Raw genomic sequence first — 51,502 nt, forward strand, 5'->3', positions numbered from 1 at the left:
CCCCAGGCCCCACCGCCCCCCCGATCCGCACCCGCCGCAGGCACCGGGGTCCTCCAAACCGAATCCCTCACGACCGAGGCACTCGTCAGGGACGACGCGTCGGCGCAGATTAGCGCTGTGTTCAACGCCATTAACAGCTACCGGGCATCGTTCGGGCTGCCCGCCGTGAAGTACCACGCCACCGTGGCCGCGATGGCGCAGGAGTGGTCCGACAGCATCGCGTCCCGGGAAGTGATCGAGCACCGCTCAAGCTTCTGGACGGATCCGCGCGCACTCAGCCCCACCAACGGCGCCGGGGAGGTCATCGCGGTCCGCTGGGACCGTGATGCCGCGCAACTGGTGGAATGGTGGAAGGGCTCACCCGCACACAACGCGATCCTCAAGGACCCGCGGTTCACCGTGATGGGCATCGGCATCACGTTCACGGACGGCAACTGGCAGACCACTCCGAACCGTTACACCATGTGGAGCGTTGTGGACTTTTTCGGCTATGGCACGCTGCCGGCGGGAACCACCAGCAGCCCGGGAGGCAGCAGTGAAATGCCCGTGCAGCCCGCCAGTGTGTGCGATCCGCTGGTGCGGCACATGCCACCGACGGCGGACCTGACGGCAGCCGCCATCAAGAGTCCCGGCGATCTGGTGTCCGTGAACTCGTCCGGCGACCTCCTAAACCGCCCGTCACTCGGGAACCGGCAGTTCGGCGCACAGCAGGTCATCGGAACCGGATATGGCGCCGCCAAGGAAGTCTTTGTCACGGACTGGGAGCGGGACGGCGTCTTCGACCTCCTGGTGCAATGGACCGACGGACGCCTCACCTTGCATTCAGGGGCAGCGGCGGGCGGATTCCTCCCCGCCGTGACCCTGGGCCAGTCGGGATGGGCCGGAATGACCCTGGCCGTGGGAGGCTGGTGCGCCAACAACCGGCTCCCCCAGCTGGTGGCACTGGACGGCTCCGGGAATCTCTGGCTGTACCCCAACCGCGGGAAGGCAGATCTCGTGGAGCGGACGCTGATGGCGTCCGGCGTGTCAGCCAACCGGCTGGCCATGGCGGATTACGACGCCGACGGTTTCCAGGACCTGCTGGCCCGCCAGACGGACGGAAACGTCCGCCTCTACCGCGGCTCGGGCGCGCCGGCACCGCGCGCCGAAACCCGCGCAACCGTGGCCAGCGGATGGTCGGACGTCGCAGCCATCCGTCCGCTGCGGGATGTCACGGGGCTGAACTCGACGGGGCTGGCCCTTCGACGGGCCGGCGACGTGGTGCAGTACTGGGACCTCAGCACCGGAGCCCTGGCATCGCCGTCGTCCATCCCGGGCGCATGGGCGGGACAGCGGCTGGCGCAGTAGCCGCCCGGCGTACGTGTCAGTTAAGGCTCCACCGGCCGGGCTTCCAGGACTTCCTTAAGCCGTTCCAGCTGGGCCACCTCTGCCTTCATGGTCCGTTGAATCATGAAGTCCATCAGCCCGGCCAGCCCCTTGGGCCGGACCTCCAGTGCGAACCGGACCCGGGTGCATGTTCCCTCGGTGCTCAGGTAATAGCCGCCGTGCGGGCGGGCGGGACCGGCAACCACCTGGAACTGGATCTCGGCGCCCGGACGGAGCTGGGTGATCTGGAAGTCTGCGGCAATGGGGCGGCCCGCCGGTCCTGTCAGTGTCTGCTGGTACACAGCGCCCTTGGCACCCACAGCCCCCGAACGCAGCTCAACATTCCGGACCCCTTCCCGCCAGGAGGGAAGGTTGAGGCCGTCCTGCAGGAACCGGTACACGGTCATGGCATCGCGTTCCACGACGACCTCGTACTCTGCAAATGCCACGGGGATCCCTTGATTGTCGGACAGCTTTCTTTGCGTAGCCCGTTCCCCTGATACTGCAGCTAACACCAACAGGATATTCAGCCCGGAGTGCGCCCGGAGCGGCTGCGGCCGTGCCTTAACCGAACAGTTATCGAAAGGACCCAAGTGTTATCGAAAGGGTGCTGCCGGCACGGGACGTGTCCCTGTTCGGGGACGGCTCACCGCTGGGGTAAAGTAAATCCGGTTGACGCAACCGGGACGTGGCCGAGATATTTGGCTAGTCCCCCATGCGGCTGTAGCTCAATGGTAGAGCGCTAGCTTCCCAAGCTTGATACGCGGGTTCGATTCCCGTCAGCCGCTCCAATCCCTCCACCGGCCTTCTTCCGCCGGGCTTCTTCCACCGGCCTTCTTCCGCCGGGGCATTAGGCGGCTACCTGTATCGTCAGAAGTCAGGAACCCCTTCGGTTCCGCTACAGGAGCAATCATGGCTGACAAGTCCCCGCGTCAAGCAGCATCCGCAAAATCCGGCAAATCCATCAAGGAAAAGCGAGCTGACAAGAGGGCCGCGGCGGCGCCGCCCAGCTCCCTCGACAAGGCAACCTCCGCCAAGGCAGCGAGCCCCAAAAAGAAGTGACCGGTTCCGTGAACCACCTCACCCTCGGAGTCCTGGCCAGCACGCGGAAGCCTGACGAACGCCGGCTCCCGCTCCATCCCCTTCACCTGGACCGGATCGCGCCGGAACTGCGGCAGCAGATCATTCTCGAGCAGGGCTACGGTGAACGGTTCGGCGTCTCAGACCAGCACCTGTCCTCCCTCGTGGGGCGGATTGCCTCCCGAGACGAGATCATTGCCGACGCCGACGTCATCCTGCTGCCCAAGCCGCAGCCGGAGGATCTCGCCGAACTCCGCGACGGCCAGATCCTCTGGGGCTGGCCGCACTGTGTCCAGGACCGCGCCATTACCCAACTGGCCATCGACCAGAAGCTCACCCTGATCGCTTTCGAGGCCATGAACCACTGGGCCAGCGACGGCGGCTTCGGCCTCCATGTGTTCCACAAGAACAACGAACTGGCCGGCTACTGCTCGGTCATTCATGCCCTTGCCCTCACCGGCTCAACGGGCGACTACGGCCGGCGGCTCACCGCCGTCGTTATCGGTTTCGGTGCCACGGCCCGCGGCGCCGTCACGGCGCTTAACGCCCACGGCATCCATGACGTCCAGGTGCTGACCAACCGGGGTGTGGCCGCCGTCGGCTCTCCCATCCATTCGGTGCGGATCGCGCAGTTCGACCATGACGACAAGGCGCCGTTCCTCAGCCAGGTCATCACCGAACGCGGCAGGGTGCCGCTGGCGCCGTTCCTGGCCGAGAGCGACATTGTGGTCAACTGCACCCTGCAGGATCCCAATGCCCCGCTGACGTACCTGCGCGAAGAGGACCTCGCGGCCTTCCGTCCCGGCAGCCTGATCGTGGACGTGTCCTGCGACGAGGGAATGGGCTTCAGCTGGGCGAAGACCACCACGTTCGCCGAGCCCATGCTCACCGTGGGCGACCACATTGACTACTACGCGGTGGATCACAGCCCGTCCTATCTGTGGAACTCCTCAAGCTGGGAGATCAGCGAAGCGCTGCTCCCCTTCCTGGAGAGCGTCATATCCGGTCCCGAGGCCTGGGCCGAAAATGAGACGATCGCCCGCGCGATTGAAATCCGCGGCGGCGAGGTCCTCAACAAGGACGTGCTGCAGTTCCAGCAGCGCCAGGCGGAGTACCCGCACGCCCCTCTGGACGCGTAGCCGCCGGAGCGGCCGGCCGCTGTGCCGGCTGCTCCGCCGTACGCCGCACGATCCGGAGCAGGCGCCGCCGGTCCTTGAGGTCGACCTTGAGGGTCAGCTCACCGCGCCGGGCAAGCACGACGGCGACAGTCACCGCCGCCAGGGCCGGCACCCCGCCGGAGACCAGGATGGCGGTGTGCGGATCCACGTGCTCGGCAATCCAGCCGATCATGGGACCGCCGATGGCCTGGCCGCCGATCAGCACCATAATGTACAGGCTCATGACGCGTCCGCGGATCCCCATGTTCGAGCTGATCTGGACCAGCTGGTTCGAGGCGGTCAGGAACATCAGGCACCAGAAGCCGGACAGCACCATGGCGGCACCGAACCACACCATGGACGGCGCCAGGGCCGCCAGGCAGAGCATCAGTCCGTACATTCCGGCGCCCAGGACCACCGACCGCAGCCGCAGCTGCCGGCGGCGGGTGGAGGCGATTGCCCCGGCGAGCGCACCGAGCGCCACCAGCGCGTTCAGCAGGCCGTAGCCTCCGGCGCCGACGTCGTACACGTGGTCCGCGAAAGCGGCCAGCAGCACCGGCAGGCTCATGGCGAAAACCGCGACAAAACCGGCCATCAGCCAGGGCCAGTAGATGGTGGGCTTGCTCAGCGCGTACTTCAGCCCCTCCCGGAGCATTCCCTTGCGCTTTGGTGCGGGTGCGTTGATGAACAGCTGGTCCTTGCGCAAAAGCAGCAGCATGGCCACGGTGGAACAGCAGGCCACGGCGTTCGCGGCGAAGGCCCACCCGGCGCCGACCGCCGTGAGCAGGAGACCGGCCAGGGCGGGTCCGATCAGGCCGCCCAGCTGGAACGTTGTGGAGTTCACGCTGATGGCATTGCGCAGGTACGTGGGACCCACGAGCTCGTTGACAAACACCTGCCGGGCAGGCTGGTCCAGGACCGTAACCAGCCCCAGCAGCAGCGCGATGGCGTAGACGTGCCACACTTCGATGCGCTGGCTCAGGGCCAGGACGGCCAGCGCCGCAGCCAGCACCGCGGCGACGGACTGGCAGAGGATGAGGATCTTCCGTTTCGCGAACCTGTCCGCCATCATCCCGCCCCACGGGCCCAGTACCAGCGACGGCATGAATTGCAGCGCCACGGTGATGCCGACGGCGGTGACGGACCCGGACAGCTGCAGTACGAGCCAGTCCTGCGCGATCCGCTGCATCCAGAGGGCGATCACCGCGACGAAGTGTCCGATCGCGAAAATGCGGAAGTTGGGGACGCGGAGGGAAATGAAGGTGTGGCGCCAGGGCAGCCGTTCACTCACGACGGCGATCGGCTGGGTGGCGGTGTGCGGCTGCGCGGGCGGGGAATCGGCGGAGGCGGCGGAATCGATAACGGGCTGGCTGACGGTTGCCGTGGACGGCGGAGGGGGTGCCACAGGGAATCCTCAAAGGGTGCGGGTGAGCGGGATACCTCCACGCTATGGTGGCCCCAAGTGATTATGGAAGCGTATTGTTCCTATAACTAACATTGCGAACCGCAATAGTGCGACCAGACCAGCAACCGGGAGTGCCGTGTTCGAACCCGCCCAGCTCCGTTCTTTTCTGGCGGTGGCCGAAACGCTCAGCTTCACCAAGGCGGCGGAGCGCCTGGGCCTGGCCCAGCCCACAGTCAGCCAGCATGTGCGCAAACTGGAAGCAGCGGCGAAGCGGGTCCTGATTGCCCGGGATACCCGGGACGTGCGGCTGACTGACAACGGCGATGCAATGGCCGGCTTCGCGCGGACCATCCTCGCGGCCCACGATGCAGCTTCACGCTACTTTTCCGGGTCCGCCATGCGCGGCCGGCTGCGCTTCGGGACCGCGGACGATCTCGCGATCACCGGACTTCCCCGCATCCTCCGGGAGTTCCGTCAGATCTACCCGCAGATCAACCTGGAACTCACAGTGGGCCAGAGCGACCAGCTGTACAAGAAACTGAATGCGGGCCAGCTGGACCTGGTGTTCGTGAAGTGGGTCGCCGGGGCCAAGGACGGCACGGTGGTCCAGCACGACGCCTTCGCGTGGGTGGGCCTGGAGCAGACAGCGCTGGAACCCGGCGATCCGGTTCCGCTGATCGCCTACCCTTCGCCCAGCCTCAGCAGGAAGCTTGCCATCGACGCCCTCGAGTCCCGGGGGCGGACGTGGCGCATCACCTGCACCACACGGCAGATCAGCGGAGTCCTGGCCGCCGTCCGGGCGGGAATCGGCGTCGCCGTAATGCCGTCCTCGCTGGTTCCGGAGGACCTGAAGATCATCACCCGCCGCTTCGACCTGCCGCCTGTGGGCGATGTGGATTTCACCCTCATCCGCAACCCGCTGGCCAACTCCGAAGTGATCGAGGCGCTCACACAGGCGATTGTGGGGCGCACCATCAAGCGCTCCGCCTAGGGGTTTGAGCCAGCAGGGCAAGTGGCCGGTAAAGGGTAAATGCCCGGTAATTGGTTAAACGAGTAGGTATTCGTCCCCGCACGGGTAGTTATTACACGTAAGTGATTGAAGATATTACGTGCGTAAATTATGCTTGAATTCTGTTAAAGGTTAAGCAGAAGCCGATGACAACGATTCGATGACGAACCGTGTCCGCCGCCGCTGCCTTGGGGGCGCCTGACGGACAACGTTCGGGATAGGCACGCGATGACGCCAACCACGAACCACCCGCATCTTAAAGTCTCAAATCCAGCTCACTCCCTCAACACGCTACGCCCGATGACCGTCGGAACGCACCGCAACACGCCGGTGCATCATGAAGCAAGCGCGCACGCTGAGATGGTCACTCAGCGCGAACCGCACGCCGCCACCACCTTGGTGGACACTGAGTTCGTAGGCAGTCCCTACTGCGAGCGGTGCGGAACGGATGAGTTCATCTACCTGGAGACGTTTGTCCCGGCAAAGTTCCGGCACGACGGCACTCTCCGGAAGCCGGGAGAAGTCACCTACTTCTGCACCGGATGCGAAGATTTTTCGGCACACTCGGTCCCAGCCTCTTGGGTGCCGCCCGGCTGGTATTTGGGCTAGCCAGGATCCCGAACGTTCCGCCAGGCAAACCAGAAATCGCGCCAGGTAAAAAACCGCCGCCGCCAGGCACCCGAGGGTGCCAGGCGGCGGCGATTACTTTTCCCTGGAGCTCGTCCGGGTAGGCCCCCGCCCAGGGCGGGGGGCTACCCGGAGCCCGTTAGATCAGGCTGTCCGAGAGGTGGTTGGGCGTCCCGAATCGGTGCGCGGTGATGCTGACGGCCTGCTCGTGCAGGAACGGCAGCAGCTCCACGCGGCCGGCCTCGGTGACCGGGTGGGAGTAGACGGCCAGGTCCGGGCGTCCGCCGGTGGCTTCGGCCAGCGCAGCCGCGTCGCCGCCGAGGAGCCGGATCCGTCCGCCAGAAAGCTTCCCGGCGTCAGCGAGCCTCGCAGCGGAGGCCAGCCAGGCGGCGTCGTCCTCCACCGTGGTGCTGATGCGCAGCGCGGCGAGCGCTGCCTGCAGCGGGGCGGGAAGTTCGACGGCGGTGGACACCGTCAGTGCCGAACCGGCCAGCACGCCGGCGGCTACTGTCCTGACGAGGTCTGCGACCGGTTCGCCCTCGGAGAGGCGCACCGTGACCGGCAGGGAACGGTAGCGGAAGATGTTCCGCTCCGCGCTCAGCCCGGAAACATCCTTGGCCGTGCCGAACTCGTCGGCCCAAGCGAGGGCATCGGAGGCAAGTGCCCGCTCCAGGGATTCGAAGACGGGAGCGTCCAGTGTGCCCTTCGCGGCACCAGCCAGGCGGCGAACGCCGGGGTTGGTCACGGCCGCCTTGGGGTTCTTTTCAGAGCCGCCTGCTGTGCTGGCCTTGTTGACCCAGTCGCCGAGTCCGGCGAGGTAGTTGGGTCCGCCTGCTTTGGTGCCGGCGCCGACGGCGGACTTCTTCCAGCCGCCGAACGGCTGGCGCTGCACGATCGCGCCGGTGATGCCGCGGTTCACGTAGAGGTTGCCGGCCTGGATGGTGTCCAGCCAGAGCCCCACTTCCTCGGTACTCAGCGAGTGCAGCCCGGCGGTGAGGCCGTACTCCACCTGGTTCTGGATGGCGATGGCGTCTTCCAGGGTTTCCGCCGTCATGACGCCGAGCACCGGGCCGAAGAACTCGGTGAGGTGGAAGTAGGATCCGCGGCGCACGCCGTAACGGACGCCCGGGCTCCAGAGCCGGCCGGTGTCGTCGAGCTTGCGCGGTTCGACGGCCCAGTTTTCGCCTTCGCCCAGGGTGGTGAGCGCGTTCAGGAGCTTGCCGTTGGCGGGTTCGATGATCGGGCCCATCTGGCTGGTGGGGTCCTCGGGGTAGCCCACCTTGAGGGACGTGACAGCGTCGATCAGCTGGTTGTGGAACCGCTTCGAGGTGGCCACGGAGCCCACCAGTATCACCAGCGAGGCGGCGGAGCACTTCTGCCCGGCGTGCCCGAATGCTGAGTACGCAACATCTTTGGCGGCGAGGTCAAGGTCCGCGCTGGGCGTGACGATGATGGCGTTCTTGCCGCTGGTTTCGGCCAGGAGCGGCAGATCCTTGCGGAATGAACGGAACAGCTCGGCGGTTTCGTAGCCGCCGGTCAGGATCACGCGGTCCACGGCCGGGTGCGAGATCAGCTGCTGGCCGAGCTCACGCTCGCCCAGCTGGACCATGGTGAGGACGTCGCGGGGCACGCCGGCCTCCCAGAGCGCTTCGATCATCACGGCACCGCTGCGGCGGGCCTGCTTGGCAGGCTTGATTACGACGGCGGAGCCGGCGGCGAGTGCCGCGAGGGTGGAACCGGCCGGAATGGCCACCGGGAAGTTCCACGGCGGGGTCACCACGGTGAGCTTCGCGGGCACAAAGGTGGCACCGTCGACGTCGTCGAGCTTGCGGGCTGACTCGGCGTAGTAGTGGGCGAAGTCAACGGCTTCGCTGACTTCGGGATCACCCTGGTCGATGGTCTTGCCTGTTTCGCTGGCCATGACCTCGAGCAGGTCCGCGCGGCGGGCCTCCAGGATGTCGCCGGCGCGGTGTAGCACTTCGGCGCGCTCGGCGCCGCTGAGGGCGCCCCAGGCCTTGCCCTTTTCGACGGCGGTGGCGATCACCGTGTTGAGCGTTTCGGCGTCCGTGATGGTGGCGGCTTCCACGGATGCGTTGCCCAGGGTGGAGTAGGGAACGCGTTCCAGGATGGCGCGGCCCCAGTCACGGTTGGCGGGCAGGGAGGGGTCCGTGTCCGGGGTGTTCTCGAAGGAGTCGCGCGGCATCGGATCGGCCGGGAGGCTGCGGTTCTGCCCGCGGTTGGGGCCGGGGACTTCGTCGTCGAGCTCTGCCAGCGAGGCGAGGAAGCGCTGCTTCTCACGCTCAAAGAGCGCTTCGTTTTCGCTGAGTTCGAAGACGGCGGACATGAAGTTGTCCTGGCTGGCACCTTCTTCGAGGCGGCGGATCAGGTACGCGATGGCGACGTCGAACTCGGCCGGGTGCACCACGGGGGTGTAGAGCAGGAGGGAACCGACGTCCTTCTTGACCGCTTCGGCCTGGCCCTGGGCCATGCCGAGCAGCATCTCGAATTCGATGCTCTGCTGTGCGGTATCCGCGATGCCGCGCTGCTTGGCCAGGAGCCAGGCGAAGGCGATGTCGAAGAGGTTGTGGCCGGCGACGCCGATCCGGATGTTCTTGATCCGGTCCGGGTGTAGCGAGTAGTTGATGACGCGCTTGTAGTTGGTGTCCGAGTCCTGCTTGGTGTTCCAGGTGGCGAGCGGCCAGTCGTGCAGCGAGGATTCGACCTGTTCCATGGGCAGGTTGGCGCCCTTGACCACGCGGACCTTGATGGCGGCGCCGCCGTTGGCGCGGCGTTCAGCAGCCCAGTCCTGCAGGCGGATCATGGCCGCGAGGGCGTCCGGCAGGTAGGCCTGGAGCACAATGCCGGCCTCGAGGTTCTTGAACTCCGGCTTGTCCAGGATCCTGGTGAAGACCGCGATGGTCATATCCAGGTCCTTGTATTCCTCCATGTCCAGGTTGATGAACTTGGCCTTCTGCCCTCCGGCGGCGAACGAGGCGGCGCGGGTGAAGAGCGGCGTGAGCTTTTCGACGACGTGCTCGACGGCCTCGTCGAAGGCCCAGGCGGAGTGCGGGGCGACGGTGGAGGAGACCTTGATGGAGACGTAGTCGACGTCCGGGCGGGCCAGCAGGGTGTGGGTGCCCTCAAGCCGGCGGGAGGCCTCATGCTCGCCCAGAACGGCTTCGCCGAGAAGGTTGACGTTGAGCTTGATGCCGTCCTTGCGGATCTTGGCGATGGCCGGGCCCAGCTTGGCGTCCGTGGCGTCCACGATCAGGTGGCCCACCATTTCGCGGAGCACGCGGCGGGCGATCGGGATGACCACCTGCGGCATGACCGGGGCCATGGTGCCGCCGAGCTGGACGGCGCTGCGCATGTACCAGGGCAGGAAGGCCGGGACCTTGGGGGCAAGGGCTGCCAGGTTGCGGGCGGCCACGTGAAGGTCTTCGGGGCGGACCACGCCGTCCACAAAGCCGACGGTGAAGTCGAGCCCGTTGGGGTCCTTCAGGACGCCGGCGAGCTGTTCAGCGGAAGCATCCACGGGGACCTTGGCCGCCTCCGTCAACCAGTGGCGCACCAGCGCGATCGCTTCCCCGGCAAGGGCCTGCGCTTCGGGTACGTGCGAACCGCGTGCAGGGGCTGCTCCGGTGGCCGTCTTGCCGACGAGGACGCCGGGCTCCGTCGAAATGTTGGTCATGGCAAACACTCGTTCTTTCCGTTGGTGAGGAGTCTTTCCATCAGTATGAGTCTCCACTCACTTAAGATAAAGCGACGTTTTCTGAGCAATACAGGTTAGAAAAACCAACGGTTTTAAATCCCGCCCGAACGTTCGTAAACCGCCCCCGGACCCTCTCTCACTTCCCGGGCCTCTCCGGCCATCCCTCTCGCACTTCCCGGGCCTTTCCGGCCATCCCTCTCGCACTTCCCGGGCCTTTCCGGCCATCCCTCTCGCACTTCCCGGGGAAACGACGGACCCCCTCCCACCGGGGTGAGAGAGGGTCCGTCAAAATGTCACCGGATCTGAGAGAGCGTCCGGTTGTTTGTGCCAAGAAGTGAGAGAGCGTCGGGTGGCTACGCCAGCGGGCGGTGCATTTCGACGGCCTCTTCGTGCCTGGGGCTGTCCGGATTCATCAGCGAGTGCTTGCGGCCGTAGCCGAAGTAGATCGCCAGGCCGATGACGAGCCAGATGCCGAAGCGTGCCCAGGTCTCCCAGTGCAACTGGAACATCAGGAACGCCGAGGCCACCACGCCGAACGCGGGAACCAGCGGCATGAAGGGCAGCCGGAAGGCGCGCGGAGCGTCCGGCTTCTTGTAGCGGAAAACAATGACCGAGAAACAGACCACCACGAACGCGGCGAGGATGCCGATATTCGTCAGGTCGGCGACGGCCTTGATCGGGAAGACCCCGGCCAGCAGGGCGGAAGCGACGCCCGCGATCCAGGTCACGCGCTGCGGGGTGCCGTGCCGGTCCGTCTTGGAGAACCAGCCCGGGAGCAGGCCGTCGCGGCTCATGGAGAACCAGACGCGGGTGACGCCCAGGAGGAAGGTCAGCATCACGGTGAGGATCGACAACACCGCGAACACGGAGATGATGGTGGCAATGACAGGCAGGCCGACGCCGGTGAATGCCGAGGCGAAGCCGGCCTTCGGGTCGATGTCCTTGAAGTTCTGCATGCCGGTAAGAACCAGGGTGGCGGCCACGTAGAGCAGCATGGCGATGATGAGCGAGAGGATGATCGCCTTCGGCATGTGCTTCTTGCCGTCGGTGGCCTCCTCGGCCGCGGTACTCATGGCGTCGTAGCCGAACACGGCGAAGAACACCGTGGCCGAACCTGCCAGTACAGGGCCGAAGCCGCTGGGCATAAACGGGTTGTAGTTGTTGGTGTCGATGTAGAAGATGCCCAGGCCGATGATGAACAGGATCAGGACAACCTTGATGGCCACCGCCACCAGCTCGAACCGGCCGAACGCCCGTGTGCCGCGGGACAGGATCCACGTCACGATGAGGCAGACGACGATGGCCGGAATGTTGACGATGCCGCCCTTGCCCTCATCCGGGGTGGACGTCATCCAGACGGGCATGTGGACGCCGATGCCGGAGAGGAAAGCGTCAAAGTATCCGGAAATACCAATGGCCACAACGGCCACAATCGCAATGTATTCAAGGAGCAGGTCCCAGCCGATGAACCAGCCGATTACTTCGCCGAGGGCCACATAGCCGTAGGTGTAGGCCGAGCCCGCACGCGGAATCATGCCGGCAAATTCCGCGTACGACAACGCGGCGGCCGCAGACGCGAGGCCCGCAATCAGGAAGGAAAACAGCACCGCCGGGCCCACGCCGGGTTCGGTTTCGCTGCCGTGGGCCACGAGGCCGGCCAGGGAAAAGATGCCGACGCCGATAATGCCGCCAACGCCGATGGCCGTCAGTTGCCAAAGACCCAGGCTTTTCATCAACCCGCTGTGTTTGTTTTCTTCCTCAATGTCGTCAATCGGCTTGCGCCGCATGATCGATTGGGTTAAATCTTTTGTGCTCATCAGGGACTCCTGCATAGATATGGACCCATCAATCCGCCCTGTGATGGGACTAACTCAGTCTGATTAGTATGCAAGCCCCATTGCATTAGATAAAGTGAATTCTCCTAATTAATATTCATTAGATTTAGCGAAGGAACAGTCATGCTCGACGTCCGGCGGTTGAGGCTGCTCCGTGAACTCAAAATCCGGGGAACGCTCGCCGAGGTGGCGGAGGCACTCCAGTACAGTCCGTCGTCGGTCTCCCAGCAACTGGCGCTGCTGGAGAAGGAGGCCGGCGTTCAGCTGCTGCGCAAAACCGGACGCCGGGTCCAGCTGACCCCGCAAGCCGAAGTCCTGGTGGCGCACACGGCCCACCTACTCGAAACGCTGGAGCAGGCCGAGGCTGATCTGGCGGCAAGCCTCACCACCGTTTCGGGCACTGTGCGGATCGCCGTCTTCCAGTCCGCCGCCCTCGCCCTGATGCCGGGCACCCTCACCCGGATGGCGGCCACCTACCCGGAAGTCAGGATTGAGATGGTGCAGCGGGAGCCGGAGACGGCCCTGCATGAAACCTGGGCCCGCGACTTCGACCTGGTGATCGCCGAGCAGTATCCCGGCCACGCCGCGCCCCGCTATGCGGAGCTGGACCGGGTCCGCCTGACCGGCGACGCCATCCGGCTCGCCGTCCCCGGACCCGAGAAGGACCTGCCGCCCATCCGCTCTCTGGAAGACACAGCCGATCTCGCCTGGGTGATGGAACCACGGGGCGCGGCATCCCGGCACTGGGCCGAGCAGGCCTGCCGCAGCGCCGGCTTCGAGCCCGACGTCCGGTATGAAACGGCCGACCTGCAGGCGCAGATCCGGCTGATCGAATCCGGCAACGCCGTCGGCCTGATGCCCGACCTTGTCTGGACCGGACGGGAAACATCGGCGCAGTTGCTGCTGCTGCCCGGGAACCCGCACCGGACCGTGTTCACGTCCGTGCGGCGGTCCAGCGCCAAGCGGCCCGCCATCCTGGCCGCCCGCGAGGTACTGGCCGTCACAGCCGATTCGATTGCCCCCGCCGGCCCGGTCCCGCCGGAGGCCAAATCCGTGTGACCCTCGGCAACCCAGTCACTCCCCCGCCTTGCAGGTCCGGCGGGAAGTTCCCTACGTCACAGCGCGGAAGTGCGCCGGGCGTTAGACTGGGCACGTTATGAATCGCACAATGTTTAAGTCCAAAATCCACCGGGCCACTGTCACGCATGCCGACCTTCACTACGTGGGGTCGGTCACCGTTGACCTGGACCTGCTGGAGGCAGCGGACATCCTCCCGGGCGAGCTCGTGGCGATCGTTGATGTCACCAACGGTGCCCGGCTGGAGACGTACACCATCGCCGGCGAGCGCGGTTCCGGCGTTATCGGCATCAACGGCGCGGCTGCGCACCTGATGCACGAAAATGACATCGTCATTCTCATTACGTATGCGGAGATGACCACCGAAGAAGCCAAGGCGTACACCCCCAAGGTGGTCCACGTGGATAAGGACAACAAGATTGTCCAGATCGGCAACGACCCCGCGGAGGGGCACACCCGCGGCCTGATGCGGCCGCCGTTCGCGCTGAACAACTCCGCCCTGAACTGAATGCATGCCCGGACCACGCCCGTCCGGATATCGAGATCCTCCCCACAGTGCGGCTTCTGGCTGAATAAATCTGATTAGGCTGGGAAGGTGAACGCCAACCCCCGCCCGTCCGTCCCGGCACGGACACCGTCAGGGACCTTCGGGTGCTAGGGGTTCTCGCCGGCTTCTTCGTGGTGTGGTCCATCATCCTCGTGGGCATGTTCGTGGGCCGCCGGAAGGTGCTTGGAGAAAACGCCCGTTCCGTGCTGAGCGCGTTAACGTTTTTTGTGGCCAGCCCGGCGCTCCTGTTCGAGACCCTCAGCAAGGCCAAGCTCCACGACGTCTTCGCAGCTCCCCTGCTGGTCACGGCCGTCGGCGCGATGGTCACGGCAGCAATCTTCTTCGTGATCGTCCGGTTCCTGCTGAAACGGACGGTCCCGGAATCGCTGATGTCGTCCATGAGCGCGTCCCTGGCGAACTCGGCCAACCTGGGCATTCCCATCGCCGTATACGTCCTCGGTGACGCAAGCTACGTGGCGCCGCTGCTGATCTTCCAGCTGGCCTTCTTCACACCGCTCTTCCTGATGGCCCTGGATGCCACCACGAGTTCCCACCGGACCACCCCCGCCGGCTTTGCACTCATGATCCTCAAGAACCCGATGATCGTGGGTTCCGCGCTGGGCCTGGTGGTGGCGGGAACGGGCTGGCAGGTACCGGAGCTGGTGATGCAGCCCATCCACCTGATCGGCGGGGCAGCCATCCCGGCAATGCTGATCGCCTTCGGCATGAGCCTGAACGGATCCCGGCCCCTGCAGGCAGCAGCCGGCCGCCGCGCCGACACGCTCCTCGCCAGCGCATTCAAACTCGTGGTCCACCCGGCCATCGCCTACGCCTTCGCCCGCATGCTCGGCATGGAAGGGCAGGCCCTGTTCGCCGTTGTAGTGACGTCGGCGCTGCCCACCGCCCAGAACGTTTTCGTCGCGGCCAGCCGCTACCGGACGGGCATCACCGTGGCCAAGGACACCGTGCTCATCACCACGGTGGTCGCCGTCCCGGCCATGATCGGCGTGGCCCTGCTCCTGACCTAGTTCTTCTGGTGCTGGTCCAGGAGCCTGGCACAGCGGATGAAGCCGAGGTGGGAGTACGCCTGCGGGTGGTTGCCCAGGTGGGTTTCCGTGCCGGGATCGTACTCCTCGGGCAGCAGGCCGGTGGGGCCGAACAGGTTCACCAGCTGGTCGAACAGGTCCCATGCCTCCTCGATCCGGCCCACCGCCACGTAAGCCTCGATCAGCCACGTGGTGCAGATGTGGAAGCCGCCCTCCAAACCCGGCAGGCCGTCGTCGTACCTGTACCGGAAAACCGTGGGTCCCACCCGAAGCTCCCGTTCCACGGCGGTGACGGTGTCCAGGAACCGCTGGTCTTTCACATCCAGCAGGCCGGACAGGCCGATGTGCAGCACCGCTGCGTCCAGGTCCGGGCTGTCGTAGGCCACGGTGTAGGACGCCGCGCCGTCGTCCCAGCCTTCGCGGAGGACTTCCTCGCGGATGGTGGCGGCGGTGGGCGCCCACTCGGGCTCCGGCACCCTGCCGTGCCGGGCTGCTGTGCGCAGCGCCCGGTCCAGCGTCACCCAGCACATCACCTTGGTGTACACGTGGTGCCGGGGTGCGCGGCGCGCTTCCCAGATCCCGTGGTCGGCCTCATGCCAGCGGGCCATCACGGCCGAGGCCATCTGGACCATAAGCTCCCAGTGCGAATCCTCCAAGGAACCCTCGCGGTCACTCACCGCGCTAATAAGTTCCGCGATGGGCCCGAATACGTCGAGCTGCACCTGGTGGTCAGCGGCGTTGCCGATCCTCACGGGACGTGATCCCGCATAGCCGGGCAGGCTTTCGATGATGGCCTCGGTGGACAGCGGCGCTCCTGTGACGGAGTACAGCGGGTGCAGCCATTCCGGCCCGGGCGCGTTCTCCAGGATCCGGCCCAGCCAGCGCAGGAACCCGTACGCTTCGCTGGTGGAGCCGAGGTCCACCAGCGCGTTGACGGTCATGGAGCCGTCCCGCAGCCAGCAGTAGCGGTAGTCCCAGTTCCGGGTGCCGCCGATTCCTTCCGGCAGCGAGGTGGTGGGGGCGGCCAGGACGGCGCCGGTGGGTTCATGCACCAGCGCCCGGAGCACCAGCGCCGAACGGCGCACCAGCGACGGCTTGACCCCCGGCAGTTCCAGATCCTGGACCCACCGGCGGGAGTGATGGGCGACGGCGGCGCGGCGCTCTGTTTCGCCGCCCACCCCGGCGTGGGTGGGCTCGGTGTCGCCGCAGCGCAGGTTGAGCACCACGGGGCCGTTCCGCAGGTTGACGTCCGCGGTGGCGGTGGCATGGCGGCCGTCCGAAGTGATGGAAAAACTGACGCCGGGTGCCAGCAGGATGATGGGATCAGAGGTGCCCACAACGTGCAGTTCCTCGCCCCGCGCCTCCATGCTGAACGGGGCGTTGGCGTAGTCGGGCCGGGGCGCGAAGACGATCTTGGCCGCGCCGCTGCCGGACAGCACGCGGACCAGGCTCGTGATCCCGTCCGGGGCCGGCTCGAGGTAGTCGGTCACGGTGACGTCAGCCCAGCGGGTCTCCACGATCATGGTGCTGTCCACATAGCGCTGGCCCAGGACCTGGGATGCCTTGACCGGTTCCACCGAGAAGTGGCCCGCAGCGTCGCCGCCCAGGATATGGGCGAACAGGGACCCGGAGTCCGGCAGCGGGTGGCTCATCCAGCAGACTTTGGCTTCAGGGGTGATCAGCGCCGTGGACGAGCCGTTGCCGATCATGGAGTGGCGTTCCAGGCCAACGGCATCCTCGCCAAAGAGCCAGGCACGCCGCAGTTCGAACAGGATGGCCAGAACCCGGGCGAAGGATTCGGGGTCCCGGAGGCGGTGGGCGGCCGCGGAAGGGCCTTCCCCTACCTTAATTCCCATGTCGGGGCCGCGGAGGGTGGCCATGGCCAGTTCGTCGCTGGAGGCGTCGCCGGCATAGAGGGCGGCGCTCACGCCCAGGCGGGCACGCAGGTGTTCCAGTGCGTCAGCCTTGGACGGTTCCACCACGGAGAGGTCCAGCACGGATCCGTCCACGATGTAGAACAGGCCGTGGGCGCGGGCCACCTCCTCCGCTTTCGCCAGCACCTTTGCGAGGATCGCGGGCGACGCCGGCCGGGTGTGCACGGAGACCGCCACGGGCTTGCGCTCGATGCTGATCCCTTTATAGGCGCCGATCGTTTCAAGGAGGGCCTGGCTGGCCTGCTGCAGGACCGATTCGGTGGCCAGCGACAGGCCGTGCGCGAAGCCCATGTCGAATTCGGCGCCGTGGGAGCCCACCAGGTGCACCTCTGCCGGGAGCCTCGACACTGCTGCCAGGTCGCGAAGCGACCGGCCGGAAATGACGGCCGCGTGGGTGTTGGGCAAGGCAGCCAGTGCACGGAGCGCAATCGCGGCACTGCCCAGCGGCAGGGTTTCGGTGGAGATCCCCTCCGCATCGCAGAGCGTTCCGCCGTAGTTGCAGGCCACCAGCAGCCCGGGAGTGCGGGCCAGGATCTTCAGTTCTGCGAGCAGGTGCGGCGTGAGGCCGTCGTCTGCGGCGTCCGACTGCACAAAAGCACGGAGCAGGCCCAGCGGCAGGGAACGGGTCAGGAGTGCGGAATCGGCCACGGACTGGTTGAGCGGAGTAGGCACAGGCGACGTCCTTCGGATAATCCCCAATGATGAGAAAAGTCCGGCGAGGGACATACCCCCAGTTTCCGATGCCGTCGTTACATCAGAATATCCCTGTCATTGCGGGAATGTAACGTGTGCGCGTGCCCGGATTGAGGGACGTGGCGGAGCCTACGCCCGTGCCCGCTTCAGCACAACGACTGTGGCGTCGTCGGATACCTCGCGGCCCGAGGCCAGCTCGAGCACGGCGTCGCAGGCGGCCTGGGCGCTGGCGCTGCCGGAGACGGTGCCGGAGACCACGGCCGTCAGGACGTCGACGTCGGGATAAACATCCAGCAGGCCGTCGCTGACCACGGCCAGGGAATCGCCGGGCTCCAGCGAAACCTGGTGCGCTTCCCATTGCTGGTCAGGCCAGGCACCCACGGGAGGTCCGCCGGTGAGCAGCCGGGAGCAGCTGCCGTCCGCCTTGATGTGCAGCGCCAGGCCATGGCCGGCGTCCAGGTACTGCAGGATTCCGGTGGCGGCATCGAGCCGGGCGTGGAAGAGGGTGACGAAGGAGGCGGATTGTTCGAGGTCGGCTTCCAGGATCCGGCCGGCCGAGCTGAAGGCCGCACTCAGCGGCGTCCGGTGGGCCACCGAACGCATGACGGCGCGGACAGTGGCGGCAATCAGCGCCGCGCCCATGCCCTTGCCCATGGCGTCGGCCAGGGTCAGCTGCAGCCCGCCGTCGTTCGGGTACCAGTCGAAGAAGTCGCCGCCAACATTGCGGGAAGGCCGGAACGAGCCGGCGATGTCGAATCCGTCGAGGGACAGGCCCTCCGCTGGAAGCAGGCTGCGCTGGACTTCGACGGCGCGGCGCAGCTCGTCCTGCACGGCGGCTTCGTGAACGGCACTGGCGCGCGGCCTGCGGAACAGGGCGGTGATCCGGGAGCCGAGTTCGCGGGGGCTGAAGGGTTTGGTGAGGTAGTCGTCCGCGCCGGTGTCGAGCCCGGTGAGGCGGTCCAGTTCCTCGCCGCGGGCGGTGATCATCAGGATATAGGCGTCGGAGAACCGGCGCAGCTGGCGGCAGACCTCAACGCCGTCGATATCAGGCAGGTTCAGGTCCAGTGTCACCAGTTCGGCGCCGTCTCGCTTCATCAGCTCGACGCCGGCGCGTCCCGATGAAACGGCGGACACCAGGAAGCCCTGCTTGGTCAGAATGTGGACCAGCAGGCCGCGGATATCGTCATCGTCCTCAATGACCAGGGCACGGCGTACGTCCGGCTCATCAGTCATGCACCCATTAGACTCCGTGCGGGCTGCTATTGTCACATCGGTACCAGCCGGGTCTTTCTGTAACAACAGTGAGTGCAGGGTCCGGCGCCCCGCAGGTGCCGGACCCTGTAGCTCCTGACACTCAGCGGGCGCGGAACGTCACCATGGTGAAGCCACCGGGTGCCACGGTCACCTGCCCGGACCGGGCACCGGCGTGGGGGTGTTCAGGCGGGCACTGCGGGCCGGGGCGCGGGCTGGCCTGGTCCTAGGTGGCGGGAACGCGGTCCAGCCTGGCCACGCCGATCTTCGAGTCAGCCATGCCGTAGAACACGAACAGCTGGCCGTCCACTTCCTCGATGGCGGTGGGGAACACCACGTTGGGCACGATGCCGGAGATCTCGTCTTCTGTTTCCGGTGCCAGCAGCGGCTTGTCGCTGCGGGCAATGACCTTGGAGGGGTCATTGGCGTCCAGGATCATGGCGGCCGCGGTGTAGTTGACCTTCTGCTGGTGGTCGAAGGCGGACTTCTCCAGCGCGCCGGCCACACCGTGGTGGATCAGCAACCAGCCTTCGTCGACGCGGATCGGCGCCGGTCCGCCGCCGATCTTGAGTTCCTCGAACGGGAACTCGCTGAGGGCAACGAGGGTGTGTTTGCCCATGTGCACCAGGTTGCGGATGTCCTTTTCCACGTCCTCCACGGCAACGTAGGAGATCCAGATGCCGGGGCGGTTGTCCGTGACGCCGGCGGGCAGGTGCTCGCCTTCGCCTTCGCGGATCCAGCCCAGGTCCCACATGGGGCGGTGCAGCATGGCGTAGGAGGGAACGCCGTCGGGGTCGTTCACCGGCTCCGGGAAGAACACGGCGTCCTTGTTCGGGAAGAGGTTCAGGTCCATGGAGAGCTCGGCCTTGTATTCGAAGAAGCACGGGCCCAGGCGTTCCCAGCTGCGGAGGTCCTCCGAGTGCGCGAACGCCAGGCGCGGCCCCAGCGGCCCGTAGGCGACGTAGGTCATCAGGTGCTTGCCCAGGCTGGGGACCCAGGTGGTCCGGGGGTCCTCGGTGCCGGCGTTGTTCATACCGCGTTCCCAGCCCTCGTCCGGGGCGAGCACCACACCCTGGCGTTCCACTCCGGTGGGTACGCCGTCTTCGATGACAACCTTGGCAAGGCCCACGCGGGACACATTGCCCTTGGCCACGAGGCGCGGAAGCAGGTAGAGCTCGCCGTCCGGGCCGCGGCCGCTGGCCGGGTTGAGGACGCCTTCCGCCTCGAAGTCGTTGCCCTCCTCGGGGGACATGATGACCCCGGCGCGGGTGAGGGTGAAGGGGACGGTGGGGAGTGCAGAAGTGTGGGGGGAAGTCATTGATTAGCCCTTTACGCTTGATCCGATATTGGTGGAAATGAATTGGCGCTGGAAGAAGATGAACAGCGCGATGGCAGGTGCCGCGAGGACGCAGGCGCCGGCGAGGATTGCCCCGAACGGGTTGGAGGCCGTGGCGGCAACGTTGGAAATGTAGTTGGCGAGGGACACCGCGAGAGGCTGGATGGCCGAGTCCTTGGTGACCAGGAACGGCCACAGGAACTCGTTCCACGGCCCGATGAAGGTCAGCAGGATCGCTGTGACAATCGCGGGCCTGACCAGCGGGATGGCGATCTGCCACAGGATCCGCAGCTCGGAGGCGCCGTCGATCCGTGCTGCCTCAAAGAGCGTGGACGGCAGCTGCATGAAGTATTGGCGGAAGACGAAGACGGCAGTGGAGTTGATGGCGAACGGCAGGATCATGCCGATGTAGCTGTCCGCCAGGCCGTAATCGCGGACGATCATCACGTACAGCGGAATGAGCAGCAGCTGGAACGGAATCATCTGCACCAGCAGCATCATGCCGAACACGAAGCCCTTGCCGCGGAAGTGCATCTGCGCCAGGGCGTAGCCCACCAGGAGGCCGAAGACCACGGTGAACAGGATGACGCCGCCGGTGAAGATGCCGGAGTTGGCCAGGCCCTTCAGCAGGTCGATGGAACCGTTGATGTTGGCGTAGTTCTCGCCGGTGAGGTTGGCCGGATTGGGGAACGCACCCGCCACCGAAGTGTCCGGGGACGTCTGCAGCGAGCCGATGAACATGTAGTAGAAGGGGAAAAGGAACACGAAGGCGCCTACGGCCAGCAGCACGAAGCTGCCGATGCCAAGGTTCCTGCGCTTTTCCACGGTGGAACCTCCGCTGCCGGAACCTCCGCGGATGGAAGGAAGGGCACCCGGCTGCCCGGCGTCGTCGTTCTTTTCGTTGTCGTTGTTGGCGGCGGTGGCCGCGTCGATGACCGACATGTCAGTCCTCCTTTCCGCCTACGAGGCGTTTCTGGATCAGGGCGATCAGCAGGACGCCGATCACCAGGACGACGCCCAGCGCGGCAGCCACATCGGGGTTTCCCTGCAGGATGCCCTTCTGGTACATCAGGAACACCGGCGAGGTCGATGCGCCGTCGGGTCCGCCTCCGCCGGTGAGCAGGTAGGGCTCGGTGAAGAGGTTGGCGCCGGTGATGGTGGCGAGCAGCGTGACCAGCACGCTGGCCGAACGCACGCCGGGAACCGTGATGTTCCAGAACTGGACCCACTTGTTCCCGCCGTCCACCGAGGCGGATTCGTACAGCTCATCCGGGATGTTCTGCAGTGCTGCCAGGTACAGCAGGATGAAGAACCCCAACTGCTTCCAGGTCACGTACAGTGCCACCGTGGGCATGGCCAGCCAGGAGTTGGTCAGCCAGGACGGGTTCGGGGCCAGCGGCCCCAGCAGCGCATTGACCAGCCCGTTCTGCTGGAACAGGAACAGCCAGACGCCGACGACGGCGACGCTCGCGGTGACGTACGGGACGTAGTAGCTGACCCGGAAAAACGTCCGCAGCTTCGTCACGCGGTTGAGGGCGTTGGCCAGGACTAGGGACAGCCCCACGGTCAGCGGGACGTTGATGACCAGGAACACGCCGATGTTGGCGAAGGAACGCTGGACGGCGGGATCGGACAGGACGGTGATGTAGTTGTCCAGGCCGACGAACGGCCGATCCACCTTGACCCGCGGAGCGGTGAAGAAGAAGTCGTGGAAGGAAATGTAGACGGCGTAGCCCAGCGGGTAGGCGAGGACGGCCAGGACGTAGATGACGTACGGAGCGCTGAACAGCAGCCCCAGCGGCTGGCGCCCCAGGAGGTTCTTGCGTTTCCTGGGGGCCAGCCGCTGGTCGGCCGTTCGCCCAACCGGCGCACCCGTAGCGACGCTGCCCGTTGCGGGGCTGCCCGCTGCAGGACTGCCCGCTTCGGGGCCGCCGTCAGAAGAGCGGAGTGACATTGGGGATCACCCGTTACTTCTGGGCTGCCAGTTGGTTGATCTTGTCCGCTGCGCCCTTGAAGGACGAGTCAATGCTTTCGTTGCCGAAGATCACTGACTTTGCGTAGGCGGTGCGGAAGGTCTGCCAGACCTCGACCGAGTTGGGCACGTTGGGCACCTCGACGGTGCGGCCGGCCTGTTCGGCGAACTGGGTGTAGAGCGGGTTCTTGGTGAAGTAGTCGGCGTAGGCCGTGGCCAGGTCCTTGCGCATGGGCATCTGGCCGGTCTCGGCCAGCAGCTTGCCGTCCTGCTCCTGGCTGGTGGCGAACTTCATGACCTCCCAGGCTGTTCCCTGGTTCTCGCAGGCGGAGTACATGGCCACGTTCTTGGCGTCCGAGAAGGTGGACGTATCAGCCTTTGCCTCGGCAGCGGGCACCGGCACGGCACCCCAGTTGACCTTGTCCTTGTAAGCGGCAATGGCCCACGGCCCGGCCATCGCCATGGCGGCCTTGCCCTCGCCGAACGCGTCACCCTGGAAGACCTCCTTGGACGCCAGGTTCTCCTTGTAGAGCGTCTCGAACATGGTGGCGACCTGCTTGCCCTCCTCGCTGTCGAAGGTGGCCTTGCTGTCCTTCAGGAGCGGAGTGCCATCGGTGTTGGCAGCGTAGAACGGGTAGAAGTCGAACCACGACTGGAAGAAGTCGCTTGCAGGGGACGGCCACACGGCGTTGGCCGTGGCGCCTGACTTCACTAGCGTCCGGGCGGTTTCCAGGAGTTCCTCGTGGGAGCCCAGCTTGGGGTTTTCGGCGTCCAGTCCGGCCTTGGCGAACATGTCCTTGTTGTAGAACAGGACCACGGGGTTGGACTTCCACGGCAGCTGGTACATCTTGCCGTCCGTGGACTTGTACTGGTCCGCGAGGTCTCCGGTGCGGTCCTTGATGTACTGGGCGCTGTCGGGGAAGGAGTCAAGTGCGACTAGCCCGCCCTGCTTCTGGAACTGCGGCACTGCGACGGGGGCGGTGTTGAAGACCAGGCACGGGGCATTGCCTGCCGTGATGGCTGCGCCGATGACTTCCTCGGAGCTCTTGCCGGCCGGGATTTCCTGGGCATCGATCTTCTGGTCCGGGTGCGCGGCGTTCCAGGACTCCACCATGGACTTGCCCCACTTCACCTCGAACTCGTTGTTGGAGTACCAGATCTTGATAGGGCCCTTGGCGGCCGTGGCCGAATCGGCGGAACTTGCTCCCCCTCCCCCGCCGCAGGCTGCGAGGCCTGCGCCCATGATGGTCAGGGCGGCCACGGACAATACGCGCGTGGCTGTTGAAAAGCGCTTCATTGCGACTCCTATTTAGGGGAAACAGAGGGTTTGGGGGCGTGTCTGGGTGCTGTCGGGCTTGTTGGGTTGAGCCGGGAACGCAGTGGGGCCGGGCGTTTGGGGCGGCTTAGCCTGCGGGCGCCGGGCCGGTGGACGCCCTGACCAGGAGGGTCGGAGCCTGGAGGACGGTGTCTTCGCCGCCGTGGGCGTTGCTGAGCTGGTTGAGGAGCACCTGCGCGGCAACCCGGCCCCAGAGCATGGGATCGGTGGAGACTGTGGTGAGGGGCGGATTGAGGTATTGGGTGAAGTCTGCGTTGTCATAGCCAGTGACAGACAAATCACCCGGCACAGTGATCCCCTGGGTTTGTGCGTAGGACTGGCCTGCGGTCGCCATCAGGTCATTGGCGTAGACGATTGCCGTGGGCCTGTCGGCCCGCCGGAGCAGCTCGGCTGTGGCGGCCATGCCGCCTGCGGCGGTGAAATCGGCGGCCGCGAAGAGGTCGGCGCGGAGGCCGGCGGCGGCGAGTGCGCTTTCCCAGGCCTGGCGGCGGCTCCGGCCGTGGATGTATTCCTGCCCGCCGCCAACATGCGCAATGCGGGTATGGCCCAGGGCCACAAGGTGTTCAACGGCCGCGGTGATCCCGGCGCAGTCATCCATCGAAACGGCAGGAAACGGCGAATCGGCGTCCGGCCGGTTCAGGGTGACGGCCGGTAGCTTGAGTTCCTGCAGCAGCGGGATGCGCGAGTCGTCGTGACGGACGTCGGTGAGGAGGAAGCCGTCCACACGGCCGTTCTCGGCCAGCTTGCGGTAGCACCGTTCCTCCGCCCCGGCTCCCGTGGCGACGCTGAGCACCAGAGTGTAGTCGTGTTCTGCGAGGGCGGTTTCGATGCCGGCGATGAACGCCGGAAAGAAGGGGTCCGTTCCGAGCAGGGACGGGTCCCGGGCGACGACCAGGCCCAGCGCGTAGGCTTTGGCGGAAGAGAGTCCCTTGGCCCGCAGGCTGGGCTTCCAGCCGAGCTCCTTGGCCGCCTGGAGGATTCGCTCCCTTGTTCCCGCACTGACTCCCGGCTGGCCGTTGAGGGCATACGAGACAGCACCCTTGCTGACGCCTGCCGCGTGGGCGACGTCGCTGATGGTGACTGCCATGGGTCCTGCCTTCTGTGGATCGGCGGCCCAGTGATACAACTCACTGAACCGGTTCAGTGATAACTACTAAACCGGTTCAGTTGAGAGTTGTCAAGGGGAGGGCTTTCAGAAGGGTGGCACCCCACCGTGCGGCGCGGTTTAGGCGCGGACGAGCCCAGCTGCCTTCGCGAGGAGTTCCACGGAGCGCAGTCGGGCGTCGGTTCCGTTGCTCTGGTGGGCCACGATCAGTTCATCCGCGTCCGCGTGGGGGGTGAACTCGTCCAGGTAGTCCATCACGACGTCCGGGGTGCCGACCGCCGAGTACTTCATCATCTGGGCCACGTGCTGCCCCTGGGGAGAATCGAGGATCATGTCCGCTTCATCGTCGGTGAACACCCTGCCGTTGCCGAAGAACAGGGACACACGGGCGCGCTTGGTGGCCCGGAACATCTCCTGCGCTTCGGAAGCGGAATCTGCCGCAATGACATTGACGCCGGCAATCACATGCGGGGCATCCAGCTGGGCGGAGGGCTTGAATTCCCGGCGGTAGATGGCCACGGCGTCCTGCAGGGCGGCGGGCGCGAAGTGTGATGCGAAGGCGTAGGGCAGTCCAAGCTGCGCTGCCAGCCGGGCCCCGAAAAGTGAGGACCCCAGGATGTACAGCGGCACGTTGGTGCCTTTGCCCGGCGTCGCCTCCACGCCCTGGATGCGTGTGGGGCCGGTGAGGTAGCCCTGCAGTTCCAGGACGTCCTGCGGGAAGCTGTCGGCGGACATCGGATCGCGGCGGAGCGCGCGCATGGTGTTCTGGTCGCTGCCGGGCGCACGGCCCAGACCGAGGTCGATGCGTCCCGGGTGCAAGGTCTCCAGCGTGCCGAACTGCTCGGCGATGGTCAGCGGGGAGTGGTTGGGCAGCATCACGCCGCCGGCGCCCAGCCGGATGCTGCTGGTGTGGGCGGCGATGTGGGCGATCAGCACGCTCGTGGCCGAGGACGCAATGGAGGACATGTTGTGATGCTCCGCGTACCAGACCCGGCGGTAGCCCAACTCTTCCGCTCGCTGCGCCATGGCCACGCTGCCGGCGAAGCTCTCAGCCGCCGTCTGGCCTTTCGCGATGGTGGCCAGGTCAAGGATGGAAAGCGGAACAGTCACGGAGGAGCCGGCCTTTCGTAGCGGAGCGTTGCGGTCACTGCTCCGGTGGCGGAACAGGCACACTGGCGACAACGACGGCGGCGCCCGGGTTATTTCTGCAGGTCACCGTGGTGCCGGACACGCGGAAGCGGAGCCGCCGTTTCCGGCAGCCCCGCCCCGTTTTAGCTCGCTCGTGCTATTTGTTCTCCGACGCCTACTTCAGCTTGAAGTTGGCGTCGATGCGGGAGCCGTCAGCCGCGACCATCGACAGCTTGAAGCAAGCGCCGGGGAGGTTCGGCGTCTTCCAGTTGTAGATGTACTGGCCGCCCGTCGAGTCGTACCGCAGGGAGGTGTTCCCGGTGGACGTGATCTCGACTCCGTCCTGGGCCGCCAGCGGGTTGCAGGTCACCTGCGTGATTCCCATCGTCACGATGCTGGTGTCCGTCAGTTCCTTGGACCCGGCGAACAGTTCGAATTTGGCGGGTACGGTGCTGCCGGCCTTCACGGTGTTGGTGATGCCGCCCATGTCGATGGGCTGGTAGAAGCCCTTGGTTTCCCAGGCCTTGACCGTGTAGGTGTGCGTCCTTGTGGAGGTGCGGCCCGCGTTGTCGGTGGCCGTGGCCGTCAACGTGTGGGGACCAACCGACGTGCCGTAGCCGGTCACCTTGCAGCCGGCCGGTCCGGAGCCTCCGTCGGTGGCGGTGCAGGTGGGCGCGGCGCCGACGGAGCCGAAGTAGGCATCCCCGGGGACGGAGTCAAACGTGGCAACCGGATCCGTGAGGTCCACCTTGAAGGAGTCGCTGGTCGCGGCGCCGGCAGGGGTGGTGTTGTCCGCGTCATCCGTGAAGGCCGGGCTGGTGAGGACCATCCCCGTGCCTTCTCCGCTGGAGACAGCCTCCTTGACCGCGGATTCCGGACCCGACAGCCCATCCGTCCCGGTGAAGGTGGCTGTGACCGGGCCGGTGTACCAGCCGTTTGAGCCCGCAAGCCCGCTAAGGCCCGTGAACGAAACGGACGGCGCGCTGAGGTCGATCTTGTAGTTCACGGACGCCTCACCGGCCGCCGCCGTGTTGCCGGCAACGTCCTCGAAAGCGGGGCTGTCAACGACGACGGCCATTCCCTCGCCGACGGACGTTGCGGTCCCGGTGGCTACTGCCGGACCCGAGACGGAATCGGTGCCGGTGAACGTCGCAGTGACCGGTGCGTTGTACCAGCCCTTGGCATTTGGCGCGCGGTCGGCCTCGGTGTAGGCAACCGACGGGGCCGTCCAGTCGATGTTGAAGCGTTGGATGACCGCACCCAGGGCCGATTCGTTGCCTGCGGTGTCACTGAACACCGGGCTCCTCACCTCGATGTCTTCTCCTTCCGCGCCGTCGGCTGTAGTTGCGGTCGCCGTTTGCGACGCCGGGCCGGACGTTGCATCGGTGCCGGTGAAGGTTGCTGTGACAGGACTCCTGAACCAGCCGTTGTTACCAGCCAGGCCTTCGGCGCCCTCGTAGCTGACGTCGGGGTCGGTGGCATCGAGACCCAGCGGCACGGTTTCCATGGAGGCGGTTCCGCCGGCGCTGGTTGCGGAGCAGGTGTAGGCGATTTTCGCCTGGTCCGCCAAAATGTTCTGCTGACCGCAGCCTTCAGTGGTCAGGGAGGTCGGCGAATCCACATCGGTGACAGTCCAAGTGAGGACCAGCGGCACAGTGAACCATTGGCTGAGGCCGTTGGGGGTTCCCGGGTTCAGGGTGTAGCTGATCTGCGGCCGGCTGGGGTCCACGATGTTGTAGGTCGCGGATCCGGTGGCTTCTAGTCCGCCGCCGTCCGTGTAGCTGCAGCTCGCCGTCTGCGCGCCGAGGCCGTCTGCCGCGTAGGTGCCGGTGATGCCGCTGAGCGTTGCGGCAAACGTCTTGTTTCCGTCTTCAGCATCCACGATGTTGCAGGAGGCTGCCGGGACGGCGCCCTTAGAGTACGAGGCGCCAGTGCTGACTCCGCCTACCGTGAGGGTTGGCGCCGTGTTGGCCGGGGCGGGGGCCACCACGTTGACGGTGAATGTCGCCGGCGCAAGGTTGAAGGTTCCGCCGGTCGTGTTGGCGGTCTGGCGGGCGGTGACCGTCGCGGTGCCGCCAGCCACCGGCGTGATGGTCAGCACCTTGGTTTCGCCGCAGCTTCCGAACGTCACGGATGCTGGGCTGACGGTTGCTACTGCAGTATCACTCGATGCGAGACTCAGGGTGAGTACGGTGCTTCCGGTCAGGTTGCAGCCGTTCTTGCCCGGATCGTTCGTCGGGTCAATGGCCAACGTGGTGGTCCCCGCAGCGCCGCCAACGTTCAACGGCATGGTTTCGGCCTCCGCGTCAACGGTCGCATCGATGGTGTTAAAAACATCATCCGCCTGCGCCACACCCGCCCCGGCAAGGAGCAGTCCGCCCGCCGTCACCGCGGCCAGGAGCTTCCGGCCGGCACGTCCCGCGGACCAGGCGAATCCCGGGCCCGCTCCCCGCCCCCGCTTGGTTCCCTGTCCGGGACCCCTTCGATCTAATGTGTTCACTGCAGCGCCTCCCATCGCAACAATGCGGCCGTGATTGGCCGCAAATGTAGTCCCGATGCTAGGGGCAAAAGCTCAGATAAACACCAGTACATTCCACTCGATTTTGGGTGTTTTCATACCTGTTTTTTGTACGCAGTACTCACTTTTTCACTTAGGCGACTTCCGTTGACTTGGTGCACTTTTGTCACACCGTTTAGATGCAGCTACTTGCAGGCGTAGTTGTAGTCGAGTCCGCTGGAGACATACTGGGTCACTGCCACCTTGCTGCCCGGCGTAAGCCCGGCCAGGGAGCAGTTCGACTTGGCGCCATTGAGGGTTCTGGCCCCGGCGAGCCAGCTTGGAAGCCCCGCCAGGTTGCTGGTGGACGGAACCGTTCCGGCAATTTTGCTCCACTGGGCGCCGGTGGAATAGAGCCCGACGCCGGCGTTGATGCTTTCGAAGTAGGCGGTCATTCCTTCCAGGTCAGCCCGGTTCGCAGTCGTGTCGCTCTGCCAGCTGTTCCCCGTCTCCACATCCAGCCACCAGAAATAGTCCTCCGGCCGGTCCACGCCACGCAGCTTTGCGTCGTCGTACGCTTTGGCGTAGCCGTACACGTAGGCACAGGCCGCATCGTTCTTGCCCTCGCACTTCCCATACGAGCTGGTCACGGTGGTTCCCATGTACTCATTGGACGTTGGCCACCAGGAACCGGCCAGCCCCGGGTTCGCGGTGTTCACATAGAGGGCCACGCGCGGCTGGTTCGTCACTGCCGGATCCTTGATCGTCGAATCAGCCCAAGCAAGCTGTTCCTGCAGGCACGGATTCGTGGTGTTCGCGAGTCCGTTGTTGACGCCGACGATCGCGAAGGCGAGTCCGGCGGGAAGGGTCTTGCCGCATTGCGGCCATGAGACATCAATGCCCACGGGATCAGACGGACGCGGCGGGCCCGCCATGGCCGGACCACCGCCCATCAGCGCCAAGCCAAACGCAGCGGCAAAGGACAGAACCATCTTCATCATTGATGCGGCCATACCCAAGGTTATATACCAAGCGGCCCCGGGCAGGAATACTCAGCATGCTTAGCGAGTTGCTGCCCTTAGGAGCCGACCCGAACGGGCCGGCCGGACAGGAGCAACATCATGGCAAACATTCTGATGGTGGTATCCGCTGCCGATTCCCTCACCATGCGGGACGGTACCCAGCACCAGGATCGAGCGGACGGCTTCCGTGAGTACCTCGCCAAGATCGACGCCGAACTTTCTGCGCCGCTGGTGCTCGCCGACGTCGACCCCTCCGGGTATGACGCCGTGGTGATGCCGGGCGGCCACGGCCCCATGGCGGACCTCTACCAGGACGACGACCTGGGCCGCATCCTGGCTGAAGCGGACCGGGCCGGCAAGGTCATCGCGCCGTTCTGCCACGGCCCGGCGGGCCTCCTCAGCGCCGTGGACGGCGACGGGAAGTTTGCGTTTGCTGGGCGTCGCCTCACCGTTTTCTCCGATGACGAGGAACTCAACGGCGGCACCGGACCCAACACCCCGTGGTTCGTCGAGGACGTGCTGAAGGAAAAGGGTGCCATCGTGGAGAACGGCGCCGCCTGGGGCTCCAACGTGGTCCGTGACCGCAACCTGATCACCGGGCAGAACCCGCAGTCCAGCGAGGACGTGGCCAAGGAAGTCATCAAAGCCCTCGGAGAGTAGGCCGGCTTCCCCCGACGGGCAGCGGCGGCCGGGCAGCTTCGTTCCGGCCGCAGCGTCACGGCCGCAGGTTCCGTGACGCCAGCGGACGCCGGATTAACCCCGATTACCCCCTGTATCGCAGGGTTTCAGCGCGCTTTGACCGGGTTTTCGCGCTGACGGATAGTTGCTGGCACAAGCACCGAATCCGCACACTTCCAAGGGGAACCCATGGCCCGTTTTTCACTCAAACCCGCCGTCACAGCAGCGCTGGCCGCCACCACTTTGCTGGGGCTGGCGGCGTGCTCGGACCCCGGGGCTTCTGCGGCTTCGGGGTCCGCCCCGGCAACGTCGTCCACGGGCGTCAAGCAGTTCAACCTTTCGCCGGAGCAGGACCGCGTGAAGGCTGAAGTGGATCCGGCCGCCGCGGCTTTGGTCCCGGAAGCAATCAAGAAGGACGGCAAGCTGACGGTGGCCGTCAGCCCGTTCGCGGCACCGTTGGCCGTCTATGCCACGGACAACAAGACGCCGGTGGGCAATGAGGTGGATATCGCCGTCGCGCTGGCCCAGACGCTGGGTCTGGAAGCTGACATCGTTCCCACGGCCTGGGCCGACTGGCCCCTCGGCGTCGAGTCCGGGAAGTACGAGGCCGTGCTGTCCAACGTCACGGTGACCGAGGAGCGGAAGCTCAAGTTCGATTTCGCCAGTTACCGTGACGACAAGCTCGGCTTCTACGCGAAGGGCGACAGCGACATCGCGAAGGTGGAATCCGCTCCGGATGTCGCCGGCAAGCGCGTGATTGTGGGTTCGGGGACCAACCAGGAGTCCATCCTGCTGCGCTGGGATGAGGAGAACAAGAAGAACGGCCTCCCGGCGGTGGAGTTCCAGTATTACGACGACGACTCCGCCTCCTCGCTCGCTCTCCAGTCCGGACGGGCGGACCTGACGTTCGGGCCGAACGCGACGGCGGCATTCAAGGCGGCTTCTGACGCCAAGACCAAGCTGGTTGGCCTGGTGGACGGCGGCTGGCCGCTGAAGGCCAGCATCGCGGCCACCACCAAGAAGGGCAACGGTTTCGCCGCCGCAGCCCAGGCGGGCCTGAACCACCTGATCGAAGACGGCAGCTACGCCAAGATCCTTGACCGCTGGGGCCTCAGTTCGGAGGCCGTGCAGAAGTCCGAGCTGAACCCGGCAGGACTGCCCAAGAAGTAGTCCGGCTTTCGACGGGGAAAGTGCAGGGCGGCCGGCGGCTGCCCTGCACTTCGTCGTGGCGAAACCCCGGCACTGCGGCGTACGCTCATGGCATGACCCCGCAAGAGCTTGCCAACCTGGCGCACCTGCGCCGGGCGCGGGACCTGATCGACAGGGACTTCGCCCGCGCCTTGGACGTGCCCACCATGGCGAGCAAAGCCCTGATGTCACCGGCGCACTTCTCCCGGCAGTTCCGGGCTGCCTACGGCGAGACCCCCTACAGCTACCTGATGACCCGCCGGATCGAGCGGGCTATGGCGTTGCTCCGCGGCGGCATGAGCGTGACCGATGCCTGCATGGCGGTGGGCTGTACGTCGCTGGGATCCTTCAGCTCGCGCTTCACGGAACTTGTCGGGGAACCGCCCAGCGCATACCGGCTTCGGGAACACAGCGCAGTGGAGGCGATGCCGGGTTGCGTGGCACGGATCAGGACACGGCCTGCGCGGCGGGGTGCCAGGCCCGCAGGTCCCGGGAATGAAGCTGCCGCCCAAGTGAGCAGGATTCGAGAAGCGGCCCTGACGCCCGCGGAATAGCTTTGTTGCATGAACATTTCACTCCAGTACTGCAACATCACCGTCAATGACACCGAAAAGGCCCTTGCCTTCTACCGGGATGCGCTCGGCCTCGAACTGCGCAACGACGTGGCCTCCGGAGGATTCCACTGGATCACGCTCGGCAGCGCAGCCCAGCCGGGCCTTGAGATCGTGCTCTCCGAGCCGCATGCCGGCCGCTCCCAGGAGGACGGGGACATTATGCAGGAGCTCCTCACCAAGGGAGTCCTGCCGATGCTCGTCTTCCGTACCGACGATCTGGACTCCACCTTCGAGAAGGTCCGGGCGTCCGGGGCCGAGGTCATGCAGGAGCCGATTGACCAGCCGTGGGGTCCGCGCGACTGCGCCTTCCGGGACCCCTCCGGAAACATGGTCCGGATCGCCCAGGCTCCGAAGGACTGACGCCTCCGGCGCAGGTCAGGCAGGCCACCAGCACAAAGAATCCCCGCCGGACTCCGTCCGGCGGGGATTCTTTGATGGGCGGGCCCGGTCCTCTAGAGGTACTGCTGCCAGATGGTCAGCTGCAGCTTCACCGTATCTGCGGCCGACTGCCGGTCAGCATCTCCCACTTCCGTGCCGGACACGTCGCCGCCCATCGGCTCAGACCCTCGCTTCCGAAGGCGCAGCCCCGACGGCGGACTCCGCACGTTCCGGCGTGGCCAGTCCCAGGTTTTCCCGCAGCGTGCTGCCGGCGTATTCGGTGGGGTAGACGCCGCGTTCCTGCAGTGCGGGCACCAGGTGGTTGACGATGTCGTCCAGGCCGGTGGGAATCAGCCACGGCGAGATGTTGAAGCCGTCCACGGCGCCGGTGCGGGCGTATTCCACCAGCCGGTCGGCAACCTCGGCGTAGGAGCCGTTGAAGGTGGCGTCCACGCGGCTGGTCTTGGCGGAGACGAACTGGCGGATGGATAGTCCCTTCTCCTTGGCTTCCGCCCGCCACTGGTCGGCCAGCTGGCGCGCCTTGGCCCCGTGGAAGCCGCTGCCGCGGGTCTCGGAGGTTTCCTCCACCACCGGATCAATCTCCGGCAGCGGCCCGTCCGGATCGTATTCACCCAGTTCGCGTCCCCAGAACTGTTCCAGGTAGGCGATGGCCTGCTGGGGTCCGATCTGGAGGCTGCGGACCCAGGTTTTCTTGTCCCGGGCCTCCTCCGGCGTCGCGGCAAGGATGAACTCGCTGGCCGGCATGATTTTGACGTCGTTCGCCCCGCGTCCTGCGTTCAGCGTCCGCTCCACGATGTCGCGCCGGAAGTCCAGGGCGTCGTCGAGCTTGGGGTGGGCGGAGAAAATAACGTCGGCCTGCCGGGCAGCGAAGTTCCGGCCCTCCGGGGAGTCGCCAGCCTGGAACAGCACGGGCCGGTACTGGGCGCTGCGGGGCAGCCGCGGGGTCACGTCAACGGTGTAGTGCTGCCCTTCGTGGACCACGCGCTGCCACTGCCCGGCGGCCGGGTCATGCGAATCCCAGATCCGCTTGGCGGTCTCCACGAACGCCTCGGCATGCGTGTACCGGTCAGCGTGGTCCAGGTACCCGCCGCGGCGGAAGTTGGCGCCGGTCCAGGCGTTGTCCGTGGTGACGATGTTCCACGCCGCGCGTCCGCCGGAGAGCAGGTCCAGCGAGGACAGCCTGTGCGCCAGGTCCGCCGGATCGTTGTAGGTGGTGTTCTGGGTGGCAACGAGTCCGATGTTGGAGGTCACCGCGGCCAGTGCTGCGAGCATCGCCTGGGCGTCGGGGCGTCCGGCAACGTCCAGTTCATGCGGGCGGCCCAGGTGCTCACGGAGCCGGAGCCCCTCACCCAGGAAGAAGGCGGCAAACAGTCCCCGTTCCGCCGTCTGGGCGATGCGGCGGAACGATTCGAAGTCCGTCTGGGAACCGGATTCCGGCGCCTTCCAGACAGTCCCCGAATTCACGCCCTGGAAGAAGATGCCGAACTGGAGCTTGCCGCTCGGCTGGTATTTAGCACGGCTGTGCTGTGTCATGGTTTTCCCCTAATTTCCGACGGCGGTTGCGGCGTAGCGGCTGGCTGGGCGTTCGAGGCCCAGCAGGTCCCTGAAGGTGCCATCAAGCGGCACCGGGGCGAGCACTCCCCTGCGCCGGAGTTCCGGGAGCACCAGGCGGGACAGTTCCTCGAAGTCGATGTCGAACCTGGCCGGATGCAGCCGGACACCGTCCGCCACTTCCAGCACTTCGGTCAGCAGATCGGCCAAGTCGGCCGCGGATCCGGCGAAGCGTGCCCGCCGGGCACCGTCAACCCCGCCGCTGCCTGGCTCCCCGAAGGCGGACGATTCGTCCCCAAGCCGCTGGGCGCCGGCCTGACCGCGGGCGTCGAGAACGACGTCGAGCTCCACCACGACGGCGGGTGACCCGCCGCCCAGCCGTTCCCGCACGTCCCGGACCTCGTCCGCGAGGAGTTCCGCCGTGGGCGCGGAGACCAGGACTGCGTCCACCGCGGAGGGCTCAACCAGGCCTGCGCCGACGAGGGACGCCGGCACGAGCACCGGCAGCTGTCCCTGCAGTGGGCGGGGGATGATGGACGGGCCCTTGACCGAGTAGCCGGGGCCGTCGAAGTCCACGTAGTGCAGCTTTCCGGCGTCGAGGTAGCGGCCGCTGGCGACGTCGCGGATCACGGCGTCGTCCTCCCAGGAGTCCCAGAGCCTGCGGCTGACTTCGATGGACGCCGCGGCTTCCTGCGCAAGGCCGTCACCGGCAACGTACGAGCGCCCGACGGCGGCGGCCGCCGCGGGGTTGTCCTCTGCGGTTGCGATCCAGCCGGCACGCCCGCCGCTGACATAGTCAAGGCTGGCGAGCTGGGTGGAGGCGTGGAAGGGCTCGGTGTAGGCCGTGTCCACTTCCGGGATCAGGACAAGGGAGCGGGTCAGCGGCCCGGCGAACGCGGCGCGCTGCAGCGCGTTCAGCCGTCCCTGCGCCGGGGAATCGCTGAATGTCACGGCGTGGAAACCGGCCGACTCGGCGGCCAGCACGGCGGCGGCGAGTGCCGAAGCTCCCCCGGCAACGCCGTCGAGCTCGAGCGCCAGGAATCCCCAGCCTCCGGCGGTGTTGTTTGTGTTGCCCATCATGCCTCCTGACGTTCGGTGGGGGTCTGCTCGCCGGCTTCGACCGCTACCGGTAGCCGGTTTTCGGCGGGCGGCAGCGGGCATGTGGCCAGGTCTGTGTAGGCGCACGGTAGGTTCACGGCCCGGTTGAAGTCCAGGTGGACCGTGCCATCCGCTCCGGGTGCCGCAATGGTCAGCGAGCGGTTGGCTGCGTAGGTGGTCTTGCCGGACGTTTCATCCGTGAACAGCACGGACAGGCTGCCCGGTGCGTGGCCGTTGAATGCCGTCAGCGTCAGGTCCTTCCCGCCCAGCCGGAACCGGACCTGGCCGGGGGCTTCGTACACATGCTGGATGCCCTCGACGGCGGCCCCCACCGTGGTGGCGCGCGGCTCGTCGAACGGAACGAATGTTCCGTCCACGGCAAATGCCGGGTCCGGTGCGTACGCAGGCGTACCCCTGTACTCCCGGAGCAGCGGGGTCTCCGGGTGGCGCGGCCGGACGATGTATTCACCGCCACGCTTGGCGAGCTCGACGACGGTGTCCCCCGCCGCGAGGTTGACCCCGCCGCGTTCGGCGATGGGCCCAAACAGCACGGTGGCGCCGCCGTCGGCGTTCAGTTCCCTGCCGTCCTGTTGCAGGGTCTCGCCATCCGCCAAGACCAGGCGGACGGCGTCGTTCTCCACATTCCAGGTGCCGGGAACGCCGTCAAGCCGCGCGGGTTCCTCCCCGAGCCAATGCAGGTGCGTGACGGCGAGGAAGCCGTGGGGGTCAGCGCGGTGCCGCTCATGGGCGGCGTGCCACTCGGCCCAGGCTGCATTGAACTGCCCGTCCCGGTGTTCCGGTGCGTCCCGGTGATCGGGGTTGGCGAGATCCGCGGTTTCAGTGTGCGTAGACGTGGGCATGATCGCTCCTGTAGTTGTCGTGGTCGGCGGCGACGGTGGCGGCGGCGTCCGGTTCGGTGGCCCCGGCAGACTCCGGACGGCCGCCGAATGGATCCGGCGATTCCCACAGGCTCGTGGGCGCCGCCGCCCGGACTTTGGGGATGACCTCGAGTGCAAACCGTTCCAGGATCTCCAGCTGCTGCTCAAACGGCAGCGTGGTGGGCAGCGAGATGGACTGGAGGTCGTGGCCGTACAGCCGGTGGTAGCTGAGGATCTTGTCCACCACCTGCTCCGGGCTGCCCACCAGGGCGGGCCCTTCCGCCACCGCATGGTCGATGTCGCGGAACGGCGAATTGTTCCCCGGCACATTCCGGCCGGCGGTCAGTGCCTCGTACACAGGGCCGAACTGCCTCTTGGCCTCCTGCGTGGTGTCCGCTATGAACACGCCGCCGGCGCCGCTGCCCGATCCGAGGAACTGGTGCCGCGGATCGTGCCCGTGGCGTTCGTACTCTTCGCGGTAGTGATCGATCAGCACCTGGTAGTTTTCCCGCGGCTGGATGGCATTGGCGGTGAACAGCGGATCGCCCCACTTTGCCGCGAGCGCCGCGGAGGTCAGGGTGGTGGCGGAGCCGTGCCACACCCGGGGCGCGCCGGCGAACGGCCGCGGCGTGGTGGTGGTCGGTTCTGTCAGCGCGGACCGGAATGTTCCGGACCACGTGACGTTTTCCTCGGTCCACAGCCGGCGGAGCAGCCCGTATTTTTCGGCCAGAAGGTCCCACTGGTCATCAAGGTCCAGGCCGAAAAGCGGGTACTGCAGCACTTCGTTGCCTTTGCCGATAACCAGTTCCAGCCGTCCCCGGCTCAGCTGGTCAATCGTTGCGTAGTCCTCCGCAACGCGCACGGGGTCAAGGACGGAGAGGACGGTCACCCCGCTTTGCAGCCGGATCCGGCTGGTTACAGCGGCGATGGCGGCCAGCACGGTGGTGGGCGACGACGAGATGAACTCGCCGGCGTGCCGCTCCCCCACCGAGAAGCTGTCGTAGCCCAACTCCTCGGCGCGCTGCGCGGTCCGGACCACCTGGTTGAGCCGGTCAGCCGTGGAAACGATCGCCCCTGTGACCGGGTTCTTCAGGTGCGGGATGATGTCGAGGACCTGGAACTTCACTGGGTTTTCCCCGCCTGGGGCGTCCCGAAGTTGGCTTCAGTGACCGTCTTGGACTCCGGCAGTGCTTCCTCGGACAGGCCCCAGCGTTCCAGGACCTTGCCGTAGGATCCGTCCTTGATGGCGGAGTTCAGCGCCTCGGTGATGACCGGCGCCAGCCCGTTGCCCTTGAGCGATGTGGCGGCCACCAGGGTTTCGGACGGCCAGCCGGCGTTGACCTTGCCCACGATCTTGAGGTCGTCCCGGGTGTTTTCGCGGTACGCAGTGGACGGGTAGGGCGCGATGTTCAGGTCGGTGCGGCCCGAGGACAGCGCCAGGATGGTGTCGGCGTCGGAGGAGTAGTACTGCAGCACCGCCGGCGCCTTGCCCTTGCCCTCCAGTTCCTTGTTCCAAGCCAGCAGGATCTTTTCCTGGTTGGTGCCGGAACCCACCGAGACCTTCAGGCCGGAGATGTCGTCCGCGCCCTTGATGTCATAGCTGGAGCTCTTCTTGGCCTCGAAGCCCATGTAGGCGGCCCGGTAGCTGGCGAAGTCGAACAGCTTCACCCGGGCGGCGTTGATGCCCACATTGGAGAACACTGCCTCGAAGTCGCCGGACTGGGTCTTCAGCGGCCAGTTCTCCCAGGACGTGACCTGGACGTCGAGCTCGAGTCCCAGCTTGTCCGCCACGAGCTGGGCGATGTCCAGTTCGGAGCCGATGGGCGTCTTGTCGTCCGTGGCGTGGAAGGACAGCGGGATCGAGCCGGCCGTGGTGGCCACGGTGAGCTTGCCGTCCTTGCCGATGAGCTCGGGGACCTTGGCGGCGAGCGCCGCGTCCTTCTCCGCCCGGATCCGCTGCTGGTCCGGCGAGGTGTTGTAGACGACGCCGTTGCGTGCCGCCGTCGTCGCCGGCTGCTGTCCGGAGGCCGCCGCGCCCGGATCGGCGCAGCCGCTCAGCGCCAGGGTGCCGGACAGGGTCCCGAGGAGGACGACGGCGGGAAGCGCCGCCAGCGTGCGCGTTCGGCCGCTGCTGTTGTGCCGGAAGGTGGAGAGTGCCATGGGGAGGTCCTTTAGATGTTGAAAGCGGGTTCGATCACCTTGGAGAAGAAACTCCGGGTGCGTTCTTCCTGCGGGTTGGTGAAGATGTCCTGGGGTGCGCCCTGTTCCACGATCTGCCCCTGGTCCATGAAGACCACGGTGTCCGCCACGTCGCGGGCGAACCCCATTTCGTGGGTCACGATGATCAGCGTTGTGCCGGATGTGGCAAGCTCGCGGATGACATCCAGGACTTCGTTGACGAGTTCGGGGTCCAGTGCGGAGGTGGGCTCATCGAACAGGAGGATCTTCGGGTCCAGTGCAAGGGCCCTGGCGATGGCCACACGCTGCTGCTGGCCGCCGGAAAGCTGGCGCGGATAGGCGCCGGCGCGGTCTTTGAGGCCAACCCTGTCCAGCAGTTCCAGTCCTCGTTCACGGGCTTCGGCCTTGGTGAGGCGCGGCTTGCCGGAACGCGGTGCCACCACGGGCGCCACGGTGACATTTTCCAGCGCAGTGAGGTGCGGGAACAGGTTGAAGTTCTGGAACACCATGCCGATTTCGGTGCGCTGCTTGAGGATGTCCTTCTCGCGCAGTTCATGGAGCCGCTTTCCGCGGACCTCGTAGCCCACCAGTTCGCCGTCGATGGCGATGAAGCCGCCGTCCACTTTTTCCAGGTGGTTGATGGTGCGCAGCAGGGTGGACTTGCCGGACCCGGACGGGCCCACGATGACGGCCACTCCGCCCGGTTCAACGGTCAGCGTGATGCCCTTGAGGACTTCAGTGGCACCGAAGGATTTCCGGACCTTGGTGATTTCCACGAGCCCGCGGGTTGCTGCGGGGGCCGTTGGATGTTCTGGTGCAGCGACGGCGGTGCTCATCGGGTGCTCCTTGCTCGGTTGTCGGAAGCGGCGGCGTGGGTTGCGAAGAACCTGCGGGCCTTCTGGAGCGGCGTCAGCGGGAGGGTCCGCACAGCGCCCTTCGAATAGTGCCGTTCGATGTAGTACTGGAAAACGCTGAGCACCGAGGTGATCACCACGTACCAGAGCGTGGCCACGAGGAGCAGCGGCAACACCTGCTGGGTGCGGTTGTAGATGACCTGCACGGTGTAGAACAGCTCCGAGTACGCCAGGACGTAAACGATGGAGGTGCCCTTGACCAGGCCGATGATCTCGTTGAAGGCGGTGGGCAGGATGGCCCGCATGGCCTGCGGCAGGACGATCCTGGTGGAACGGCGCCAGGCCGGAATGCCGAGGGCGGCTGCTGCTTCCAGCTGGCCCTGGTCCACCGAGAGGATGCCGCCGCGGATGATCTCCGCCGAGTAGGCCGCCTGGTTCAGCGTCAGGCCCAGGACTGCAGCCGCGAACTGGCTGATCAGCGTGGTGGTCTGGACTTCGAAGAAGCGGACGTCCGTGAAGGGAATGCCCAGGCTGATCTTCTCGTAGAGGTAGCCCAGGTTGTACCAAAGGAGCATCTGCACCAGGAGCGGGGTGGAGCGGAAGATCCAGGAGAAGGTCCAGGACACCGAGACAAGCAGCGGCGAGGCGGAAAGGCGCATCAGGGCGAGGATGAAGCCCAGGACGAACCCCAGGGCGCCGGAGATGGCGGTGAGCTTGAGCGTCTCCACCAGCCCGTTCACCACCGACTGAGCGGTGAACCACTGCGCCACAACCCCCCATTCCCAGCGCGGGTTCGTGGCCAGGGACCACGCCACCGCGGCCACGCCGAGCGCCACTACTGCAGTGCCCACCCAGCGCCACGGGTGGCGGGACGGGACCAGCCGGTAGTCGGCGTAGTCGGTGGCGGGTCCGCGGGACTGCGGGTTCTCGGGTCCCTGGGGTCCGCCCTGCTCCGCGGACGGGCCGGGATTGGAAACACCTGCGTCAGGTCCGGCGGACGCCGGTCCTGCTGCGGACTGCGCTGCCCGGGTTGCTGTTGAACTCATGCGCCACCTCGCTTCTTGTCTTGCTGGATTGGTTTATCGCGTTCGGATTGCTGCAAATCTAGGGACGCCGGAAAGCGGCAGCAAGGCGGCATGTTGCATTGCTTCACGGAGGTTCTCACGGCGTCATGAGTCGTTTTCTTGCGCGGATTTACCCGCTGTTACGCGGCGTGAACGGCCGTGACCCGAGCCTCGACCGCGGTCTGCCGGGCTGCCTAGCATGAGGCGAAAACCCCGGTCCCGGACCACCCCGCCTGAACAGGAGCCCAGCCGTGCCAGCGAACATCCCTACCGTGGCCTTTGTGGGTGGCGGTCCCCGGACGGCGGGCGTCCTGGAACGCCTCGCGGCCAACCGTCCGGAGCTGTTTGCCCGCCCGCTGGCCGTCCATGTCATCGAGCCCCACGTTCCCGGCTCCGGCAGGATCTGGCGCTATGACCAGCACCCCGGCCTGCTGCTCAACTCCGCGGCAGCAGACATCACCATGTTCACCGATGCCTCCGTAACGTGCGAGGGTCCCGCCGCCGACGGCCCCGGACTCGACGGTTGGGCTGCCGGCGTCCTGGACGGCAGCATCACCGACGTTCCCCCGCTCCCCCCGGAACTGCAACGCCAGCTGCGCGCCCTGACCGGCGCCACGTTTCCCACGCGCCAGCTGCAGAGCGTCTACCTTGAGTGGTTCTTCCGCCGGGCGGTTTCCGCGCTGGGCCCCGACGTCGCAGTCACTGTCCACCGGGACACTGCGGTACGGATCGATTCCGACGGCTACGACGGCACCGGCGCGTACCGTGTCAGGCTCGCCGGCGGCGGGACTGTTGACGCCGACGTCGTGGTTTCCGCCCTTGGCCACACCGATTCACTGCCGGACGATGCGTCCGCGGGTTTCGCCGGCTTCGCGGCCCGGCACGGCGGGTTCCACGCCGCACCCAGCTACACCACCGACGTCGACTATTCAGCGCTGGCCCCCGGCCAGGACGTGATCGTCTCGGGCATGGGGCTGGCGTTCGTGGACCTCGTGGTCCTGCTGACCGAAGGCCGGGGCGGCCGGTTCGAGGAAACGCCCGACGGCGCTCTGGCGTACGTTGCATCCGGCGCGGAACCGCGGCTTTGGGCGGGTTCGCGGCGCGGGGTTCCGTACCATTCCAAGATTTCCTCCGCCCTCCGCGGCGAGCCGGCAGATGCGCCACAGTTCTTTACCGCCGCTGCCGTGCAGGAATTGCTGGCGCAGCACGGGGAGCTGGATTTCCGCGCCCACCTCTGGCCGTTGATCGCCAAGGACGCGGGCTACGGCTACTACCGGGAGCTCTTCACGGGCTACCCGGAACGCGTGGTCATCGGCTGGGACGAATTTTCGGACCGTTTCGCCGCACTGGATTGGTACAGCCCCGAACGCGAACGGCTGGTGCTCGAGTCGGTGCCGGACACTGAGTTCCACCTGGACTTCGAGAAGCTGGACCAGCCGCTCGCCGGACGTGACTTCGCTGGCCGCCATGACGTACAGGAGGCCGTGGCAGCCTACATCGAGCACGACCTCCGGCTGCGCACCAGCCCTGACCACTCGGAGACGCTGGCGCTGTTCATCGCCCTGCTCAAGGTCTACATGGACCTGGGCCGGCTGGTGCCGCCCGAACGGTTGAACGCGCGGTCGCAGCGGGAGGTACACGGCTGGTGGCACGGGTTCTTCAGTTTCGTGGACTCCGGCCCTCCGCCACAGCGGCTGCGGGAGCTGCTGGCACTCCACCAGGCAGGGCTGCTGCAGTTCCTCGGCCCTGGGCTGGAAGTCGGCGCCGATGAGGCCTCGGGGCAGTTTGTGGCCGTGTCCGTCAGGGGCGGGGTGCGGATATCCGCCAAGGCCCTGATCGAGGCTAGGCTGCCCGCCCCGGCAGTGGCAGGCTCCGCGAATCCACTGCTGCGGTACCTGCACGGCTCCGGATTCGGCAGCGAGCAGACGGTCCTCACCGCCGACGGGCTCCATGCAACCGGCCGGCTGCTGGTGTCCGCGGCCAGCGAGCTCGTCAGCCCGGTGGGCGAACCGAACCGCAGGTTGTTCGCCGTCGGGCCCAACACCTCCGGCTGGGGCGCCGGCGCCTTTGCCCGCCCCGGAACCAACGCTGCGCCGTTCCGTGAGAATGATGCACTGGCGCGGCGGATCCTTAGCGTGCTGGCGGAAGATGAAGCATCGGCTGTACCGGCCGTATCGGGAAAGGCTCAGTCATGGAACAACTAACCGAGCCGCCGGCGTCTTTGCAGGCGTCCGAACTGACGGTGCTCAGCCTGCCCATGCACGACGCCCGGGTACGGCCGCTGCTGGACGAGCTCGCCCACGAGTACGACACCCGCTACGGGAACCTGTTCGGCCGGGGAGCGGCCGCCGAAGAACTCAACCGTTACCCTGCGGCGGAATTCACCGCGCCGGGCGGTGCCCTGCTGATCGTCCAGGAAAACGGCGAATCCGTAGCCGGCGGAGCGTTCCGGCGGCACGGGCCGGACACGGCGGAGTTCAAACGGATCTGGACCCACTCGGCCCACCGCCGCCGCGGGCTGGCCCGGTTTGTGCTGTCCGAGCTTGAAGCCCTCGCCGCCCGCCGCGGCTACAGCCGGGTGTACCTGACCACGGGACCGCGGCAGCCCGAGGCGACACACCTCTACCTCAACTCCGGGTATGAGCCGCTGTTCGACCTGGCAGCCGATCCCGAAACCATCAAGTTCCTGGCATTCAGCAAAGATTTGGAGCCGCGCGGCTAAGCTGTCGGCATGGCCATCAAATCCACTGCAGATAAAGTCGCCACCATCCAGAAGGGCTACACCTTGGAGGGCGCCACCATCGAGCTGGGAGCCGCGATTGTGGACGGTGAAGTCCACAAGGATGCCCCCGTCCGGCTGCCGCTTTCCATGATGAACCGGCACGGCCTGGTGGCAGGCGCAACGGGCACCGGCAAGACCGTCACGCTCCACATGATGGCGGAGCAGCTCTCCAACGCCGGCGTACCCGTGTTCCTTGCCGACATCAAAGGTGATCTCTCGGGCCTCGCAACCGCCGCAGCGGGCAGCGAGAAACTGAAGGCCCGCACGGACGGCATCGGCCAGGCCTGGGCGGGCAAGACTTTTCCGGTGGAGTTCCTGGCGCTCGGCGGTGACGGCAACGGCATCCCGGTCCGGGCCACCATCACTTCCTTCGGCCCGATCCTGCTTTCCCGCATCCTGGAACTCAACGACACCCAGGAATCCAGCCTGCAGCTGGTCTTCCACTTTGCGGACAAGAACAACCTGGAACTGATCGACCTGAAGGATCTCCGGGCGGTCATCCAGTTCCTCACTTCGGACGAGGGCAAGGACGAACTTGAAGCGCTGGGCGGCCTTTCCAAGGCGACCGCCGGCGTCATCCTCCGCGAACTGGTGACCCTCGAGGCCCAGGGCATGGAGGCTTTCTTTGGTGAGCCCGAATTCGACACCGCCGAGCTGCTGCGCACGGCCCCGGACGGACGCGGCGTCGTCACCTGCCTGGAACTGCCCACGCTGCAGACCAAGCCCATGGTGTTCTCCACCTTCCTCATGTGGTTGCTCGCCGACCTCTTCGAGGACCTTCCCGAAGCCGGAGACCTGGACAAACCCAAACTCGTCTTCTTCCTCGACGAAGCCCACCTGCTGTTCAACGACGCGTCCAAAGCGTTCCTGGAGGCCATCACCACCACCGTCCGGCTCATCCGGTCCAAGGGCGTGGGAATCTTCTTCGTCACCCAGACGCCGAAGGACGTTCCGGCTGATGTCCTGGGGCAGCTGGCCAACCGCATCCAGCACGCCCTCCGCGCATTCACCCCGGAAGACGCCAAGGCCCTGAAAGCCACCGTGTCCACGTTCCCGGTGAGTGACTACGACCTCGAAGAAACACTCACCTCGGCCGGCATCGGCGAAGCCGTCGTGACAGTGATGAACGAGAAGGGCGCTCCCACCCCGGTGGCCTTGACCCGGCTGCGGGCACCGGAATCGGTCATGGGCCCCAGCACGGAGGAGCTGGTCAAGAGCAGCGTGGCCGGGTCCGCGCTGCTCGTCAAATACGGCACAGCCGTAGACAACGTGTCCGCTTACGAGAAGATCTCAGGAACGAAGGCTGCGTCCACCGGCGCGGCTGCCCCCGGCCAGCCGCCCACTCCGGCCAGGGACGTCTTTGTTCCCGGCAGCCCGGTTCCGGGAATGGACCAGGCAGCGGTCGACGCCGATGCCCGCCGCATCGAGGAGGAAATCCTCGGCCGCCCCAGCAGCAGGCCTGCCCCGGCACCCGAACGACCCCGCAGCAGCGAGCGCCAGGCACCCCCGGCACAGCAGGAACAAGGCGGTGGAATGATGGGCGACCTCGCCGGAGCCCTGGGTGGCGCACTCGGCGGCGGTCTCAAGAGCATGGCCCGTTCGCTCGGTACGCAGCTGGGCCGGGAGTTGCTGCGGGGCGTCTTCGGCACCTCCTCGAGGCGCCGCCGCTAGCACCTCCGCCAGGGTGCCTGCAGGGGCCCCAGCGGGAGCCAGCCAGCCGCCGTCGGACTGTCTGACAGCCGCTCTGCAGCGTCATGCGGGGAGGCCTCATCACCTGCTTTCCCGTGCCTTACCGGTAACGTAAGGTGCGTGCAGATGAGTCAAGCGTTGGTGAGGATCGCAGCCGGGTGGCTGCTGGGCCTGATGCTTGCCATCGCCGGAGCCGTTGTTGCGGTGAATCTGGTCAACGCCTCGGTAGCGAGTCCCGAGCAGCCCGTACGTGAATATTTGGACGCACTGCAGAAGGGCGAAGGCGAAAAAGCGCTGGGCCTCCTGCGGGCCTCCGTTCCGGAAAGCGACGCCGCCATGCTGGACGGAACAGCGCTGCAGACGGCCGCTTCCCGGGTGACGAACGTGAAGTTCGGCGAGACGCAGGACCGCACGGGGAACCAGGTCATGGTTCCGATGGAATACACCATTGACGGCAGCCGGCTCAGCACCGAGTTCCTGCTGGAGCGAACCGGCACCGAATGGCTCTTCTTCAACAAATGGGCATTCGTGCCGGCCACATTGCCCGTTCTGGAAGTCACGGTGGTCAACTCCAACCAGGCCACCCTCAACGGTATTCCGGTGAACATGCCTAACGGCCGCAATTCCTTCGCCGTCTTTTATCCCGGCGAGTACGAGGCCAGCCTGAACGGTGAATACTTCTCGGCTCCGGCCAGCCATGCCACGGTGTCCGGACGGGACGTACCCACGGCGCCGCTGAGCCTCCTGACCCAGGCAACCTCCGCGCTGAAGGACGCAGTGGGCGCGAAGGTCAAGGAATTCCTGGACACCTGCGCCGCGGAGGCCGTGAAGGAGCAGAAGCTGCAGCCGGACTGCCCGTTCTACCACGCCACGTTCAACCGGGTCACGCTAGGAACCATCAACTGGAGCATCAGCGAGTACCCGAAGGTATCCATCGAACCCTTCGGCGGCCGCTGGGTGGTGGCCCCGCTGGACGGGAAGGCCCGGTTGAAGGCGCAGCAGACCGACCTGTTCACCGGCGCCGTGACCGACCTCGACGTCGAGCACGACTTCAGCTTCACCACCCGTCTGGACGTCGACGGCGACACTATCAGGGTCACCCCGCTCCTCAGCTACTAGGCTCCCGGCGGCTGCCGTGCTGCTGCCGTGCGCTGTCGCAGTGTGCGTCACGCAATGCAGACTTTCACGCCGCCGCCCAGCATACTTGCCCTAAATCCAGCGGAACTTCATCCCTTAGCGGCTCAAAAGCATGCGTCCAGTGACTGCAGCTCAGGGCCGGCCACCACGGCGCCCGGCAAGAACCGCGAGAACTTCGGCCAGCATTCGCCCCGGGCTGTGGACCACGTCCGCGTAGTAGTAACGAAGCACTGTGTAGCCCTGCACCACAGACCGGTTGTTCCGGCGCTGGTCCTTTTTCACCTGGGTCCATTCGCCGTGCTGGCGCCCATCCAACTCGATCACCAGCCAGCCTTCCAGCAACAGGTCCACGTAACCGACGCCGTCGATATAAACCTGGGCTTCGACCTGGATCCCGGCCTGCCGGAAGCACGTCCTTGCCAGGGTTTCCAACATCGAGTCCGCTCCGCGGTCCACCCACTGCAGGACCTCGCGGGCACGCCCGTTCCTGCGCCCTGGCAGCCTGTGCCGCAGGAACTCCACCGTCATATCTCCCCGTCCCACGGCACATTCGACCATGATCAGCGACTCCCGCAGCGGCAAACACCGTAAGGCATGGATCAGGACGTCTCCAAGGGACGCTACAGGCATGTTGGCGTGTGGTGGCAGCAGCAGGCCGCCGTGCGGCACATCGCCGTCGAACGCATCGCCCCGTCGGTGATACACATGGGCCGGGCCTGACGAGTCCAGCACCCACAGCCCATAGAAGGGTGCGGCACTGATACAGGTAAGGAGCTGGCGGCGCAGGAGCAGGCCCACGGTGTCCGGGTTGGCCGTCTGGAGCGCATAGAGCCCCCGGGCAGGCTGTCGTACGCCAGCCCTCACGGCCCGGCGCAGCGCAGCATCGTCAACGCCGAGCCGGGCGAGTACGGGCCTCCGCGCCGCTCCCCCGCACGCGGCCAAGGCTGTCTCCACATCCATGCCGCCATCCTGCACAAGGCCGGAGTCACCAAGCACCCGCGGGCAAGGTTATGTGGAAATCTCCGCCGCCCACATCCGGCGTCACCCCGTGCAAGCTCTTGCGGCCGGCGCCTCCGTCCCGCGCCGGTTTCGTCCCGGAATCGCGGCGACCAATTGCCCGTGGACGCCAAAAGGCTGCGGCGCGTGACGCTTGGTCACGGGCCGCAGCCTTCAGTAGTGCTTTGGGGAGGACCTCAGTCCATGCCGCGGAGGTCCAGGACCAGCTCGGTGTCGCCGTCGGCCTGCAGCACCACCGGGATGCCCCAGTCCTGCTGGTACAGGTGGCAAGCAGCGTGGTCGGGGATCTCGCCGTCGGCCGTTTCCGGGCCGTCGCAAGCGGCAGCGCGGGCAGTGATGTGCAGGACGCCCTCCGGAACGTGGGATGAGAGCTCCAGCGTCCGCTGCAGGCCCACTGATGTCCCGCCGCCCGCAACCAGCAGCTCGGGCGGGGTGGAGGAGATCTTCAGCTGCGTGGGGTCGCCCCAGCGGTCGTCCAGCTTCTGCCCGGTGGGCGCTGTGAAGCGCACGGTCAGTTCCAGCGTTCCTGGGGCTACGGGGCTCTTGGGCCGGTGGGTCTGCACCGCACCCTCGTCCACCTGCTGCGCTTCCTTGGGGATGGGCACGTAGATCAGCTGGTGCTTGTTGGCTTCCACCACCACCAGCAGCGGCTCGGAGCCGGCCGTGTGCGTGTGGTCCACAATCACGTCGGACGGCTCGGAGAGCCCGCGGGCGAGCGTCGACACGGTACCGGTGGCCGGATCGTAGCGGCGCACGGCACCGTTGTAGGTGTCGGCGATGGCTACGGAGCCGTCCGGCAGCACCGTGACGCCGAGCGGGTGCTGCAGCCGTGCGTCGGCGGCCGGCCCGTCACGGAAGCCGAAGTCGAACAGGCCCTTGCCGACGGCGGATTCCACGGTGACCGTACCGTCGTCGTCGATTACCAGTTTGCGGAGCGCGGAGGTTTCCGAGTCAGCCACCCAGATGTTGCCGTCGGAGTCCTCGGCCAGGCCGGACGACTGCGCGAACCAGGCTTCGTGGGCGGGACCGTCAAGCAGGCCTTCGAGCCCGTTTCCGGCCAGGATGGACACGGCGCCGGAGACCGGGTCGAAGCTGAAGATCTGGTGGACGCCGGCCATGGCCACCACCACGGCGTCGAGCTTGGCGGACCACACCACGTCCCAGGGCGAGCTCAGCGCGACGTCCAGGGGATGGTCGCTCAGTCGTCCGGTGAAGCCTGCCGCGTCCTCGTCCACCCGCGCCGGCCCCGTCTCCAGGAGGCGCTGCACGCCGCTGCCGGCGAGCGTGGTGACGGTTCCGTCCGCGAGGGACAGCCCGCGCAGGCGGTGGTTGACGGAGTCGGCAATCACGACGTCGTAGCCGGTCTTCGCCGCCACGTCTTCCGGCAGCAGGACAAGGCCCTGCGGTTCGTTGAACTGTGCGGTGGCCTTGACGGAGTCGACGTCGGCGCCGGGGCCGTCGGCGTAGCCCTTCGTTCCGGAACCGTAGGTGCGCAGCACCGTGTGGAAGTCCGTGTCCAGCTCCACCAGGCGGTGGTGGCCCGTGTCCGTGACGAGCCAGGAGCCGGCGTCAGGCGCGGCGCCGTCGGACGTCCCGCCGTCGGACGTCCCGTTGGAGCGGGTGCCGCGGCCGGCCGGGAGGAAGAGGGCCTTGCCCGGGAAGCGCAACGTGCCCGACGTCGGCTCCGGGGCAACGTACGGGCCGTTGCCCCGGTGCAGGGTTCCCTTGGACTCGTGCTGGGCGATGAGTTCCGGGATCAGTACGGACAGGCCGTCAGCGTGGCCTTCGCCGGACAGGTGCGCCACAATGTAGCCCTCGGGGTCGATGACCACCAGGGTGGGCCAGGCGCGGGCCGTGTAGGCCTTCCAGGTCTCCAGCTCGGGGTCGTCCAGGACGGGGTGGTGGATCTCGTAGCGCTCCACGGCGGCGGCGAGGGCGACGGGGTCGGCCTCGTGCTCGAACTTCGGCGAGTGCACGCCCACCGTCACCAGGACGTCGGAGTACTTCTCTTCCAGCGGGCGCAGCTCATCGAGCACGTGCAGGCAGTTGATGCAGCAGAAGGTCCAGAAGTCCAGGAGCACGATCTTGCCGCGCAGGGCTTCCAGGTCCAGGGATTTCCCGCCGGTGTTCAGCCAGTTACGGCCCACCAGTTCGGAGGCGCGGACCCGGAGGTGGGTGCGTACGGTTTCGCTCATCAGCGTCCTTCCAGCTTTGAGTTGCGTTCAGCCAGCTTGGCGTCGCGTTCAGCCAATTTGGCAAACATATCGTTGTAAGCAGTGAGATCGGCGTCGTTATTCCTGTCGGCCGCGCGGTCGGTCCGTTTGGACTCCCGTGCATCCGAACGGGACCACATGATGGCGACGCCGATGGCCACCAGGAGCGTGGGTACTTCGCCGATGCCCCAGGCCACTGCGCCGCCCATCTGCTGGTCCAGCAGCGCGGAGGGTCCCCAGGCCCGGCCCAGGTTGCCGAAGTAGTCCGCGGCCAGCAGGTTGGTGCCGCCCATGATCGCGACGCCGAAGAAGGCGTGGAAGCCCATGGTGGCCAGCAGCAGCAACAGACGCATGGGGTACGGCGCGCGGCGGGGCAGCGGGTCCGTGCCGATCATGGTCAGGACGAAGATGTAGCCGGTAAGGGCGAAGTGCAGGTTCATGAGTTCATGGCCCACGTGGTCGCGCATCGCGTAGCCGAACGCATCCGAATAGTAGAAAAGCACGATGGAACCGGCAAAGTTGGCCGCGGCGAAGAGCGGGTGGGTGACCAGCTGGGAGAACTTGGAGTGCACAAACAGCAGCAGCCATTCACGCAGGCCCCGCGAGCCGTCTCCGCGAGCCGGCAGGGCCCGCAGTGCGAGCGTCACGGGCGCGCCAAGCACCAGGAAGATCGGCGCCACCATGGTCAGCGCCATATGGTCCACCATGTGCGCGGAGAACAGCACCCGGCCGTAGACCGACGGCGGTCCGGACGTGACGTAGGTGAGCACCACCAGCCCGATCACCCAGTTGATGCTCCGGAACCAGGACCATTTATCGCCCCGGCGAAGGACCTTTGCCACGCCGAGGAAATACGAGACCAGGCCGAAGGCAGCGACGGCGATCCAAAGCCAGTCCAGACGCCACTCTGTCAGCCAGCGTTCCGGGGTCAGCTCAGGCGGCAGTTCGTAGCCGGAGAGGATGAACGCCGGCGAGGCGTCAGGAGCGAAGGTGGTCGGCTGCGGCGGGGCGGAACGGCCAAGGGCGACGGCGATGCCTGAGGTGGCGCCCATGATCAGCACTTCTGCGATCACCAGCTGCCAGAGCACCCGCCGGGAGGAGAGGGCGCCGCCCTTGCGGTTCAGCTGCGGGATGACCCACTGGCGGTGCATGAGGCCGATGCCGCCGAGCATCAGCGTGGCGACGGCCTTGGCAAGCACCATCTGCCCGTAGGCAGATCCGAAAAGGTCGTGCCAGTTGGTGATCCGGATGCTCGCGTTGATGATGCCGGAGGCGAACACCAGGACAAAGGCGAATCCGGCCAAGGAGGAGAAGCGGCGGAGCGTGGGCTCGGTGATGTCCGCCTTGCCGGCTGCTTTGGCGCCCGCGTTGGCGTTGGCCCCCGTCAGGATGCCGGACAGGACAGCCAGCATGATGATGCCGCCCACCCACGCGGATACGCCCACAAGGTGCAGGGCCAGCGAGTTGATGGCGCCTTCATGGTCGCTTGAGCTTGAGGAGTGGCCGATGAGGGCGATGGGCACCATGCCCACCAGCGACAACACCAGCGTGAGGGCCAGGCCCGTCAGAGACCTGACTCCGAACAATGCCGTGGTCACTATTGCGGCAACGATGGTGACGGCGAGCCAGGCCCGGCCGGTCTCAATGTCCGTCATGAAGTAGACCAGCGCGCGGGTGAACTCGGCATCCCCGGAGAGGGACTGGCCGGCCACATCCGCATAGGTCAGTACCAGCACTGCAATCGCTGACAGCGTCCACGCAGCGCCTGCAGCAGCAGCCACGGCCAAGGCACGGGAGAACGCCGGATGCTCAGGTGTGGCAGTGTCCTTGGACCGGGATCCGTTGGCGTTGCGGGGCAGGATGCCTACGGCGAAAATCAGGCCGCCGATCACTGTGGCCAGCGAGACGTTGTGGATGGCTTTGCTGACGGGCAGTCCCCAGCGGATCAGTGCCCCTGGATCTGACACCTCGCGTGCGGCGGCTGCCCCGGAGAACAGGAGGGCGCCCACAAGTCCCAGGAAGAGTGCGGCAAGGCCGGCGAACTGCCATGCCCGCGAAATGCCCGTTACGCTGCCGGATGCCACAGTCTTTCCCGGAGTGGGGGAAGGCTGCGGAACGGTGGGGCGGGATTTTGCTGCTGAGGGCACCTATCCATTGTCCGCTACGGGTGCCTGCGCCGCGAATCGGCCGGTTTCGCCAAACACCAGTTAACGCAAAGGGAGCGGCAACCCTCAGGTTGCCGCTCCCTATCAAGCGTTGGACGCCGGGTGCTACTTCTTGGAGACAGCAGCCTTCAGCTTGGAGCCAGCGGTCAGCTTGACGCTGTGGCCAGCGGCGATCTGGATGGTCTCGCCGGTCTGCGGGTTGCGGCCGGTGCGAGCTGCACGGTCGGTGCGCTCAACTGCGAGCCAGCCCGGGATGGTGATCTTCTCGCCCGCGGCGACAGAGGTCTCGAAAACCTCGAACAGTGCATCGAGCACGGAGTTGACGGCTGCCTGGCTGGTGCCGGCCTTGCCTGCTACCTCTGAAACAAGTTCACTACGGTTCTTAGCCATTGATGTCCTCCTGGACGGTCATGATTTCTGGAGCCTGAACGCGGCATGCGCACAAGCCACTGTTCGAAAACTTACCAGCTTGCCGCGGTCAGGTCCGCAAATTCCGCGTGTTTCCGCCATTTTTTGAGGTAAATCACCGGTTTTGAGGCCTTTTGACCCCGTATTTCGCCATCAGCGGACGGCCGCCGCAGCTCCCGCAGGGACGGGGACGGAACGCTCTCTCACCTTTCGCACTCACCACGGCGACGCTCTCTCACTTCCTGCGGGTTTTTCCCCGTCGCTCTCGCACTTTGGGGGGAGGTTCGACGGCGGTGGCTGGCGTGGGTGCCTGGCCGGTTTTGCCGGGTGGTGGGTGAGGGTCCGGCGAAAGGGGCGCCAGGATCTGGCAGTGCGTTGCCCGGGGGCGGTTCCGGGTGGTGCCGGGTCGGGGGTGTGGTGTTAGGGGTGGTTTAAATGCGGGAGAGCCCCAACCG

Annotated in this window: 41 protein-coding genes and 1 tRNA gene; 17 read left to right on the forward strand and 25 right to left on the reverse strand. The window is 66.3% G+C overall.

All coding sequences use genetic code 11. The features are described 5' to 3' along the window. On the forward strand, window positions 1-1,347 hold a 1,347-nt coding region (locus AC07YR_RS20220), incomplete at its 5' end, for a CAP domain-containing protein (RefSeq protein ID WP_494735045.1). Between the two features lie 20 nt (window positions 1,348-1,367). Here the strand turns inward: AC07YR_RS20220 and AC07YR_RS20225 are convergent. Continuing rightward, a complete protein-coding gene (locus AC07YR_RS20225; RefSeq protein ID WP_436059024.1) occupies window positions 1,368-1,814 on the reverse strand; it encodes an SRPBCC family protein in 447 nt (148 codons plus the stop codon). Window positions 1,815-2,082: 268 nt separating this feature from the next. Here AC07YR_RS20225 and AC07YR_RS20230 point away from each other — a divergent pair. From AC07YR_RS20230 to AC07YR_RS20240, 3 genes are all read left to right on the forward strand, one after another. Beyond that, window positions 2,083-2,156, forward strand: a tRNA-Gly gene (locus AC07YR_RS20230). Window positions 2,157-2,277: 121 nt separating this feature from the next. After that, entirely contained in the window at window positions 2,278-2,427 is a 150-nt protein-coding gene (locus AC07YR_RS20235; protein WP_436059025.1) for a hypothetical protein, read from the forward strand. Beyond that, the gene (locus tag AC07YR_RS20240) at window positions 2,424-3,584 is read left to right on the forward strand and encodes a N(5)-(carboxyethyl)ornithine synthase (protein ID WP_494735046.1); all 1,161 of its coding nucleotides are present in this window, start codon (window positions 2,424-2,426) and stop codon (window positions 3,582-3,584) included. Before AC07YR_RS20235 ends, AC07YR_RS20240 begins: the two co-directional genes overlap by 4 nt. Here the strand turns inward: AC07YR_RS20240 and AC07YR_RS20245 are convergent. Next, window positions 3,517-5,007 (reverse strand): MFS transporter, encoded by a 1,491-nt coding sequence (locus tag AC07YR_RS20245; RefSeq protein ID WP_494735047.1) that lies wholly within the window; start codon window positions 5,005-5,007, stop codon window positions 3,517-3,519. The genes AC07YR_RS20240 and AC07YR_RS20245 overlap by 68 nt on opposite strands. A 136-nt stretch (window positions 5,008-5,143) precedes the next feature. On the opposite strand from AC07YR_RS20245, the gene AC07YR_RS20250 reads away from it, so the two are divergent. Together AC07YR_RS20250 and AC07YR_RS20255 are read left to right on the forward strand one after the other, a co-directional pair. Further along, on the forward strand, window positions 5,144-5,998 hold the full coding sequence (locus AC07YR_RS20250) for a LysR substrate-binding domain-containing protein (RefSeq protein ID WP_436059027.1): 855 nt from the start codon (window positions 5,144-5,146) through the stop codon (window positions 5,996-5,998). A 318-nt stretch (window positions 5,999-6,316) separates the two neighbouring features. After that, window positions 6,317-6,625 (forward strand): hypothetical protein, encoded by a 309-nt coding sequence (locus AC07YR_RS20255; protein ID WP_494735048.1) that lies wholly within the window; start codon window positions 6,317-6,319, stop codon window positions 6,623-6,625. A gap of 157 nt (window positions 6,626-6,782) precedes the next feature. Here AC07YR_RS20255 and AC07YR_RS20260 read toward each other — a convergent pair whose 3' ends face one another. Together AC07YR_RS20260 and AC07YR_RS20265 are read right to left on the reverse strand one after the other, a co-directional pair. Then, window positions 6,783-10,334 (reverse strand): bifunctional proline dehydrogenase/L-glutamate gamma-semialdehyde dehydrogenase, encoded by a 3,552-nt coding sequence (locus AC07YR_RS20260; protein ID WP_494735049.1) that lies wholly within the window; start codon window positions 10,332-10,334, stop codon window positions 6,783-6,785. Between the two features lie 374 nt (window positions 10,335-10,708). Beyond that, window positions 10,709-12,172, reverse strand: a complete 1,464-nt coding sequence (locus AC07YR_RS20265; protein WP_436059030.1) for an amino acid permease — start codon at window positions 12,170-12,172, stop codon at window positions 10,709-10,711. Between the two features lie 141 nt (window positions 12,173-12,313). Here AC07YR_RS20265 and AC07YR_RS20270 point away from each other — a divergent pair, with 141 nt between their 5' ends. From AC07YR_RS20270 to AC07YR_RS20280, 3 genes are all read left to right on the forward strand, one after another. Then, window positions 12,314-13,249: a LysR family transcriptional regulator gene (locus tag AC07YR_RS20270; RefSeq protein ID WP_494735050.1), complete on the forward strand. Its 936-nt coding sequence runs from the start codon at window positions 12,314-12,316 to the stop codon at window positions 13,247-13,249. A gap of 97 nt (window positions 13,250-13,346) precedes the next feature. Then, complete coding sequence (panD, locus tag AC07YR_RS20275; protein WP_011693710.1) at window positions 13,347-13,775, forward strand: aspartate 1-decarboxylase; 429 nt, start codon at window positions 13,347-13,349, stop codon at window positions 13,773-13,775. A 143-nt stretch (window positions 13,776-13,918) separates the two neighbouring features. Continuing rightward, entirely contained in the window at window positions 13,919-14,842 is a 924-nt protein-coding gene (locus AC07YR_RS20280) for an AEC family transporter (protein WP_494735051.1), read from the forward strand. Here the strand turns inward: AC07YR_RS20280 and AC07YR_RS20285 are convergent. From AC07YR_RS20285 to AC07YR_RS20330, 10 genes are all read right to left on the reverse strand, one after another. Then, on the reverse strand, window positions 14,839-17,466 hold the full coding sequence (locus tag AC07YR_RS20285; protein ID WP_494735052.1) for a trehalase-like domain-containing protein: 2,628 nt from the start codon (window positions 17,464-17,466) through the stop codon (window positions 14,839-14,841). The two genes, AC07YR_RS20280 and AC07YR_RS20285, sit on opposite strands and share 4 nt — an antisense overlap. A 150-nt stretch (window positions 17,467-17,616) precedes the next feature. Further along, window positions 17,617-18,720, reverse strand: coding sequence for a PP2C family protein-serine/threonine phosphatase (locus AC07YR_RS20290; protein ID WP_436059034.1), 1,104 nt, complete (start codon window positions 18,718-18,720; stop codon window positions 17,617-17,619). A 244-nt stretch (window positions 18,721-18,964) separates the two neighbouring features. Next, on the reverse strand, window positions 18,965-20,056 hold the full coding sequence (locus AC07YR_RS20295; RefSeq protein ID WP_028270985.1) for a glycoside hydrolase family 130 protein: 1,092 nt from the start codon (window positions 20,054-20,056) through the stop codon (window positions 18,965-18,967). Window positions 20,057-20,059: 3 nt separating this feature from the next. Further along, the gene (locus tag AC07YR_RS20300; RefSeq protein WP_494735053.1) at window positions 20,060-21,016 is read right to left on the reverse strand and encodes a carbohydrate ABC transporter permease; all 957 of its coding nucleotides are present in this window, start codon (window positions 21,014-21,016) and stop codon (window positions 20,060-20,062) included. A 1-nt stretch (window position 21,017) separates the two neighbouring features. After that, window positions 21,018-22,028: a carbohydrate ABC transporter permease gene (locus AC07YR_RS20305; RefSeq protein WP_055807074.1), complete on the reverse strand. Its 1,011-nt coding sequence runs from the start codon at window positions 22,026-22,028 to the stop codon at window positions 21,018-21,020. Between the two features lie 13 nt (window positions 22,029-22,041). Further along, a complete protein-coding gene (locus tag AC07YR_RS20310; protein WP_494735054.1) occupies window positions 22,042-23,343 on the reverse strand; it encodes an ABC transporter substrate-binding protein in 1,302 nt (433 codons plus the stop codon). Between the two features lie 106 nt (window positions 23,344-23,449). Then, window positions 23,450-24,469, reverse strand: coding sequence for a LacI family DNA-binding transcriptional regulator (locus AC07YR_RS20315; RefSeq protein ID WP_436059038.1), 1,020 nt, complete (start codon window positions 24,467-24,469; stop codon window positions 23,450-23,452). 138 nt (window positions 24,470-24,607) lie between these two features. Further along, complete coding sequence (locus tag AC07YR_RS20320) at window positions 24,608-25,597, reverse strand: LLM class flavin-dependent oxidoreductase (RefSeq protein ID WP_494735055.1); 990 nt, start codon at window positions 25,595-25,597, stop codon at window positions 24,608-24,610. A 193-nt stretch (window positions 25,598-25,790) separates the two neighbouring features. Continuing rightward, on the reverse strand, window positions 25,791-28,115 hold the full coding sequence (locus tag AC07YR_RS20325; protein ID WP_494735056.1) for a PxKF domain-containing protein: 2,325 nt from the start codon (window positions 28,113-28,115) through the stop codon (window positions 25,791-25,793). 203 nt (window positions 28,116-28,318) lie between these two features. Continuing rightward, complete coding sequence (locus tag AC07YR_RS20330) at window positions 28,319-29,110, reverse strand: glycoside hydrolase family 25 domain-containing protein (RefSeq protein ID WP_494735072.1); 792 nt, start codon at window positions 29,108-29,110, stop codon at window positions 28,319-28,321. A gap of 123 nt (window positions 29,111-29,233) precedes the next feature. Here AC07YR_RS20330 and AC07YR_RS20335 point away from each other — a divergent pair, with 123 nt between their 5' ends. The 4 genes from AC07YR_RS20335 to AC07YR_RS20350 all read left to right on the forward strand — a co-directional run bounded on the left by AC07YR_RS20335 (window position 29,234) and on the right by AC07YR_RS20350 (window position 31,974). Continuing rightward, window positions 29,234-29,794 carry a type 1 glutamine amidotransferase domain-containing protein gene (locus tag AC07YR_RS20335; RefSeq protein WP_494735057.1) on the forward strand — a complete coding sequence of 187 codons (561 nt, stop codon included), beginning with the start codon at window positions 29,234-29,236 and terminating at the stop codon, window positions 29,792-29,794. A gap of 207 nt (window positions 29,795-30,001) precedes the next feature. Further along, window positions 30,002-30,982: an ABC transporter substrate-binding protein gene (locus AC07YR_RS20340; RefSeq protein WP_494735058.1), complete on the forward strand. Its 981-nt coding sequence runs from the start codon at window positions 30,002-30,004 to the stop codon at window positions 30,980-30,982. Between the two features lie 92 nt (window positions 30,983-31,074). After that, window positions 31,075-31,554 carry a helix-turn-helix transcriptional regulator gene (locus AC07YR_RS20345; protein ID WP_436059044.1) on the forward strand — a complete coding sequence of 160 codons (480 nt, stop codon included), beginning with the start codon at window positions 31,075-31,077 and terminating at the stop codon, window positions 31,552-31,554. A 9-nt stretch (window positions 31,555-31,563) separates the two neighbouring features. Beyond that, on the forward strand, window positions 31,564-31,974 hold the full coding sequence (locus AC07YR_RS20350) for a VOC family protein (protein WP_494735059.1): 411 nt from the start codon (window positions 31,564-31,566) through the stop codon (window positions 31,972-31,974). A gap of 198 nt (window positions 31,975-32,172) precedes the next feature. Here the strand turns inward: AC07YR_RS20350 and AC07YR_RS20355 are convergent, their stop codons facing one another. From AC07YR_RS20355 to AC07YR_RS20385, 7 genes are read right to left on the reverse strand one after another with little or no spacing between them, the layout of a single operon-like run. Next, complete coding sequence (locus AC07YR_RS20355) at window positions 32,173-33,546, reverse strand: NtaA/DmoA family FMN-dependent monooxygenase (protein WP_494735060.1); 1,374 nt, start codon at window positions 33,544-33,546, stop codon at window positions 32,173-32,175. 9 nt (window positions 33,547-33,555) lie between these two features. After that, window positions 33,556-34,641, reverse strand: coding sequence for an LLM class flavin-dependent oxidoreductase (locus tag AC07YR_RS20360; protein ID WP_494735073.1), 1,086 nt, complete (start codon window positions 34,639-34,641; stop codon window positions 33,556-33,558). Beyond that, entirely contained in the window at window positions 34,641-35,522 is an 882-nt protein-coding gene (locus tag AC07YR_RS20365) for a DUF1684 domain-containing protein (protein WP_494735061.1), read from the reverse strand. Before AC07YR_RS20365 ends, AC07YR_RS20360 begins: the two co-directional genes overlap by 1 nt. Continuing rightward, complete coding sequence (locus tag AC07YR_RS20370) at window positions 35,500-36,666, reverse strand: LLM class flavin-dependent oxidoreductase (RefSeq protein WP_494735062.1); 1,167 nt, start codon at window positions 36,664-36,666, stop codon at window positions 35,500-35,502. Before AC07YR_RS20370 ends, AC07YR_RS20365 begins: the two co-directional genes overlap by 23 nt. Further along, window positions 36,663-37,700, reverse strand: a complete 1,038-nt coding sequence (locus tag AC07YR_RS20375; protein WP_494735063.1) for a transporter substrate-binding domain-containing protein — start codon at window positions 37,698-37,700, stop codon at window positions 36,663-36,665. The genes AC07YR_RS20370 and AC07YR_RS20375 overlap by 4 nt, the downstream gene beginning before the upstream one ends. Before the next feature lie 11 nt (window positions 37,701-37,711). After that, complete coding sequence (locus tag AC07YR_RS20380; protein WP_494735064.1) at window positions 37,712-38,554, reverse strand: amino acid ABC transporter ATP-binding protein; 843 nt, start codon at window positions 38,552-38,554, stop codon at window positions 37,712-37,714. Then, complete coding sequence (locus AC07YR_RS20385) at window positions 38,551-39,618, reverse strand: amino acid ABC transporter permease (RefSeq protein WP_494735065.1); 1,068 nt, start codon at window positions 39,616-39,618, stop codon at window positions 38,551-38,553. Before AC07YR_RS20385 ends, AC07YR_RS20380 begins: the two co-directional genes overlap by 4 nt. Window positions 39,619-39,887: 269 nt before the next feature. On the opposite strand from AC07YR_RS20385, the gene AC07YR_RS20390 reads away from it, so the two are divergent. From AC07YR_RS20390 to AC07YR_RS20405, 4 genes are all read left to right on the forward strand, one after another. Beyond that, a complete protein-coding gene (locus AC07YR_RS20390; RefSeq protein WP_494735066.1) occupies window positions 39,888-41,840 on the forward strand; it encodes an FAD/NAD(P)-binding protein in 1,953 nt (650 codons plus the stop codon). Continuing rightward, on the forward strand, window positions 41,828-42,358 hold the full coding sequence (locus AC07YR_RS20395; RefSeq protein WP_494735067.1) for a GNAT family N-acetyltransferase: 531 nt from the start codon (window positions 41,828-41,830) through the stop codon (window positions 42,356-42,358). Before AC07YR_RS20390 ends, AC07YR_RS20395 begins: the two co-directional genes overlap by 13 nt. 9 nt (window positions 42,359-42,367) lie before the next feature. After that, window positions 42,368-44,089, forward strand: coding sequence for a helicase HerA-like domain-containing protein (locus tag AC07YR_RS20400; RefSeq protein WP_494735068.1), 1,722 nt, complete (start codon window positions 42,368-42,370; stop codon window positions 44,087-44,089). 144 nt (window positions 44,090-44,233) lie between these two features. After that, the gene (locus AC07YR_RS20405; protein WP_200939440.1) at window positions 44,234-45,226 is read left to right on the forward strand and encodes a hypothetical protein; all 993 of its coding nucleotides are present in this window, start codon (window positions 44,234-44,236) and stop codon (window positions 45,224-45,226) included. 150 nt (window positions 45,227-45,376) lie between these two features. Here the strand turns inward: AC07YR_RS20405 and AC07YR_RS20410 are convergent, their stop codons facing one another. The 4 genes from AC07YR_RS20410 to AC07YR_RS20425 all read right to left on the reverse strand — a co-directional run bounded on the left by AC07YR_RS20410 (window position 45,377) and on the right by AC07YR_RS20425 (window position 51,029). Continuing rightward, a complete protein-coding gene (locus AC07YR_RS20410; protein WP_494735069.1) occupies window positions 45,377-46,204 on the reverse strand; it encodes an endonuclease domain-containing protein in 828 nt (275 codons plus the stop codon). Window positions 46,205-46,437: 233 nt separating this feature from the next. Continuing rightward, window positions 46,438-48,456 carry an NHL domain-containing thioredoxin family protein gene (locus AC07YR_RS20415; protein WP_494735070.1) on the reverse strand — a complete coding sequence of 673 codons (2,019 nt, stop codon included), beginning with the start codon at window positions 48,454-48,456 and terminating at the stop codon, window positions 46,438-46,440. After that, on the reverse strand, window positions 48,456-50,621 hold the full coding sequence (locus tag AC07YR_RS20420) for a bifunctional copper resistance protein CopD/cytochrome c oxidase assembly protein (protein ID WP_494735071.1): 2,166 nt from the start codon (window positions 50,619-50,621) through the stop codon (window positions 48,456-48,458). The genes AC07YR_RS20415 and AC07YR_RS20420 overlap by 1 nt, the downstream gene beginning before the upstream one ends. 123 nt (window positions 50,622-50,744) lie before the next feature. Next, window positions 50,745-51,029, reverse strand: a complete 285-nt coding sequence (locus AC07YR_RS20425) for an HU family DNA-binding protein (RefSeq protein ID WP_028271010.1) — start codon at window positions 51,027-51,029, stop codon at window positions 50,745-50,747. Between the last annotated feature and the right edge of the window lie 473 nt (window positions 51,030-51,502).

This window comes from Arthrobacter sp. GW460-12-1-14-TSB2 (genome assembly GCF_059423525.1).

Coding starts and splice junctions, on each gene's coding strand:
- AC07YR_RS20345 (WP_436059044.1), top strand. CDS start 31,075: ATGACCCCGCAAGAGCTTGCCAACCTGGCGCACCTGCGCCGGGCGCGG.
- AC07YR_RS20405 (WP_200939440.1), top strand. CDS start 44,234: ATGAGTCAAGCGTTGGTGAGGATCGCAGCCGGGTGGCTGCTGGGCCTG.
- AC07YR_RS20385 (WP_494735065.1), bottom strand. CDS start 39,618: ATGAGTTCAACAGCAACCCGGGCAGCGCAGTCCGCAGCAGGACCGGCG.
- AC07YR_RS20425 (WP_028271010.1), bottom strand. CDS start 51,029: ATGGCTAAGAACCGTAGTGAACTTGTTTCAGAGGTAGCAGGCAAGGCC.
- AC07YR_RS20260 (WP_494735049.1), bottom strand. CDS start 10,334: ATGACCAACATTTCGACGGAGCCCGGCGTCCTCGTCGGCAAGACGGCC.
- AC07YR_RS20395 (WP_494735067.1), top strand. CDS start 41,828: ATGGAACAACTAACCGAGCCGCCGGCGTCTTTGCAGGCGTCCGAACTG.
- AC07YR_RS20305 (WP_055807074.1), bottom strand. CDS start 22,028: ATGTCACTCCGCTCTTCTGACGGCGGCCCCGAAGCGGGCAGTCCTGCA.
- AC07YR_RS20380 (WP_494735064.1), bottom strand. CDS start 38,554: ATGAGCACCGCCGTCGCTGCACCAGAACATCCAACGGCCCCCGCAGCA.
- AC07YR_RS20235 (WP_436059025.1), top strand. CDS start 2,278: ATGGCTGACAAGTCCCCGCGTCAAGCAGCATCCGCAAAATCCGGCAAA.
- AC07YR_RS20295 (WP_028270985.1), bottom strand. CDS start 20,056: ATGACTTCCCCCCACACTTCTGCACTCCCCACCGTCCCCTTCACCCTC.
- AC07YR_RS20300 (WP_494735053.1), bottom strand. CDS start 21,016: ATGTCGGTCATCGACGCGGCCACCGCCGCCAACAACGACAACGAAAAG.
- AC07YR_RS20350 (WP_494735059.1), top strand. CDS start 31,564: ATGAACATTTCACTCCAGTACTGCAACATCACCGTCAATGACACCGAA.
- AC07YR_RS20415 (WP_494735070.1), bottom strand. CDS start 48,456: ATGAGCGAAACCGTACGCACCCACCTCCGGGTCCGCGCCTCCGAACTG.
- AC07YR_RS20270 (WP_494735050.1), top strand. CDS start 12,314: ATGCTCGACGTCCGGCGGTTGAGGCTGCTCCGTGAACTCAAAATCCGG.
- AC07YR_RS20410 (WP_494735069.1), bottom strand. CDS start 46,204: ATGGATGTGGAGACAGCCTTGGCCGCGTGCGGGGGAGCGGCGCGGAGG.
- AC07YR_RS20290 (WP_436059034.1), bottom strand. CDS start 18,720: ATGACTGATGAGCCGGACGTACGCCGTGCCCTGGTCATTGAGGACGAT.
- AC07YR_RS20315 (WP_436059038.1), bottom strand. CDS start 24,469: ATGGCAGTCACCATCAGCGACGTCGCCCACGCGGCAGGCGTCAGCAAG.
- AC07YR_RS20400 (WP_494735068.1), top strand. CDS start 42,368: ATGGCCATCAAATCCACTGCAGATAAAGTCGCCACCATCCAGAAGGGC.
- AC07YR_RS20310 (WP_494735054.1), bottom strand. CDS start 23,343: ATGAAGCGCTTTTCAACAGCCACGCGCGTATTGTCCGTGGCCGCCCTG.
- AC07YR_RS20265 (WP_436059030.1), bottom strand. CDS start 12,172: ATGAGCACAAAAGATTTAACCCAATCGATCATGCGGCGCAAGCCGATT.
- AC07YR_RS20355 (WP_494735060.1), bottom strand. CDS start 33,546: ATGACACAGCACAGCCGTGCTAAATACCAGCCGAGCGGCAAGCTCCAG.
- AC07YR_RS20365 (WP_494735061.1), bottom strand. CDS start 35,522: ATGCCCACGTCTACGCACACTGAAACCGCGGATCTCGCCAACCCCGAT.
- AC07YR_RS20255 (WP_494735048.1), top strand. CDS start 6,317: ATGACCGTCGGAACGCACCGCAACACGCCGGTGCATCATGAAGCAAGC.
- AC07YR_RS20330 (WP_494735072.1), bottom strand. CDS start 29,110: ATGAAGATGGTTCTGTCCTTTGCCGCTGCGTTTGGCTTGGCGCTGATG.
- AC07YR_RS20360 (WP_494735073.1), bottom strand. CDS start 34,641: ATGGGCAACACAAACAACACCGCCGGAGGCTGGGGATTCCTGGCGCTC.
- AC07YR_RS20340 (WP_494735058.1), top strand. CDS start 30,002: ATGGCCCGTTTTTCACTCAAACCCGCCGTCACAGCAGCGCTGGCCGCC.
- AC07YR_RS20335 (WP_494735057.1), top strand. CDS start 29,234: ATGGCAAACATTCTGATGGTGGTATCCGCTGCCGATTCCCTCACCATG.
- panD (WP_011693710.1), top strand. CDS start 13,347: ATGAATCGCACAATGTTTAAGTCCAAAATCCACCGGGCCACTGTCACG.
- AC07YR_RS20375 (WP_494735063.1), bottom strand. CDS start 37,700: ATGGCACTCTCCACCTTCCGGCACAACAGCAGCGGCCGAACGCGCACG.